35 protein-coding genes are annotated in these 45,156 nt (G+C 55.0%); 2 read left to right on the forward strand and 33 right to left on the reverse strand.

Translation table 11 applies throughout. The features are described 5' to 3' along the window. The 9 genes from L6R21_26325 to L6R21_26365 form a co-directional block, all read right to left on the reverse strand. Positions 1-417 (reverse strand): DUF4372 domain-containing protein (locus L6R21_26325; protein ID MCK6562723.1); only part of this gene is annotated, 417 nt, incomplete at its 3' end. A gap of 211 nt (positions 418-628) precedes the next feature. Next, a complete protein-coding gene (locus L6R21_26330; protein MCK6562724.1) occupies positions 629-1,519 on the reverse strand; it encodes a DUF5009 domain-containing protein in 891 nt (296 codons plus the stop codon). A 209-nt stretch (positions 1,520-1,728) separates the two neighbouring features. Then, positions 1,729-4,056: a hypothetical protein gene (locus L6R21_26335; GenBank protein MCK6562725.1), complete on the reverse strand. Its 2,328-nt coding sequence runs from the start codon at positions 4,054-4,056 to the stop codon at positions 1,729-1,731. Between the two features lie 193 nt (positions 4,057-4,249). Then, positions 4,250-5,623, reverse strand: a complete 1,374-nt coding sequence (locus L6R21_26340; GenBank protein MCK6562726.1) for a PIG-L family deacetylase — start codon at positions 5,621-5,623, stop codon at positions 4,250-4,252. 5 nt (positions 5,624-5,628) lie between these two features. After that, positions 5,629-6,867: an MFS transporter gene (locus L6R21_26345; protein MCK6562727.1), complete on the reverse strand. Its 1,239-nt coding sequence runs from the start codon at positions 6,865-6,867 to the stop codon at positions 5,629-5,631. A gap of 52 nt (positions 6,868-6,919) precedes the next feature. Next, positions 6,920-9,058 carry a beta-galactosidase gene (locus tag L6R21_26350; protein MCK6562728.1) on the reverse strand — a complete coding sequence of 713 codons (2,139 nt, stop codon included), beginning with the start codon at positions 9,056-9,058 and terminating at the stop codon, positions 6,920-6,922. A 70-nt stretch (positions 9,059-9,128) separates the two neighbouring features. Then, positions 9,129-10,055 (reverse strand): sugar phosphate isomerase/epimerase, encoded by a 927-nt coding sequence (locus L6R21_26355; protein MCK6562729.1) that lies wholly within the window; start codon positions 10,053-10,055, stop codon positions 9,129-9,131. Positions 10,056-10,151: 96 nt separating this feature from the next. Then, a complete protein-coding gene (locus L6R21_26360; protein ID MCK6562730.1) occupies positions 10,152-11,309 on the reverse strand; it encodes a Gfo/Idh/MocA family oxidoreductase in 1,158 nt (385 codons plus the stop codon). A 46-nt stretch (positions 11,310-11,355) separates the two neighbouring features. Beyond that, positions 11,356-12,678, reverse strand: a complete 1,323-nt coding sequence (locus L6R21_26365) for a DUF6259 domain-containing protein (GenBank protein MCK6562731.1) — start codon at positions 12,676-12,678, stop codon at positions 11,356-11,358. A 54-nt stretch (positions 12,679-12,732) separates the two neighbouring features. Here L6R21_26365 and L6R21_26370 point away from each other — a divergent pair, with 54 nt between their 5' ends. Continuing rightward, the gene (locus L6R21_26370; GenBank protein ID MCK6562732.1) at positions 12,733-13,044 is read left to right on the forward strand and encodes a hypothetical protein; all 312 of its coding nucleotides are present in this window, start codon (positions 12,733-12,735) and stop codon (positions 13,042-13,044) included. Positions 13,045-13,049: 5 nt separating this feature from the next. On the opposite strand, the gene L6R21_26375 is transcribed toward L6R21_26370, so the two are convergent. The 21 genes from L6R21_26375 to L6R21_26475 form a co-directional block, all read right to left on the reverse strand. After that, on the reverse strand, positions 13,050-13,517 hold the full coding sequence (locus tag L6R21_26375; protein MCK6562733.1) for an ureidoglycolate lyase: 468 nt from the start codon (positions 13,515-13,517) through the stop codon (positions 13,050-13,052). A gap of 123 nt (positions 13,518-13,640) precedes the next feature. Continuing rightward, positions 13,641-15,080 carry a cellulase family glycosylhydrolase gene (locus L6R21_26380; protein MCK6562734.1) on the reverse strand — a complete coding sequence of 480 codons (1,440 nt, stop codon included), beginning with the start codon at positions 15,078-15,080 and terminating at the stop codon, positions 13,641-13,643. A gap of 154 nt (positions 15,081-15,234) precedes the next feature. Further along, positions 15,235-16,356, reverse strand: coding sequence for an aldo/keto reductase (locus L6R21_26385; GenBank protein ID MCK6562735.1), 1,122 nt, complete (start codon positions 16,354-16,356; stop codon positions 15,235-15,237). Between the two features lie 47 nt (positions 16,357-16,403). Then, entirely contained in the window at positions 16,404-16,808 is a 405-nt protein-coding gene (gene rbsD, locus L6R21_26390; GenBank protein ID MCK6562736.1) for a D-ribose pyranase, read from the reverse strand. 109 nt (positions 16,809-16,917) lie between these two features. Further along, a complete protein-coding gene (locus L6R21_26395) occupies positions 16,918-17,310 on the reverse strand; it encodes a VOC family protein (GenBank protein ID MCK6562737.1) in 393 nt (130 codons plus the stop codon). A 61-nt stretch (positions 17,311-17,371) separates the two neighbouring features. Continuing rightward, the gene (gene rbsK / locus L6R21_26400; protein MCK6562738.1) at positions 17,372-18,247 is read right to left on the reverse strand and encodes a ribokinase; all 876 of its coding nucleotides are present in this window, start codon (positions 18,245-18,247) and stop codon (positions 17,372-17,374) included. A gap of 131 nt (positions 18,248-18,378) precedes the next feature. Next, positions 18,379-21,657, reverse strand: coding sequence for a hypothetical protein (locus L6R21_26405; GenBank protein ID MCK6562739.1), 3,279 nt, complete (start codon positions 21,655-21,657; stop codon positions 18,379-18,381). A 203-nt stretch (positions 21,658-21,860) separates the two neighbouring features. Next, a complete protein-coding gene (locus tag L6R21_26410; protein ID MCK6562740.1) occupies positions 21,861-22,847 on the reverse strand; it encodes a PorV/PorQ family protein in 987 nt (328 codons plus the stop codon). A gap of 145 nt (positions 22,848-22,992) precedes the next feature. Further along, positions 22,993-25,170 (reverse strand): hypothetical protein, encoded by a 2,178-nt coding sequence (locus tag L6R21_26415; protein ID MCK6562741.1) that lies wholly within the window; start codon positions 25,168-25,170, stop codon positions 22,993-22,995. Positions 25,171-25,339: 169 nt separating this feature from the next. Beyond that, positions 25,340-28,210 (reverse strand): TonB-dependent receptor, encoded by a 2,871-nt coding sequence (locus tag L6R21_26420; GenBank protein MCK6562742.1) that lies wholly within the window; start codon positions 28,208-28,210, stop codon positions 25,340-25,342. A 164-nt stretch (positions 28,211-28,374) separates the two neighbouring features. Then, complete coding sequence (locus tag L6R21_26425) at positions 28,375-29,262, reverse strand: zinc-binding dehydrogenase (GenBank protein ID MCK6562743.1); 888 nt, start codon at positions 29,260-29,262, stop codon at positions 28,375-28,377. 179 nt (positions 29,263-29,441) lie between these two features. Further along, on the reverse strand, positions 29,442-30,623 hold the full coding sequence (locus L6R21_26430) for a T9SS type A sorting domain-containing protein (GenBank protein ID MCK6562744.1): 1,182 nt from the start codon (positions 30,621-30,623) through the stop codon (positions 29,442-29,444). Positions 30,624-30,791: 168 nt separating this feature from the next. After that, the gene (locus L6R21_26435) at positions 30,792-32,087 is read right to left on the reverse strand and encodes an outer membrane protein transport protein (GenBank protein ID MCK6562745.1); all 1,296 of its coding nucleotides are present in this window, start codon (positions 32,085-32,087) and stop codon (positions 30,792-30,794) included. Between the two features lie 88 nt (positions 32,088-32,175). Then, a complete protein-coding gene (locus tag L6R21_26440; protein MCK6562746.1) occupies positions 32,176-33,141 on the reverse strand; it encodes a hypothetical protein in 966 nt (321 codons plus the stop codon). Positions 33,142-33,220: 79 nt separating this feature from the next. Then, positions 33,221-34,570: a GWxTD domain-containing protein gene (locus L6R21_26445; GenBank protein ID MCK6562747.1), complete on the reverse strand. Its 1,350-nt coding sequence runs from the start codon at positions 34,568-34,570 to the stop codon at positions 33,221-33,223. Positions 34,571-34,620: 50 nt separating this feature from the next. Continuing rightward, a complete protein-coding gene (locus tag L6R21_26450; protein MCK6562748.1) occupies positions 34,621-35,451 on the reverse strand; it encodes a carbohydrate ABC transporter permease in 831 nt (276 codons plus the stop codon). Positions 35,452-35,519: 68 nt separating this feature from the next. Continuing rightward, positions 35,520-36,425, reverse strand: a complete 906-nt coding sequence (locus L6R21_26455) for a sugar ABC transporter permease (protein MCK6562749.1) — start codon at positions 36,423-36,425, stop codon at positions 35,520-35,522. Between the two features lie 102 nt (positions 36,426-36,527). Further along, positions 36,528-37,856: an ABC transporter substrate-binding protein gene (locus L6R21_26460; protein ID MCK6562750.1), complete on the reverse strand. Its 1,329-nt coding sequence runs from the start codon at positions 37,854-37,856 to the stop codon at positions 36,528-36,530. A gap of 193 nt (positions 37,857-38,049) precedes the next feature. Then, complete coding sequence (locus L6R21_26465; GenBank protein MCK6562751.1) at positions 38,050-39,120, reverse strand: LacI family transcriptional regulator; 1,071 nt, start codon at positions 39,118-39,120, stop codon at positions 38,050-38,052. Positions 39,121-39,166: 46 nt separating this feature from the next. Beyond that, positions 39,167-39,643, reverse strand: a complete 477-nt coding sequence (locus L6R21_26470; GenBank protein MCK6562752.1) for a hypothetical protein — start codon at positions 39,641-39,643, stop codon at positions 39,167-39,169. Between the two features lie 302 nt (positions 39,644-39,945). Next, the gene (locus tag L6R21_26475; GenBank protein MCK6562753.1) at positions 39,946-41,439 is read right to left on the reverse strand and encodes a PLP-dependent aminotransferase family protein; all 1,494 of its coding nucleotides are present in this window, start codon (positions 41,437-41,439) and stop codon (positions 39,946-39,948) included. A gap of 163 nt (positions 41,440-41,602) precedes the next feature. Here L6R21_26475 and L6R21_26480 point away from each other — a divergent pair, with 163 nt between their 5' ends. Then, entirely contained in the window at positions 41,603-42,067 is a 465-nt protein-coding gene (locus L6R21_26480) for a carboxymuconolactone decarboxylase family protein (protein ID MCK6562754.1), read from the forward strand. A gap of 190 nt (positions 42,068-42,257) precedes the next feature. Here the strand turns inward: L6R21_26480 and L6R21_26485 are convergent, their stop codons facing one another. The 3 genes from L6R21_26485 to L6R21_26495 all read right to left on the reverse strand — a co-directional run bounded on the left by L6R21_26485 (position 42,258) and on the right by L6R21_26495 (position 44,770). After that, positions 42,258-43,037 (reverse strand): hypothetical protein, encoded by a 780-nt coding sequence (locus L6R21_26485; GenBank protein ID MCK6562755.1) that lies wholly within the window; start codon positions 43,035-43,037, stop codon positions 42,258-42,260. A 163-nt stretch (positions 43,038-43,200) separates the two neighbouring features. Next, a complete protein-coding gene (locus L6R21_26490; GenBank protein MCK6562756.1) occupies positions 43,201-44,355 on the reverse strand; it encodes a helix-turn-helix domain-containing protein in 1,155 nt (384 codons plus the stop codon). A 70-nt stretch (positions 44,356-44,425) separates the two neighbouring features. Continuing rightward, positions 44,426-44,770 (reverse strand): cupin domain-containing protein, encoded by a 345-nt coding sequence (locus L6R21_26495; protein ID MCK6562757.1) that lies wholly within the window; start codon positions 44,768-44,770, stop codon positions 44,426-44,428. Between the last annotated feature and the right edge of the window lie 386 nt (positions 44,771-45,156).

Genomic DNA, 45,156 nt, shown 5'->3' on the forward strand with positions numbered 1-45,156 from the left:
CGCCCAGGGGAATGATTCCAGACAAAGATCAACGGTAGTAGCGTCAAGGGATTCCAAGTTGTTCTTGAATCGAAACTTGTGTTTTGGAGATATGTCACGACAGCGGAGCAAAACCTCAGCGAACAGTCTTTCATAGATTTGCCAATCGCGATTCTTGTTCGCATCGGCCACGGTTGAGCGCGCGACGTTTCTTAGGCCCAAATGATAGAAATAGTTCGTCTTGTTGGAGAAGCCGATGACGATGTCTCTGAGCGAGGTTTTGCTGGTCAATTGCGCATAGAGCATCACCCCGAATTGCGACCAGCAATTGAATACTCGAGTGCGATAATCTCCTTGAAATTTGTCAACGCAGGCTCTGAAAACTGACCGAGGAACCAAACTCAAGAACTGATTGAAGACCGAGGCAAAGTTCTTCATGATTGATCTCCCGAAGTTCGGATATGATGCATTCGACTATGCGCTCATAAGATACGAAACAACAATACGGGAGAACAAGACGCGCTTTGTCAAAGGTCTGCTAATTTGTCTGTGGATATGTGGATAACTCTTTTTTGGCGCAAGCACATCAACGCCGTGCAAAATACAAGCGAGACGTATTCTGAGAATCGGTGCTTGAAATCGAACAAGCTCAAGAAAAACAGCCCGCAAAATCGCTTCTAAAGCTCAACCGGACAGCACTGATGGTAAATGGCTTGGCCCAACGTTGCAAGCCTTTAACGTCGATTAACCAATAAAACATTGCGAGGCAGCTCAACGCCCAGCCGGTCATGAAAATGCTGTAGGAGCTTGTCCACATATTTTTGTTGATAGGCAGCCAGTTGTCGAAGATGACGCCGAGCAACAGCATTGCTTGTCCGATGACAAACATCCAGGCTGTCTTCTCTTCGCGGCTGCGATCCGATCGCAGCCATTGTCCGGTCAACACACCGAACAGCGTCGAGGCAATCGCGGGAATTGTGCTCACGATTCCCTCCGGATCAAAGCCCTCGGCAGGCGCATAAATCCACGTGTGCCCGTGCAAAAAGGTTGAGTCAACGAACCAGCACAAATTTCCCGTCGGCTCCATCACGCCGGCGCCAAATCCTGGCACCGGAACAAGCTTGACCAGGAGCCAATAGGCTGCGAGCAACGTCACCGTCCAGATGATCTGCCCGCGAATCTTTGTCGTCAGAAAAACGATGCTGGCGATCAAGAAACAAATCGCGATGCGCTGCAGCACGCCGGGAATGCGAAATGTCGCCCACGAGAATTCATGATTGAAAATCAAGCCGAACGGGAAACCATTCACGACCAGACCAAGCGCGAACAAAATAGCGGCGCGTCGAAGAGTGTGCAGCAGCAATTGCTTTTTCGTTTGACCCTGCGCGAGACGTTTCGGAAACGAAAACGTCATGGCCACGCCGACGATAAAAAGAAAGAACGGAAAAATCCAATCAGTGAAAGTCCAGCCGTGCCAGACGGCATGCTTGAGCTGCGCATAGCTGTTTTCCCACGAACCGGGATTGTTGACGAGAATCATCGCCGCGATCGTCGCGCCGCGAAAGACGTCGAGTGATTGCAGCCGATTGGGACTTTCCATTTTTCCAAAACAGTGTAAAAAGTTGAGTAATCGTCAATGTCGGGATCAACACCCGATGATGACGAAAATAAACGTTTGTAGTGATGCCTTCAGGCATTCTACTTTTGCCGGAAACCCGACGACTAAAGGCGAAACTACGAACGTTATTTTCAGTTCCCTTTCATCAGAAACTCTTCATAGCGGCGGCGGTACTCACGCTTGTAATCATCAACAGCGGTTTGATAGCTCAGGCTCGGCGCCTCTGTTTTTCGCCGCCATTTTATTTCCACCCTGCGTGTCTCGACGGGCAAGCTGACCATGGAATTCTTGACCGGCATCGATTTGCCATCTGCCTGAACACTTGAAACTTCCATGAACCATGGCAGATGGAGAATAAGCTCTTTGGGCTTTCGCATGAATTGATTGTTCATCACAAGAGCGGCGGCTTCTGGCTCGCATGACAAGTCAAAATTCACTCGGCCAAAATATGTTGGTGCACGAGAGATGGAAATTTTCTCTCCGCTTTTCACCCATTCTGGAGAAACGCACGACAGCAGGTGCAACTGCTCATCTTGCTCACGAACCATCATGTTGCGCAGCAGTGTCCGAAGCTTGGCGGCAAACCAGCCATGTGGCGCCATGTTCATGCCGAAATCGCGCGTGCTCCAGGGCCAGATGGAAAACTCGAATCCGGTATGCGTCGCGCTGGTGTGCAGCAGCAGCGCATACAATTCTTCGATGGCCATCTGTTGATCGCCGCGAATCACCTCGGTTTCGGTATTTTTCATCGTCAGATAATGATGCAAATAGCGCCCGTTCTCGTAAGTCATGATTCCTTCTTGATACTTCGCGCGTGTAGCGTGCAGCGTCGCCGTCACCATCGGGTCGAATGGATCGAGAATGATTTCCGGATAAACCGCCATCATGTTGCCCCAATCATTTCCCGGCCCGCCTTCCAATCCCGGAGGTATGTAGCCGCGCGTTTTTGCCGTGATGCGCTTGAGGTGTTTGACGAGGGTTGAACGAAAATCATCATATTCGCGCTGAAACCATTTCGCCTCCTCCTTTCTGCCCAGTCCCTCGGCAAGCGCAATCGCATTTTTCAAGCCGGCGAGCGCCCAGAAGTTGTGTCCGGTCACATGGCCTGAGATATTCTCGTTGTCACCGGGCGTGGTCACCGGCATGACGTGCAAAGGGTCGCCGCGACGGGCTTTCTGCAACCACGCGAACGCCTTTTGTACCGCGGGAAAAACTTTTTCAGCGAAGGCTTGGTCGCGCGTCATGCGATAGTGTTGGCCAAACGCCCACAGCGTTTGGCCCCAGCCATCGTATTGCCCACCTTGTGAAACGAAGTTGCCGTCTTCTCTCTGCCAGCGCGGGAAGAAATCGAGGCATTGGCCCGCGATATCGTGATAGCCGGAGACATCATACATGCGCACGATGTACGAAGCATCGCGGAGCCAAAAAGAGTCGTACTGAAATTCATTGACCTTCTGAATGAAATGTCCGTCCACTTTGTTGCGCGCAATCAAGTCGTACACGAGATTGGCTTTGAACGAATTCACAACTTTTTCTTCGGGAAGGGAAATGTCGATGCCGTCCGCGAAAATCTCCTCCCAGAAGTTGATCGTTCGCGTGAGATAATCATCGAACCTCGCCGATCTCAACAGCGCAACCGTCGCGCTCTGGGGCGGCAACGGCTCATACGGCATCTTGAAGTCCAGCGCCTGCTTTTCGTCCGGCTGCAACGAGATTTTGTATTTGACAATGCCCATCGGCGTCGTCGGCAGGATTGGAATGCGCATCGCGCCAAGTTCCGGCACCTCGTTGTAGCCGGTTTTAAGAACGATCGATTGCTGCGGGACCGGATTGGAGGGATAAAGATACATCACCAGGCTGTCGCGCAGAAATGCATCTCTGGAAAAAGTGTACTCCCAATTCGGATCAAACACCGCGCCGGCTTGCTCGTATTCGCCGAGAATGCCGGCCTTTGCCGGACGGAGAAAACGGTTGTCGCCAATACCCCAGTCGGTATTCGCCTCGTTTTGATAGCGCGTGCCGACGCCAAAACCCACCGCCTGCGGTTGACTGCTTTGATTATGAATCTGCACGCGGGCAAAGTTCATCAACGGACTTTCGGGATCACCGTCCAGCGTTGCCGCAAACAACGTCAACTGATAACGCACACTTTCGCGTTCAAATTGATATTGAACCACCGGCAGGTATCCGCTCAACAAGGTCTTGACGCGCTGCTGAACCGGCGTCAGGGGATTGCCAGCGAAAAACATCAGCTCGCCGAAGCCCGTGCACAAATATCCTTCCGGCGTGATCAACGTCCCCTCTTTGCCGTCCATCACGCCGATGACATCAGTCGGTTGGCTGAAATAGCAAAACGGCTCATCGTCGCGATCAATCGCGGGGTCGAGCATTTGCGCACGCGTGTTTGCCAGACTCACCAGAAGAATGGCCAGGGCGAATGTGATCAACTTGATTCGCATATTAATCAATCCTATCTCAAACACCGATAACACAGGTGACACGGATAAAACCAATTTTCTCGGATTCTCTTTGAAATAAACTCCATCAGAAGCTCTATTTGATCTTTTCTATCCGTGTGAATCCGTGCCATCCGTGGTCAAATGGCCTTATGATAAACTCGCAGACTTTTTGAACCCGGTCATATGATTAATCTTACTGCGGCAATGTCCAATCCTTCACGATCGTTTTCATACTCACCGATCCGATCACTTTGCCATGGGCTGCTGCCTTCCAAATCACCTCTTGTGGCTCAGCTCGTTCTTCCGCCGGTGCAAAGAAAAACGTCTGTGCCGGATAGGTTTCAAACGGCCCCAGGCGATAGCGCGCCGAGCCGGAAGATTCGCGCCATCCCGCGGGCATCGTCGAGGTGAGGGTGATCTCAACGGAATCTGGTGTGTCGTTTCTCAGCAGCAGCGGAATGTGCACGTAGCTTCCCGCACCAACTTCCATTTCCGGCGCGACCAAAGGTCCGAGGTGTTCGAGGTTGTGCGCCTTCCAAAACTCACGATAAAAAGCAAAAGCGCCGCCAAGCGTCACCGACATTCCTTGGCGCGGTTCTGCTCGATAGCCGCGCACTGGCACGTAAGCAGCTTCCCGGCTCGTTATTCCTTCGAAGACTTCGCCCCGTGGATCACACTTGACCACGGATTTGCCGAAAATGAGATTGAAATTCCGCAACCATTTCCGCAATTCTTTGAAGTCGCCCGTCGCGAGAGCCTTCGCAGCGATTTGCGAGACTTCTCCTTGGGTGAGATAGTGTTTTTGCAGCTCTGCCGCGAGCTGATAATAGGGCACTTTGCGCGCCGGCGAGATTGCCGCCATATCAAATCGCGGCCCCTCGGCTGGAATCGCGTGCGAGGCATCCGAAAAAAAGTAAAGCTTCTTCGGCTGCCACGGCCGCAAGCCCTCCGTGAAGTTGTTGATGTCCAGACGTTCGCGCGGCGGCGCCACCTGCGCCGGAAAAACTGTGGGATTGCCGGCGAGATCGAAAGCCTCGGTGGCAATTACGCCCGCAGCTTGATGATCGCCATGATTTTCACCGGCGACATAATGCGGCAGCCACGTCATGATGATTTCCGGCCGTGTGAGTCGAATCAAGCGCACAACCTGTTCGAGCACGGCGCCGTGATTCCACCTGTGCAGCGAGTGCAGCACGTCCTGCCCGGGCGTGTCGCGGCCATCGATGAACCACACATTCTCGATGCCGAACGCCGAGGTCGCGCGCCGGTTTTCAATCTCACGAATCGCTCCCAGCGCTGTGGCCTGTTCGTTTCCGTGAGAATTCCCGCCGCCGGTGCCGCGCGTGGTGTAGATGATGGCCACGTGCTTCTTCTCATCAAAAATCGCTTTGGCAAGATAACTGCCGATGGCAGTTTCATCATCGGGGTGCGCGAGTATCAGCAGAATATCGGCCTTGCAGCGTTCATCAGGTTGGGGATAGGCCGGCGCGGTGGGAAGTTGTGCGAAGGATTGCTGGATTCCGGTTACGGCAATCAGCGAGAGGGCAAAGACAATACCGTGCTTCATAAAATTTACGATTCATATTGAATGGTTTCAACCAGCACCTGATAGTTTACATTCCTCGGTTCTTTGACCCACCGTGTCAACCAAATCGCCGAGGCAAGCGCAAAAACTGCGGCGATCATGAAGACCGTGTCATAACCGAAGCGATTGGCCAGCCAGCCGCCGGCGAGGCCGGAAAGCACGAACGGCGAGGTGATCATATTCGCCAACGCGATATAAGTCGGCCGTTCTGTTTCCGTACAAAACTCGGCGATAATCGGCAGTCGCGAAATGCCGGTCAATCCGACCGTGAACGACGCGCCGACGAACACCAGCAGATAGATTTCTATGGTGGGCGCCAGCAGCGCCATCAAACAGGTTCCGGCGGTGATGATGGCGGCCAACAACAGATTCAAGCGATGGCCGAAATGGTCCGCCAGGTAACCAAAGAACAAGTTGCCGGCCATCATGCTGGCCATCATCACGATGATGAAGGTGCCGGCATGGGCATCCGCGAGCGAGAATTTTTCCAGCGCGCCGACGGTGTAAAATGCACTCGCCATGGTCGCGGTGATGAGCAGCGCATCGGCAACGAGGAAATTGCGATAGTTGTGCTGCTGTTTGAGAATTCCAGGCAGGCTGCGCAAAAAGCTCCTGTGAGGAACTTGCTGCTCCGGTGACGCGCCATTTTCTTCCTTCAGCAGCGCCACAAAAATGTATGACGCCATCATGGTGATGAACGCGAGCAAAAACAGCAAAGCGAAGTTTTCGGGATAAGTGACTCCCGCCAACACCTTCGTCACCACCCAGCCACCGATGATGCCGAGCATGGCGCCCAGAACCTGCCGCACGCCGAACAATCGCCCGCGCAAATCCAATGGAGTAATCTTGGCCACCAAATCAAACCACGCCGGCAGATTAATGCTGCCGCCAATCGCGGCCAGCGCATACACCGTGAAGAAGAGCAGTAATCCAATTTCGGTGTTTGTCCGGGCAACGAGCAAAAATGCAAGCAAAGCGAGCAGCAGCCAGGGCGCGCGTTGCACCATCGCCGTGGTCAACACGAGTTGTTTTTTGCGTGCAAAGCGCTGGGTATAATTCGCAATGAAGATTTGCGGGAAGTTGAATCCCACGGTCCAAAGAACGGGAATAAGCCCAACGGCAACGTTGCTGCCGCCCATTCTTTTGACAAATACCGGGAGAACGGTTTGCACCGAAACAAAGCTCATGGCCATCGCGAAGATGGCGCCGTCACAAACGTTCGCCATAAAATTCCAGTGCAGAAAAGGCCGTTGCCGCTCCGCTGATCGCAAGAACCGATTAAGCACGAAAGACCTTGACCTCCTTTGGCGCCAGCGCCAGCGTGATCATAGCGCCATGTTGATACGGTTTCACGGTCAGCCTCTCGTTGCTGAATTGCTCGGTCAACTCGTTGGAAGCTTGCATCGGCAGATATATGGAAGCCGCAACAGCCGCAGGCTCGAGATTTTGCGTAATGATCATCGCCTGCTGATTGGGCGCGGTTAAAATATCAGCGCGAATTCTGGCTTCGCCCAGGACTTGCGGCCGTTCAATGGTTGCGGCGAAATCAACCAAGCTGGCGATCAGCCCGGCATTTGCTTCGCAGCCATTTTGATAATAGGGGAGGCCGAGATAAGAGCCGATGAGAATCGCCTTGCCTTTGCCATAATCGGCGCAAGTGATGGCCGGTTCGCCAGCCGAAAATCGCGCCAACACTTCTGCGCCCTCAATAAAAAATGCTTCTTTGACTGTGGCGCCGTATGCCTTTTCGCCCTTTTTGATGAAGCCCAAATCTCTCACCATTTCAATTTCGATTTTACCGTTTTCATCCGGCGGCGCAACCACGCCTTGACGAGCTTTGAAAATTTTATGCAAGCCATAACCGGGCACAGTGGTTTGATGATGGCCGCGCTCGACATACCAACCGGCAAAATAGCTTTCGCCGATCAATATGCCGCCGGAATGCACCCACGCTGCAAGCGCCTGGCAGATTTTTTCGCTGAGATAATAAGGAAACGGCACGTACACAACTTTGTAATTTTGTAATATATCACGATCCAATTCATTTGGATGAATGAGATCGATTTTGAAATTCCGGCGATAAAGCGCCTGGTGCACGCCGAGAAGCGAATTGGTCGCGGTTTTCTCGGTGCCGGTCGCGGCCCATGCAAAGATTTGGTTTTCGGGATTATAGAGCAGCGCGATTTCTGCCTTCTGCGGCGCGGCATCAAGCAGAAACGCGGCGTTTTTCTGAACGACCCCATTCACCTCGGCAAAAGATTGCAGCCACGGCGTAGGCGAGCTATCGAGATAAGTAAGTCCCCACGCCGGCGCTTCGCGGCCGAGAATCTCCGGACGATATTGCCAAAAGATGCAGCCTTTCAAATTCGCAGCAATGCCGGTGAAGACGAAGCGCTTGATATCGTTCATATCAATCGGCTTCGGCAAATCTAGGGTGTAACCGAAAAGCATGAGCATCTCTGCACACATCACCGGCTTGCTTTTGGCGCAGGAACGCACGACGTCAACCATCATCGGGTCGTCCATCTGAGTAATGCCGTGCAGATCGCCGTATTGCCCGACGTTCCAGGGATCGTTTGCGGTTGAAGTCACCGGAAAGCCCTGAATGAAAACATGATGACACAGCAACGGATGCTTGCCTTGATCTTCTGCTTTTGCAACTTCAAACCGTCGCTTGACATTCTCGCCGAGCGTATGCACAAAGAACATGCGCCAGTCGATCATGTCGTTGAAGGTATTGCGCGTCTTCGGGATCTCGATATCGTCAAATGAACGATAATTGCGGTTCCAGGCGACATTCAATTGCTCGATATTGCCATACTTCGTGCCAAGCCATTTTTTGAAAGAGAACTGGCAGCGCTCACAGCAGCAGAGCATATCACCCATTTGGCCGGCGTTATCGGCGTACAAACGCATCTCGGCCATACTGCTGGTCAATTCCGGCTCACTGCCGACGTTCCACATTTCCAGCGCGGGATGATCTTTGTAACGCTTAATCGTCTCGCGCAAAAAGTGGAAGAAGTGTTCCATTGCCTCGGCGTGGTTGAAGCACAAACCGAGTCCACCGATTTGCCGATGTGGCTGCGTTTGCGGGCCGATGCGGCGGCCGTCGAGGGTGAGCATGGAGGCATCCGGATACTTTCTATAAATCCACGCCGGCGCGACGTCGAAAATGGTGTTGAGCATCACCCGGAGTTTGTTGCGATGGGCGATATCCATCAACCGGTCGATGTCACCAAAATAAAACTCGTCCTCGGCAGGATGGTTCCATCGCCACTGTACCCAAAACTTCGCGGTGTTGAAACCGAGAGCGGCGATATTCCGCAAATCGTTTTCCCAATCAGCCGGCGAGGGCGAGGGCGCACGATAATATTGCGTGCCGAAGGGAATGTATTCTGATTTTAGGAGATGGCGCATGACGTAATCCAGACTGGCGGTCTGGCCTCTATTGATTGGCACTGCAAAATCGCCGATCCGTTGGACTGGGCTAAACTATAAACTGTGCAAGATGCTTTCGGCCCAAAGCCAATCCTCGTTTGATCTTTTCCTCTGAGCCTTCCCACACCGGATCTTCGTGCTCAATTGACAGCACGTAATCGTAACCATTCTCCTGCAACGTCGAAATAAGTCTCTGCCAATCGATTTCTCCCATGCCGGGGACGCGATAACGCCACCAGCCGGATTTCCACGGAATCGGATCGAGCTGGCGTCCGAAGAGGCCGTAACGATACTGGCCGTCGCGCAGCATTTCGGTATCTTTGGCGTGGGCGTGAAAAATCTTTTTGCCAAAATCTTTCACGCATCGGGTGTAATCAATTCCGAGCCAGTAAAGATGCGAGGGATCGAAGTTCAAGCCAAAGTTCTCGCTTGGCACTTCATTAAACAGCGCTTCCCAAAGCTCCGGCGAATAGGCGAAATTGCCAGGAAGGCCGAAACGTTGCCAGTTCTCCATCGGACAATTTTCAATCATAATGCGCACGCCTTTGTCCTCGGCATATTTCACCATGCCGCGAAACACTTCGCCGATTTCTCCCATATTTTCCTTCGGCAATTTGTCGGGACGCGCGCCGACAAAAGTGCCGACCAGATTTACGTCCAACAACGCCGCGGTGTCGATCACTTTCTTGAGATGGTCATGATAATATTTTCGCTTCGTCAGATCGGGATCGAGATTGTTATCGTAACACGCCATTGCCGAAATGCCGAGATCATGTTTGGCAAAAAGCTCTTTCACGCGCTTGGCCTTGTCTTTCGTGAAGTTGGCGGCGTCAATCTGCCGCGCTTGATAATCACGCGTCGAATCCACCGGCCAGGCGGCAAGCTCAAGAGTGTGGAATCCCTGTTCCGACGTCCATTTGACTAAATCTTCGAGTCCGACCCGCGGCAAGCAGGCAGTCAAGAATCCAAGTTTCATGGTTTTTCGCACTCCAGATAATTTGATGGATTTTCGGAACATTGGATTGATGGCTTTTTGTTTTTCCAACACTCCATTACTCCACCACTCCAGTTTTCATACCACCACCCACTTTTTCGCCTTGTTGCTTTTCAAAACTGCTTCGATAATTTTGTTTTCCCAATGCCCATCGGCAAAAGTGGGGAAATCGGGATGATCTTTGCGCGGGTCTTTTCCGGCGCGGATGAAATTGTAGACGTTCATGAACAGATTCTTCGGGCCATCCGGATAACCTTCGGGATGCCCGCCGGGATAATGCGCATACTTCCGCGCGGCCTCGTCCAGCAACGCGGGATCCTTGATGATCGTCTCATTCGGACGCTCGCGATAGCCGACCCACAGTTGATTCGGCTCCTCTTGGTCCCATGCGATGGCCTTCTTGCTGCCATCAATTTCAAACCATTCACGGTTCTTCCTGCCGGCACTCACTTGCGAAACAGTGAAAACGCCGCGCGCGTCGTTCTCGAATTGCAGCATGACAATTCCCGCATCTTCAGTTTTGACCGCCTTTGTTTCGTAAGCTTGCGCCGGAGTTTGCTCTTTGCCCTTGAAGGTTTCCACTGTTTCTTTGGGCTTCTTCCTGGTTTGGTGAATGGTGACGAGATCGGCAAAAACACGGTTGATTTTCAAGCCGGTGATAAACTGCACCAAATCACACCAATGCGAGCCAATATCGGCCACCGCCCGCGACGCGCCGCTGATTTCGGTTTCCAAGCGCCAGTTATGGTCAGTGTCATAGTAGAGCCAGTCTTGCAGGTAATGGCCGTGCACAAGATAGATTTCTCCCAACTCGCCTTTGCCGGCCATGGCTCGGGCATGTTGAATCAACGGATAGAAACGATAATTGAAGTTAATGGCGTTGACGACGCCATGCTTTGCCGCCAATTTCACCAGCTCTGCCGACTCTTTCGAGTTCATCGTCAGTGGTTTTTCAGAGATGACGTGTTTGCCGGCCAAAATCGCGGCTTTATTGATTCCAAAATGCAAGCTGTTGGGAGTACAGTTATGAACGGCTTGAATCTCGTTGTCAGCAATAACTTCCTTCCAACCGCCATAAGCTTTGGGAATCGCAAAGCGTTCCGCCAAGGCTTGCGCGCGTTCAATTTTCTGTGAAGCGACGGCAACGACTTCTATGCCGCCTACTCTTCTCAGAGCTTCGATATGTGCCGGCCCAATGAATCCGGTGCCGATAACCGCCGTTTTGATGGACTTCATCGCAATCTCCATATATCGAGGGCAGCAACCAGACTGCCAGTCTGGCCTACAAGTTCTTCGCTCTCTCCAACATATTCTTCACTTCCGGCAAATCCATCGTTTGCTGATGATCGTAGAGACACAGCGCCGGAATCACCCCAAGTTTTGCGTAAGCTGTTTCCTGCAATTTGAACATGGGGTGCGACGGATATTTGGTCAACAGATGCGCAACGAAACGGGTGTATTTGCCAAACAAGTAGGTTGACACCGGATGCGCCTCGCGCCAGCGCGTCTGTCCTTCCATGCCGTGAATCTCAGCGATGCTGTCGATGCCGTGGATTTGCGCCATGGGCAGTGCGCTCAAAGTCTGCTCGTGCTGTCCTTCTCCGGCAAACACCACATGAGGAAAAGCACGTTGCAACCGCTTAATGTGATCACGCATGCCCATGAGAAAATTCGGCCCTTTGCTCACATTAAATGCCAGCAGAGTCTGATCGAGAAACACGGCGTCGAGATGAAATTTCGTAATCAGCTCGCCAAGAATTTCTTCCATCAAATCGCCCCATTCCTTTGCGCCGGGATTGATGTACGCAAAATACGGCTCGGCCAGCCAATCGCCGTCGATATCCAGTGCCCATCCCTGCGTTCTATCAAACAGATCGACGACTTGATGCGCTTTGAATTTCGAGAAAAGCCGGTGCGTGAATGTCATCGCCAGCACGTTGGTGTGAATCATCACGCGATAGCCCAATTGGTGTGCGGTGTCGACGAGCTGCTTGAATTTCGCTTCACCACCAAGCTCCTGGCTGGGATTATAATCCGGCGCGCGCGAATCAATGCCGTGCTCGGCAAAGCCGGGCAAATAAACCAGCGTTTGTTGCGGATTGTGAAACTTGCACCATTGCTCGAGACGCGCAATCATCTGATCGAACGTGTGGTGCGGCTCGGGCCGGTCTTTGCGCATGCCCCAAAGCTCGAGCACAAAGTTGATGTCGTTCGCCCACTTCGGAAAATGGGAATTCATCTCAAGCGGCGTCAGATCGAATGCTTGTTCCAGCCAGGCGCGATGAAGGTCAACCGGAGTCTTCCAACCCCCTCCGTAGCCATCGAGATACCACGTCGCTTCAAGGTTTTTGGCAACCAGCGGCGCGTTGGCCTCGAAGCCATACGTCAAAGCAAAGCCGCTGGACTCTCGGCGCACGCGCAGCAATTTGAAACTGGGCTCGGCGTCTTTGGTGCGAATCCACATGCCGCCGCCATTGCTTGCGCCGATGACGAATTGCGCGTTCCACCAGAAGGGATATTTGTAGCTCAACGTCGTGTCAGTCGGCATTTCTTTGCTCAGCACCTGTCCGCCGAGCGCCGGCACAATCACTTCATCGAATTGCAAGCCGGAAAGCTTCCATTCCACCAGCCATATTGGCTGTGGCGATTCGGCTTTGAGATGAAAACGAATGTCATCGTCCGAATTGCTAACCTGAATTTCCGCGCGATGCGCTTTGGATTCGTCGGTGAGGATGAAACAAAATCGGTGCTCATCCGCATGGACAGATTCAAGCTCAGTGAAAAAAACCGGTTCGGAAATTGCCAACGGGTTTCTGAGCAACAGTGCTTGCCTGCCATTGACGCAAAAAATCTTGCCGGTCAATTGGTGTTTGATTTCACAAATGGAGAACGGACTCTCGCCAAAGGAAATCTGCAGGCGATCATTGGAAATGGTTTTGATCATATCGTCGTTTGTTTGCGATCCGGCTGATTGCGTTACGTCTCGATCTGTACTTTCTCAATGTTCTTTTTCACCACGTCCTCATGCGGCGTGTTTCTGCGGAAAATCACGAAGTATGACGATTCCTTTTTTCCGGCCGGCAAACACGCACCATGCCACACAGCTTTGTCAATGACAACTGCTTCGCCGAGATTGACTTGAAATGCTTCAACGGCGCTCTCGGGCTGACCCTCCAGCAACAGCGGCAAAATGAACGGCGCGTCAATGGGAATGAGAATTTCCGGCGTGCGCAGGTGACGCTCGACGCCGGAAATTTCCATCACCGGTTGCTGATAAACCGTGCAAAGGCCGATCTCGGTCTCGCCGTCGATGTGGTAATTCGCGATGTTCGACCAGAATTTGTAATCACTCGCCTGCGAGGTTGGCGGCTTCGTTGGCGCCGTGACGACTTTGCCGAACATGGCGAAGTTTTCGGGAGTGATGCGTTTGGACTTGATCCTCATGGTTCATCCTCATGAACAAAAAATCTCACGCAAAGACGCGAAGCCGCGAAGGTCTGCAAAGAAAAACAAATCCCCTTTGCGAATTCTTTGCGTCTCTGCGCCTTTGCATGCAACAGTTGTCTTTTATTTTGTGAGCTTGATAATCGCGATTTCGCCGCCGATCAAAGTGACGTCTTTCAGTGTAGTCGAGCTTGCCTTCTGTTGAATCCCTTTGAACTCTTTTGCATTGCCAAGCTCATCATAAAGCGTGGCTCTGCCGGCCAGCTTCATCGGCAGCGTCAACGCAATGCTTTCCTTGCGCGCATCTTTCACGTTACCGCTCTGGTCGTCACTTTGTTTGCCGCTGGCTTTGGTCTTCAACCAGCCGACGACGATCACACTACCATCTTCATTCTGAAAACAATGCACCTCGCTGTCGGAGCCGATGGTGCGCTCGATCAAGACCTGAGCATCGATGCACTTGCTTCTCTGCGCGAACAGCCGGTTGAAAAACGACAGTGCCTGCTCCGCTGGTTTGGGCCTGTAATCAACATACGCCACGCCGAGATGGCGATTGTTGACGTCGCCAATGACTTCATCCTCCGGCGGCAAATCTTTGATCTCATACCAGGCAATGGCGGCGAGCTTCTCGGTCGAGAGCAGCAGCGTGAGCGTTCTGATCAATTGCACGGCCTGGAATTTCGGCGTGTGCTCGTAGTCGTAATATGCCCAGGACCAGTCCGAAACGTAGCCGTTGCGGCGAAACGTGCTGTAGCCGACTTCCGCCATCCAGATCGATTGATTGTTGCCGTACTGCTTGACAATGCCGGCGATGGTGTTCACATAAGGAACGATGTTTTCAATCGGCGCGGGATTCCAGGTTTCGAAATAGTTGTGAATGTTGACAACATCGACGTACGGACTGATGCCGTAATCTTTGAACAGCGCGAGCGTGAATTCGGTGTGACCGGCCAGACCGGGACACACGACGATCGCGGTGGGATCGGCTTTGCGCACGGCAGCGGAGCCAATCTTCACGAGGTTGGCCAAATCTTCCGCGGTACCCGACCAATAGGCTTTGATGTCCGGTTCGTTCCACAGCTCCCAGGATTTGATGCGGTCTTTGTAGCGATTGACCAAAATGGCGACGAACTCGCCAAATTGCGCGTAATCCTTCGGCGTATGATTCCAAAAGTTGGTGGTGTCGCCGGTGGAATTCCACGACGGTGTGTAACAAATGTATGGAATCAGGGTGATGCCATATTCATCCACGGCGATGCGAACATAGTCATCCCAGAATAGCCAGTTGTATTTGTCCTTTTCGCCTTCGATGCCGTCCCAGCCAAAGGAAATGCGCAGAAGATTGATGCCGCTTCTTTTCAGAAGCTCCATGTCATTGCGGATAATCTCCAGCGTCGTGGTTTCTTCCGGATAATCTTCACAGAGGCCGATGGGGACGTGATAGTAAACCGCGTCTTGCGGCTTGCGCAGTTGATCGTAGATGAGCTTATGGTCTTGCGCGGGAAGAGATGAGAAGGCAAAAAACCAAAAGAAAAAAGCATGAAGCAAACTTTTCGAGCGCATGTGAATCACCTTTTGTTTGTTGGCCGGTTCATTAGGCGGCTAAATTCCAGAAAATTCCGTCTTCAAATCCGCAGGCGGTTCTCATCCTTTAGACTTATCGAGACGATGATGTGCTTTCAAAAGCCAGTCAGCCGATTGGCTGCGTTCGCAGGGACTACGCGACTTCCTCATGCCAGAAATCTTTCCGCCAAGCGAACGGCTTCAACGCTTCAAGCTCTTCCGGGTCCAGCCACTTGCCATCGCTCGCGGCGATATTCATCTCCGCCTGTTGCACGCTGCGGATGCCGGGAATGACCGTGTGCACGGCGGAATGGCTCAAACAAAAGCGCAGCGCGTATTCTGCCATTGACATGCGGGGATGCCGCCCGTCCTTGAATGCACGCACGGTCTCAACACGCTTGACGACCGCCGGCAAATTCCTCCCGCGAAAATAATGCCGCCGCACGTCACCTTCGGGAAAAGCTGTCTGCGCGGTATATTTGCCGGTGAGCGCGCCTTCGTCAAAGGGAACACGAACAATTACACCGGCACCGAGCTTCTCACAAACGGGGAAGAGATTCCACTGCGGATACTGCTCGAAAATATTGTAGATCACTTGCACCGATTGCACTTTGTCGAGTGCCAGCGCGCCGATGACGTTGTCCGGTGTGGTGTCGGGGACGGAAACGCCGATGGCGCGAATCTTTCCCTGCTCCTTCAATTTCATCATCGCCTCGAACCATTCGTCGCGGATGTTGAACGAGGTGGCCCAAGTGTGAAATTGATAAATGTCGATATAGTCGCGCTGCAGTTTTTTCAACGAACCTTCGCAGCGTTCAATGAGGTACTGCGACGGGAAGAACTTCAGCGGGTCGGAGTCGTCGGGTGGCGGCCATTTGGCCTCTCGGGGCGGCACTTTGGTGGCGACATAGATTTCCTCGCGGCGCTCTTTCAATACTTTGCCGATCAGTTCTTCACTGTGGCCCTTGCCGTAGCCTTGCGCCGTGTCGATAAAATTCACGCCGAGGTCGATGGCCTTATGCAGCGCGCGCATAGACTCCGCATCATCCTGCGGACCCCACATATCTCCGCCGATGGCCCACGCGCCGAAACTGATCTCGGAGAATTTCCAACCGAGCTTGCCGAAGGTGCGATAGCGCATATTTGATCCTTGATACTGGATACTGGATACTTGATACTGGATACTTGATACTTGATACTGGATACTGGATACTGGATGCTGGATGCTGGATGCTGGATTCTGGATGCTGGATGCTGGATGCTGGATCCCAAACACATAGTACTGAAAATCGGATTCCAGACCCAGTATCCAGCATCGAGCAACTAACCAAATGTTACACCCGAAACTAGAATCACATTTGCATACGGCGAGGCTTCGCCGGTGCGGACGAAGGCGATATTGCCTTCGCATCTGGTCATCTTTTTGAATTCGTTGTGCGGCACTTTCGTAATTTCGACTCCGGACAACAGCCCCAACAATTCACGTTGAATGGCGCCGCTGCGGCTTTCCATCTCTTCGGCAATGACTGCCTGTTCCACTTGCAATTCTTTCAAGATAACTTTCACGGTTTCGATAAAACGCGGGATATTGGCAGCAAGCGCCAAATCCACAGCTTCCCGTTCACGGGGAATGGGAAGGCCGGAATCACAGACGACCAGTTTGTCGGAATGCCCCATTCCGGCGATGATTCGCGAAAGCTGGGAATTCAAAATGCCGGTTTTCTTCATGTCATGCCTGGCCTTTCTTGCGCTCTGCAGCGCAGGCAGCGTGCCTGCCGCCGCGCAGACCGGCAGGACGCGCTGCGATCGTTTGTCCAGCGCAGACTGGCAGACTGCGCTACGGTAAATATTCTATCAGTTCGATATCCATGCCGTCAGGGTCGCTGAAAAATGCAATGCGCACGGTCTCCTGAACCGTCGTCGGCGGAATGCGAAAGGGCACTCCGGCTTGCGCCAATCGTTGGTGCTCCTCATCCACGCTCTCAACGAGCAAACAAATGTGCTTGTATCCCAACACTTCATTGACATGCGAGAGCGCCTCGCCGCGGATTTCGGGGACGCCGAAAAGTTCGAGAATGGTGTCGCCCAAGCGCAAAAAGACGATGCGGAGCCTGGATTCAGGAAACCACATTTCGTGATCAATCGTGAAGCCGAGAAGGTGAGTATAGAAATCAATCGACCTTGCAAGATTCCGCACGGTAATGGTGGTGTGGTCGATGCGCTTGATCATATTTTCGTAGTGATGCCTTCAGGCATTCTCCTTAATGAGTTACGTCTTGCCCCTGAAGGGGCTACTGCACTCGAAACTTCTGCAACTCCTTCATCGTCGGCATGGAGCTTTGGGCGCCCATCTTCGTCACTGAAAAGGCCGCGACCGCATTGGCAAAGCGGATGGCTTCATTTGTGCTTCCGCCCTTCGCCAACCAAAAAGCCAGCGCGCCGTTGAACGCATCGCCGGCGGCGGTGGTGTCAACCGCTTTCACCTTGCGCGCCGGAAAGATTTTTGCGCTCTCGGCATTGACCAAAAGACAGCCTTTCGCACCCAGCGTGATAATGACGTTTTTGACGCCGAGGTTGAGCAGGCGCTTCGCCGCCTTCTGCGCCGAGGCAACATTTTTCACCGGCATGCCGGTCAAGATTTCGGTTTCAGTTTCATTGGGCGTCAAGTAATCAACCATCTGCAAAAGCGACTTGGGCAATTTCCGCGCGGGCGCGGGATTCAAAATGACGGTGACGCCATGTGCTTTGGCCAGGCGGGCCGACTGGGTTACAGTCGCGATGGGAATTTCCAATTGCAAAAGAACAATTTTGCTTTTGGCAAAGACGAAGCGCTTGTTGTCAAGGTCGGCGGGAGTCAGTTTCATGTTGCTGCCGGAAACCACGACGATTTCATTTTGACCGCGGGCATCGACCGTGATGAGCGCGATGCCGGTTGGAGCGACCGGATCGACGAGAAGGTGCTGCAAGCGCACGCCGTCATTTTTCATGCTCTGCAGCAGCTTGGCGCGAAATACATCATTGCCCATTTTGCCGATAAAGTGAACGCGGCCCCCGAGCTTCGCACAGCACACGGCTTGATTCGCACCTTTGCCGCCGGGAAACATGGCGAATTGGTTGCCGAAGACGGTTTCACCGGGTTGCGGCGGGCGTTTTGTGACCACGACCATATCCATATTCGCGCTGCCGACGACGAGAATGCCGTTGCGTAACATTTCGCGCTCCATTCTGTTTTCGGTCTGCAGGTTTGTCGGTTGTTGCGTGCGCCGAACTAATGCTTAAGTAGCCACCGAGCAACCGACTAACCCGCCAACTGTAGCTCATATCGCTGCTCATGCACCAACCTCGGCGTCGAGAAAATGCCCGAGGGTTTTTGTACGGCCTCAAGCAAGTTTATTAGCGTGTTCGTAACTTTCAGTTCGAGCATGTTCTTGCCCGTTCTGATCAAATCGGTTACATCGACGCTATACGGATGCCACGGCACGACTTGGCCCTTGCTTTCGTTGATGCTCACTTCCAGCACGTCATCGCCGCAGTCGACTTCGAGAAACAATTTGCCGCCGGTGTACTTTGCCGGCACGTTGATTTCGGTGCGATAGATGCCGGTGCCGGAGTAGAACGGATAACCCTGTTTCGTCCAATCACCAATTTTTATCGTACGATTCCTTTCGACGATGGTGTAACGATCGGCCGCTTGTTCTAATGCGAAATCGCCGACGAGTTTGAGCAAATCGAGAATACCATCTGTGCGGCGGGTGACCACTAGCGTTATTGCAACCACATTACGGCCTGGACGGACATAGGAATGAATATCGATCTCCTTAATTTCTGCATCGAGCTTGCTGCGCTTGCCCTTGTCCTTGACCTCCTGGCCATTGATAAAAAGTTGATAGTTGCGGCCGCTGAAGCCGTCGATCAGCACGCGCAAGTTTGGCGGCTGTGCCACCATATCGAATACGGTGCGATACCATAGTGTGATGGGATAAGTCGCTTGATCGCGCTCCTGCGGGAGTTGCATTTCCCACGCGCCGTTGGTGACGTTGAGCCAGTCGGTGTCATCACAATCGAACTTATGAAAACCCCGCTCGAATCCCGCGCCGTCGTCCATTGTCATTTTCCATTTGGCGAGGAGCAGCGCGTTATCCCCTTCCAACTCAAATGAAAATTCTTTGCCGAGAGAAAGCGGTCGCAAGGGACGTTTGCCGTTGACAACGACGCGCTTCACGCCTTTGTCCGTGGCGATTTTCGCAAACACTTCTTCTGAGGCTTCGGCGCTGTGGCCGACAAGAGTATTGCCATCGAAGCTGGCGACGTTCAAATTGCTTGCGGTGGTGAACGGCTTTTTCAATTCGCCCTTCAAGACCACGAGGTGAGACTCACTCGCGGCGAAATCGAGATGAATGGCCAAACGCCCGTTTTTGACTCGGCAAAGGTGAATCGGCGTGATGTCGCCGGTGTTGGGATTCCACCGCTCCGGCTGGGCAATTTGCTCGAAAGTGATTTCAACGGCGTGTTTGTCTTGCGTGCCGGTGTTGACGAAGAAATAAGCGTCGTGACCGTCTTTGATGCGGTGCAGATAAAAAACCCCTTCCTCGCTAATCGTGACATCCGGCACAGCGCATTGATTGAGCACGCGTTTGAGTGCTCGCTTGGCGTTGGCTTGATGCAGGCCTTTGCCTGCGATTACGAAAACACTGCCCTTGCTGTTCCGGTGCGTGATATGCACTTTTGCCTTGCCGCCGTTTTGAAAATCATCAAGCAATTTCACCGGATTCACCCCAAAGAGATTCCTGACCTCTCGCGCAGCGTCATTTCGCTCGGTCTCCAAAAACTCGACGGGCAACAAAGTATCTGCAATGACGCTGCCGCCGCTCTTGACAAATTTCTGCATTGCTTCGAATGTCGATCTTTTGATATGCGTCACCGGCGGCAGAATGAAGATCGAATATTCCTCGTCGCGAATTTTGATTTGACCATTCGCAATCGTGGCATCGGCCAGCACATCTTCATCGACATAATCAAAATCATAATGCAGCCGCAGCAGTGTGTCGGTCAAATAGTTGAAATCGAACTCGATGACGTTGCCAATGTCAGTACGCTTCTGCGGAACGTAGTTGGCCCAGATGCTGCTCAACGGGTAGAGCACGAGTACTCTCGCGACATGGCGGCCGCCGGAAAGAATGTGGCTCAGTCGCGCGGCATAATTCGTAAATTGGTCGTAATACTTCCACCAGGTGTGATGATAGAATTGCGACGGCGGCCAATCGCGCTTGCGCTCGCCTTCGATGGAGTAATGATAGCCGTGATTGTTGAAGAGATTCACGCCGAGCACGTATTCCCAGTTTGTCATCCACTTCATGCGCTCCAGTGTGCAATCCCAATACGTGCCGCCCATGGATTCGCACAACACGCGCGTGCTGCCGAAATGATGCGCGGCGGAGCTGCCGATTTTCATGGCAACATGCTGATCCGGCTCTTTCTCGGTGCCGATCTTCGGATAGAGATGATCGACGCCGATGATGTGCATGTGGCGAAGGTATTTGAAGAGATTGCCTTCGCAGCGCGCGTGCATGCGCAGCCATTCTTCAAACAGCAGATGGCCGGTGAACAGCACGCCGTTGGCTTCACACCAATCGTGCAGGCGTTTGTAATACGTTTCGGCATATTGCTCGGTCAGCGTGCGCCAGAAGTCGTAGCGAATTTGCGCGGTTTTTTCACCCATGTTGGTGTAAAGCGCAGGGAGAAAGGGCCGTAAATCATAACCGCGGCGCTCGCGGAAGATCTTGAACATTTGCTTCGACCACGGCACGACGTAATTGTCGATGCCGACGTGATAGTAGTGCATCGCCGGCTCGTCAGTGTAAAAGCCGGGCACAATCGTGCCGAAATCTTTGCCGACCGCGGCTTTGTAGCGTTCGTGCGTAAGCTCAATGAACCTCTCGGTGGCTTCCGGATCGAGCGTGTCAATGTAATACGGCACTTCCTTTTCGAGAAAATAGAGCAGGCGCCATTTGCCCGGCGGCGCCTCCCACGGAATGACGCGTTCAAAAGAGAGATTGGGCGTGAGGTCGAAGAGATTTTTGATTTCGGTTTGATATTCTGCTTCGGTGCAGCCAAAGGCGGCAATCGGATGCGAGTTGCCGGTGTTCACGTAACGATTGTCGGTGGCTTCGAGAAAGGTGAAGAGCGGGCCGTCAACGTTGAGGGCAACCAATTCCAAATAGCGCTGAGTGAGATGCGGATGTTTCTTCAAGACGTTGCGTTCCGCGGTGCCGCTCGGCCAGTTCATTTCATCATAAACCCAAGTGTCGATGCCGATTTCTTTGGCTTTTTCAACCGCAAATTTCACGCGCGCGAACCATTCCTCCGAAACATAGGGCACTTTGAGTCCAAAGCGGCCATGAATGAAAATGCCGGGAATGCCTTTGCTATGATATTCGCGCATCTGCCATTCCATTTCCTGCAGATCCAGCTCGCCGTTCCAAAACCAAAATGGCAGAATGCCCAATTCACGCGGAGGGGTTTTGAAGTTTGTTGGAGTGAGTGGAACGCCAGTGAGAAGTGTGGGAGAGAACGACATAATCCTTCCTCTCTGAGTTGGTCGTGGCTCCTGCAAGAGCCGTGCGCGTGGGATGCGACGGCGTCAGGCAAATCCCTGGAAGTTTGCCAGGCCGGCAACAGCTCGCGGGGGCATGGCAGAAGCAGTGCGAAACAGGCTCCTCTTTCTACCAAGCCCGGTGGAGGCTTGGACAGTTGCGCTCCCGCGGATGTCAAGAGGAACCGTCAAAAAGCAAACAAGGCCGTAAGGCGATGGGGCGAGTCCAGAAAATCATAGTCGACATAAGCGTAGTCCAGGCGCATTTTGACATTGGAAATATGCCGGCTCAATCCGAAACCGAATGACCACTTGCCTTCATCATAGTTGATGCGGTAGCCGCCACGCAATGCGATGAGATTATACAGCACATACTCCGTGCCCACGTGCAGCCGCTCGGCATAGTCGTTGGAATGAACCGCATCCATATTGAGGGCAAGCCGGTAGCGTTCGGGACTGCCGCCCAGGAAAAGCTGTTCGCCACCCAGCAGATCGATCGACCAGCCGACGCGAAACAGGAGCGGCAACTCGTATCTCTGCTGTTCTGCTCCGCCGGTGTCCAGCCAACGGGCCTGCTTGGAAAAATTTTGCGCACTCATGGCCAGTCGAATGCCACGCCAGCCGGTGTTGTAATAAGTGCCGACATCAAAGCCCCACAGCGAACTGGCGTAGATATGAAGCTCTTCGCGCAGATATTTCGCGTTCACGCCGATGGAGAGCTTGTCGGTGAAGGCGCGCGCGAAAGCGCAGCCGAGCGCCAGGTCATTGCCGCCGAAGGAGTTTCCCGTGCGCGTGTCAACTCCGCCGGTGGGACTGGTGACCAGGGCTTCCTGCAGAGTGCCGTAGTCCAGCGTGGCGTAATGCAGCGCGATAACGCCCAGCCCGCCGGCACGAAAACCCACCGCGCCTGCCATGACGTTCAAATCCGCAAACCAGCGGGTGTAGTTGAAACCGGCTTCCACGCCCTTGATGCCGGTGACGGCCGCCGGATTCCAAAACACGGCGTTGACGTCCTGCATGTTGGCGATGCCGGCCTCGCCAAGAGCTGCGGCGCGCGCGCCCATGCCGATCTTAAGGAATTGAAACGTGGTGCGGCCGGCTTTGTTGAAGTCTTGCGCTGCGCTGCTCAGCGCGCAGAGCAAAACCATTATTGCAGCGAGAGTGAGTTTTTTCAATTTCTCATACCTCGTTCATTTCGTAGTCCCCGCCTTGTGCGGGCGGATTTGCTGCGACGTTGTTTGCCTCAATCAAATCGGACTCATTATTTCAATTGCGCCAAATTGTACTCGCAACAGGGCCCCACGCGGGGCAGGGCTACGTCTACCGGATGATCATGAGCTTGCCTTTCGCCTTCGTGCCGCCAAGCGAATCCGGTGTATCCGATTGCACGACGTAGATGTAAAGTCCGGGAGCGACTAACAGGCCGGAATCGGAGCGTTGATCCCAGGCAATGCTGCCGAAGAGATTGCCCAATTCATCCGGACCATGCTTGAGTGTTTTGATGAGATCACCGGAGACGCTGAAGATCTTGATGGTGGCGCGTTCCGGCAGATTACGGAATTCGATCTTGCGTGGCGTCGGCTCGCCGAAGCTGCGGTTGGGATCGCCTTCCACATAAGGGTTCGGCGCGACAAACACATCCCAGCCCTTCTCTTCCAGATTGATGGGGCCGGGGCGCGCGCCGATGAGTGCCGTGCGATTGTTGTCGTCGCTGGCCAATTCTCCCAGCCTTTCGACGCGTGCGCCATTGGCAGAAGTCCAGGGCTTGGGATTGCTGTTGTAGACTTGCACGTAATAGTAGAACTCGAACCCGAATTGCAGATCGCGATCGATGTACTCATATCGATTGAGATCAGGGCGCCAATACTGATCGAATTCGGCACGCGGAATGTCGGCGAGCAAATCCCAAATGCCGCGCTTGTCATTCCCGCGATAAATGCGATAGCCGCTCACCTCCGTCGCGCCGTCGAAGAACACTGCGCCAGAGCCGTCAGTGATTTCGGTTTCTTCGGCAAGTTTATCCCATTGCACCGCGATCAAAGCCGTGTCGGAGCCGGTCGAGACATTGGCGGCGCGGCAGTTCGGTGCGGGCGGCGCCTCCGGCACATCGGCAGCCAGGTCGATGCCGTTCACTTTGGCACCCAGGCCCCACCTGGCAGCACGGCGTGCCGCTTCCGCGTTGCGCCGAATTGCCGCAATGGAGCTGTCCGGATACCAGTGATTGGGATCGCCCAGATAGACTTGTTTCAAATCCATCACGCCGGCAACTTCGGCGACGATGAGCCGCACGGAGTCACCGGGCGCAAGCTTGTACGGCCCGAAGGAGCTGGTATACCAGCAATACAAATTGCCGTTGGTTGGCGGCAGAAAATCATGACGGGCATACTCGTAGATCTCATTCCTGCTGAAAGTGGACAAACCAAAGCCCTCGAAGTCCACTGTCTTGCCTCTGAACTTGTGCATCTCATCGCTGTAGACATTGAAGAAATTCGGATCCGCATCAAACGGATCGGGATTGGCGCCGGGTGGCGGCGTGCGATAGAGAAACACAAAGCCGAAGCAGGCCGGGTCTTGCAGCTCGGGCAGCGAGGCGCCGGGCTTGGTCAGCAACTGCTGCCAGTTCGGTCTTTTCACATACGTGTCGTTCGGCGCCGGCTCGCGGCCGCCGTTGTAGTCCCGGCTGTAATACAGTGTTCCCTTGCCGTCCGCGGTGCGGTTCTCGACGGCATAGTAATCATTGTAACCATGCTTGGGATGCCAGCCGAAACCGCCGGCTGGCGCCGCGGATTCAAGAAAGGAGGATTGATTCCAATGAAAATTGATCCAGCCTTTGGTGGAGACTTGAATGCCGCTGTGAAAAACGATCCACACCTCGTTCAAGGATTGATCGAGATGAACGGTCTTGTTGATGGCGGGGACGGCGATGTCGCCGGTGTTGGTGAAGACGAAATCATAGATGATGAAATCATGATAGCCGGGATAACTCCACGCCATGGAGCGCTGCTTCACGGTAATGCCGGTCACGGTGTGGAACCACGAGTAATTCATCTCTTCGGGCAAGAGCGGGTTGAAATCGGGCGCGCCATTAAAATTCGAGGTCTTCACCCACGGCGCGATGTTCGAGAGCACGCCTTCCTCGCCGGTTGCCAGCGAAGAGTGGTAGATCACAAAATCCTTCGGCTCAAAATGGTAATCCGGCGGCACCGGCGTCATGGCGTCTTTGGCGATAATCCACGGGCCGGTGCGAAAGTTGTGGAAGTTGGGATCGATGATCAGCTCGCTGTTGGCGTCTTCCTCGCGCCGTGGATAGGTGAACCCGGAAAAGCCGGGATAGAAACCGATGCCCGTACGCTGATTGTAATCCCATGCGCCGGGATGGCCGATGAAGCCCCAGTTAAAAAGCGTCTCCCACAATTTGCCGCGAGTGTGCGTGGCCATGTTTTGCTGCGCCCAGGCCGGCACGCTGAAAAGCACGATGATCACACCAAGACGCAGCAAAACGCGAAAACGCCCGCACAGAGGAGGAGGCGCAAAGGGTCGCAAAAAAAATTTGCTCGCGCATGCTTTGCGTCGCTGCGGCTGGGCGTGAGATTCCTGGCGTTGTGGAAATGTTGACATGGGGTTCTTTCCTGCTACTTGACCTGCCTGACACAACATAATTGACGCCTCAAAATCTGATCGCAGCCCCGAAAATCACCATGCGTGGAAGATTACGATATTGCAGCACGTCGGGGAACGGACCGCCGTTGGGAGATTTTTCCGGAAACACTTCGAAACCGGAATTGATGAAGCGCGCCTTGTCTTCCGGTTGCGCATCGCTCACGGTCTGCAAGTCCACCCACTTGTCGTTGAAGACGTTACGAATTTCCACAAACACCGTGGGCAGCAGCGGTTTGATATCAAGCTCTTTGCGCAGACGCAAATCAGCGTTCTTGTCCGCCGGGCGAATGAACGCTTTGCCGCCTTCAACGAAATTGTGGCTGGCAATCTGTTTGTGCGGATAGTAGACTTGATAATCCAGCGCCAGCTCGATCTTGGAAAGAAGCCCGCGCAGCGGCGCGAATTTTTCCGGGGTCGCGAGCGTGAGGCCGAATTTCAAGCGCGGCGGATCATAGAGAATGGCGTCGCCAATGCCCTTGGTGGGATCGATGCCGGTTTGAATATCCGAGCCGGGCGCGGCAATGACGTCGGGATCTCCGGAGCGACCGAAGATGCCGGTGGTCCACGTGTAATTCAAATAGCCGCCCCAATATCCCGCCAGCGGTTTGCGGACCTGGAGCTCGAGGCCTTTGGCGTCCGCATAGTCGGAATTGCCGGTGGTCAGATAAGAAGTGCCGTCGGCCATGAACACCTGCACGGTGCGCACGGAGTTGCGATAGTCTTTGTAGAACGCGGTCACGTCCGTAACCAGGCCGCCGAAGTTGCGCTCGACGCCCACCTCATAGGCCACGGCCTTCTGCGGCTTCAGCTTGCGATTGCCGAGATTGTACGGCAGGGAGTCACCGAAGGCGGGATAGGTCAGATAGGTATTCAAAATGCCGGTGACCTCTCCGCCTTCGCCGCCGTAGCCCTCACCATAATTGCCGAAAGTGGCGCGCTGAAAGAAATGCCCATAGGAAAAGTGCAGCACGGCTCTTTCCGAAATCGGATGCGAAATGCCGAGGCGCGGCGAAAGCTGTCCGGAAATCCTGGTCGGTTCGGTTCGGGGATTCGGTTCGCGGTTTTCCCGTGCGGCGGCCACCAAATCGAACGGATCGAACGGATCGAGATAGACCACGTCGTTCGGGTTATAGAAGTCATAGCGCAGCCCGAGATTCATGATCAAGCCTTCGAATTCGAGCTTGTTTTGAAAATAGAGGTTGCCTTCGTAAGGATGATAGACTGCGCGCTCGATCACGCTGTAGGTTCGCGCCTCTTGAAAACGATTCAACGAGTAATAAGTGAAATCGCCGCCGGATTTGATCTGCCAGTTCTTGTTGAGCTGGCTGAGGTAATCTCCCGAAAAGGTGAGATCCGCGTCCCGGTCGCGGCCGCGATAATAGTAGCCGGTGGTGTGCAGGCCGATCAGGTTGCTGTTGCCGCCGGGAATCGCATTGCCGTTCGCATCGACCGCGCGCAGCCGGTCGGTTTGCGGGGCACCGGTTTCCCAGCCCGCTTCATCATTGGGAAACGTCGACTGGCTGCGGTAGGTGAAGCTGCGGCTCAAGTAGGCTTCATAGAAGGAATTCTTGCTGAGCGTGTGAGTGAGTTTGAGCGTTTGGCCGTTGATGCGATACTTCGGATAGCCCGGGTAATCGACATAGGCATACTTGTTTTCCGGCGAAACCCAGCCCGGGCCCATGGCTTCCATGCCCCAATTCGTGTTCGCGGAGCCGGCAAAGGAAGAGAACATCAGTTTCATGTTGGGGCGCAGTTGGAAAGTGACCTTTGCCGTGGCATCGATCCACGATCCCATCTTGCGGTAACTGTTTCCCGTGATGGGCGGTGCGGTGCGGTATCTGCCCGAAACGAAGAAAAACAGATTCCGCACCGGCAACGGCCCGCCGAGCGAGAGCTCGCCTTGCAAACCGCTGCGTTCGGTGTAATCCGTCAACGGCTGGTGCGTGCGCATGTAATCTTCGTAAGCCTGTTCCGGCGTCCAACTCGCGCGCGGATCATTGCCGGCAACGCCATTGGGATCGACCCATTGATCGGGATGATCGATCCACCATTGCAAATGGCGCGCATGCGAGTTTTCCCAATAGCGCGTGGTGGAGTAATCATAGAGCGCCGTGCCCCAATGATGCTTGCCCGGGGGCGTCCAGCGCAACTCACTGTAGCCTTCCAGCCGCGGCGAGCCTTCTTTGGTTATGATGTTGAACACGCCCGATTGCGCCTCGCCGTATTCGGCATTGAACCCGCCGGTGATGACTTCCAGTTCGCGAATGGCGCTGAGATTGATACCGGTATAGGGCTGAAAGTCCAGCGGATTGCGCGCGCGCATGCCGTCAATGATGAACGCGACTTGATCGAGCGTGCCGCGGCGCACGGTCAACTCGCCGCCGACATTGTCGATGCCGGGCAAAGTGGTGAGAATTTGTGTGAGCTGGCTGGCCGGCCGTGCGGCGATCTCCTGCGCCTGCACAAAATGCCGGGTCGAAGTTTCATCGCGTTCAACCAGTGGCCGCTCTGCGAGGACGGTCACCGTCTCCCCCATTTCAATGACGGTTTCCTCAATGCGAAAATCGACGCGCGTGGTACGATCGACACTGACGGTCACACCGGTTTTGGTCAGGCTTTTGTAGCCGATCATGGAAGCAGTCAGGCTGTAATTGCCGGGCGGCACATTGATAATGAAGTAATCTCCCGCGAGGTCGGTGGCGGCGCCCAGAGTCGTGCCGGCGAGAAGAACACTGGCACCGGGCAAAGGCGCTTGCGTTTTGGCCTCGGTCACCTTTCCGACGATTTTGCCCGTCGTGCCCGCAATGCTTTGGGGGGGATGAAAAGCAGCCGGCAACGACAAGATGATCGCCGCTGCAAGTACTTTTTTCAAGCGCATGACAAGACCCTCGCGATGATGATCATTCGAGGTGAATTCTGAACAATAAGAACCAAAACAGAAAGCAAAGTTATTGCCGGCAAGATGATTTAAAGAGTAGTTTTGCCGGCAATCATTTTGTCTTATGAATCTTTTTGTGAATCGAGGCAGACTGGCGGCCTGTGTTACAAGGTGATTACGGATTTCACAAAGCCGCTGGGCTTTTCTTTGGCCGCCGTGAACGCATTTTCGATCTTCTCCAGCGGAAACTTGTGCGTGATCAAAGGTGCCATGTCGATCTTGCCGGCGTTCAGTAAATCCATGCCGATGCGCGCGCCGCGCAGGATGGTCTCCAGATCGCGAAAATGCGCATTGACGATCGCAAAAGCCATCCAATTCCAAAAACCCAGGTCTTTGATCACGCGCGGGCCGGGATGATAGCCGAAGATAACCAATTTGCCTTCCATGCGGCAGAGGTCGGCGGCGAGATCCAGGGTACCCTGTACGCCGCCCGCCTCGAAAGCAACGTCCACGCCCCTGCCCTGCGTGAGTTCCCGCACTCGTTGCGCCGGATCTTCCCGGACCGGGTTGATGATCACGTCGGCGCCCAGGCGCTTTGCCAGTTCGAGCATGTCATCGCGCCGGTCGATGGCGATGAGTTGACGGAGGCCGCACAATTTCACTTCTTGCAGGAGAATGAGACCCATGAAGCCGGTGCCGACCAGGGCGACTGTATCGCCGAGCTGGACGTTTGCCTTCAATACGCCATTGGTGGCGCAGGCAATCGGCTCGGCCAGCGCCTGGTCGAAGGCAAGCGCGTGTGCGATCGGAAACATGCGTTCCGGCTTCACGGCGACTTGTTCGGCATACCCTCTGCCATCAACCCACACGGATACGCGGTCTCCGGGTTTGAATCCTTTCACTGCCGCACCGACTGCCAGCACTTCACCGGACACTTCGTGCCCGATGTGACGGGGATACTCCAAGCCCTCGGCTTTGACCTCCCATTGATGGATTTCCGAATGGCAGACGCCGCAGGCGCGCACGCGAATGAGGCACTCATCCTTTGACATGGTTGGCGACGGGCATTCTTCTATTCGAAAATCATGCGGGCCGTGGAGGGAGGCGAGGCGCATGGTTGGTCCTTTTTCAGTAATCAGCAACCAGTGATGAGTAATCAGTAATCAGTGATCAGTCTGGAGAATCCGCAACTGATCACTGATCACTGGAAACTGCTCACGGAACACCGGCCTTATCGCATCAAGACCATTCGCTTGGTTTGCGAGGCGCCGCCGGCTTCAAGCCGGTAGAAATAGACACCGCTGGTCAAGGCACCGGCGTTCCAATTGACCTCATACGTCCCAACAGCAAAGGGCCTGGCATTGAGCAGGGTCGCCACCAGTTGGCCGAGGCTGTTGTAGACTCTCAGCGTCACCGGCACATTCTTCGTGACGTCGAATCTGATCGTGGTGGAGGGATTGAACGGATTCGGATAGTTTTGCCGCAGGGCAAAACGCACGGGAACGCCATTGCCGTTTTCTCCCGACTCGACCGCGGTGCCGGCCTCGATGACGAACTGCAACAGCGCCCAATACTCTGAAGTACGGAGATTGTGGAAGCCGGGATCATTGTCCCCGATCGGCGGCGGCACGGCAAACGGATCATCCGGCACGCTCGGCTGCCAGGTGTAATAGGCATAGGCATCGCCGTCCGCGTCGCAAGCCTTGCTCGAGCCGGCGCTGCCGCCGAGATTGAAGCCAATCGCAGTCTGCAGCTTGATGTTGGGATTGTAGATTGCCAGCTCGATATCCCACACGCCGGTGGCGGGATCAATGAAGGTGGCCCAACGCGCAATGTCGGCGGCATTGTAAACGAAGGAGGAATCCAGTGCCGAATTGTAGGAAGGCAAGCTGTCATTGAGCGTGATCTGCTCGCCCAGAATCAGAAAATGATAGGGACCTTCCGGCGCCGTCCACACGTTGCCATCATACTGATCTCCCAATTCCTCATCGCCCAGCCGGTTCGACAGGCTGAGGAAAAGCTGGTCGCCACACCACTGCCCGTAGGGAGAGCCGCGCGTCCGGCCCCGCCAGAACAAATCCGTCGAGTCATTGACCACCTCGTCAATGTGCACGAACACATACAAGGTGTCGTCTTTCCACAGCATGCGAGCGTAAAGCTGTTCATAATCCGGCGCGGTCAGACTCTCACGGCCGTAGTAATTGGCCCAGATTTCGTAGCTGGTTGCGGTGACCAAATCGGCGCGGCCGGCAGTCTGCCATTCCGGTTCGTTCATCTTGCCGTCAATTGTGATTGCCGCAGGGTCCACCTTCGGAATTGCGACGACTCTGCGGGTGTAGTCCTGCCCAAAGCTGGAGGAGGCGGCGCTCAGCAGGAAGAGCCCGAAAACCAGGAGTGAAGCAAGTTTTTTCATCTCTCTGCTCCTTGCGTTTTGTGTAGTGACCCAGCCGGCCCGACTGGTGCATGGTAAATTGCCAAGCCGGCGCTCCGGCTTGCGGCGGCGACCCAGTCGGCTCGACTGGCAGGCACATCGTTTTCCAGGCCCGCGGCCTGGGTTGCATTCTTAATTCTCCACCTCCCTTCAAAACTTGTTCTGCACGGTCACGATGGGCACGAGGGCTTTCACATCATATTTTCCAGGCGAATTGGAATTCTCGGCGGCCGCAATCGCCGCCGTGACGCCGAGGGTGTAGGCCAGGGCAGCATCGATCGCGAAGTTGCCGTCCTGATAACCAATTCCCAACGAGAGTGAGTGCGCGTCAACGCTTGGGAAAAGCATGCTGTAGGATTCCGCCGAATTGGGACTCTGGCTGTAACGATAGCCGGCGCGATAGGCCAGACCCTGCGGTGGCGCATACTCGAATCCGAATCCCAAATCCATGCTGTTCGCAAAAGCCAGCGGGAAGCTGCTGCCGCGCAAACCGGTCACGCCATCCACTTCCGTAAGCCGGGATTGCCATCTGCTGTCGTTGAATTGGAAATCAAAATTATTCCGTGTATTTGCCCACAAACTGTAAGCTGCGTCCAGATTCAGCTCCCAGGATTTGCCCAACTGATAGACCAGCCCCGCCCCCCAGACCCAGGGCATCTCAAAATCTCCCGAAAGATCGACGCGCGTTGCGGCGCCATCCAAGTCCGCCAGCATTCGGCTGGTGGCCTCGCCACTGAGCGCGGCCTTATAGGCGCTGCGTACCGTGCCTCCGAGGCGCACTTTCTCCGACAGCGTGGCGAGCAGGCCAAGTTGAACGCCGGAGGTCCAGGCGTCTTGCTCGTATTCAAATTGATAAGCGGCTTCCCCGCGGTTTTGATACCATTCCTGGTTGGCAAGGGGAAACGCGGTGTGCTGGCGCAGATGATAAGCGCTCGCCGTCACGCCCAAGGCAAAGCGCCCGAATCGCCAGGCCAGCGCCGGTGATATCGCCTCGATTTGAATCCGGTTGAACATGTCGAAGGCGGCGAGCGTAGTGCTGACGCCCTTGGTGAAAACCAGGGCAAAAGGCCAGTTGACTTGGTAATCCGCGGGCCGGGAAAAAGTGAGCGCTGCGCTGAACCGGGGCGCGAGCGTCCAATATACTCCGGCGGAAAAATTGAAGTTGTGCTCGCGATAGGAACGAAAGCGATCCTGTGGCGAGCGCTCGTAGGCAAATTGTCCGTACCAATCTCCAATCGTGAGCTCCAGCGCACGGCCAGGCAGATAAACAAGTCCTGCCGGGTTGAGGAGGGCGGTGGCGGAGCCAACAGTTCCGGCGAGATAAAGTCCGTTGCGCGCAAGGGCGCGATTGCCGGCGGTGAGCCCGAATCCCTGCGAAAAGAGGGTCGGGGAGGACAGCATGATGCTGAGCAGCGCGAGCAAAAGATGAACGCTTCTTATTCTCATTGTCGACTCCGTTACAGACCAGCGGCCGGTATGACCAGCGCAATCCCGGCAGCCCGACCGGATTCTCTCAACTAGTCGCTGGCCGGTGTCACCACGTGCGAAAGGTTGCGTGAGCGTAGAAATTCGTCGAGTTCAGCCGGCGGCGGCCATCCCAGTCTTTGTTGGCGATCCAAACATAGTAATCCTTGTTGCGCTCCAATCCCCGTGCGGGATATTCGGCAAAGACGTGGGTCGTAGAAATCGGCTGACCCATCGTGACGGGGGCGCGGATCACATTCTTTTTGCCATACACCGGCTGCCCTCCGCTGGATTCTTCAGACCAGACTTCCCAAAGATTGCCGGTCACTTGATACTGCTGGGCATTCACCAAGCCCAGCGCCGCCATCAACGTGTCAGTGACTCCGCTCTGGATAATCTGCCATGTGATGATGGGATTGTTACTGTCACGCGATTGCCTGACGTTGATCACGCCAAGCCGGCCGGTGGGTTTGACCTCTTTCACGTTCACGAAAACGTCAATGGTGTCACCCTTCTGAGTGTGGCTGAGGGGATGGATGAAAACGGTATCGCCGCGCGTTTCCACCGGCGCGGCGGCCGCGCCAGTATTCACGCGCAACTGTTTGTTGGCACTGCTTGATAGCGATTTCCAGGCCTCCTCTTTGAGAACCCAGAAGGTGTAGCCAAGATCTTCTTCCAGTTGGTCAAGGCGCTTGCCGCCATACTGAGCGGTCAGATCCTGCGCACCTGTGGGAACCTGGCCATATGTCACGGGATAATGAATATTATTGTCACCGGCGTGAATCAGCCAGACCAGGGTGGAATCCAGCGCCGCGACTGGACCGCGATTGATGCCAAGCGCCGTCACATAGCCGCCCAACCACGTCAGCTTTGGCGTTAGGGTGCCGCCCTCAACCGCAATGTCCGACATCACCGGCTGCCCGGCATAAGGCGCGAGCGGAGACTCATCGTCACCGCAAGCAAGCGCCAGGGCAAGGATTCCTGCGATGACCAAACTTCGGTATTGCCCTCGCGGCAATCGGGCCCATCCGATCATGGCACTTACCTCACTTGTAAAAAAATGTCAGACAGCCACGCAGGCAGCCGCCTGCACGTGCTTCAGTACCGCGCACGGATTAGAGTCGTTTGATCAACCGCCGCCAATCGGTATTGTGCACCTCCCCCTCCTTGCTCGAATGCAGCAATACAAAACGGCCGTTGGACTGCAAATCCGCGAACGCAAAATCGTAGCGCCGCTCCTTTGAGTAGATCCAAATCTCGTAGGGCACGGTTTCGGCCTCGGCGTGATGGCGATCGATATCATCCGGCGGGCCGTATTGTATCAACACGCGGCCGCGATCGCTGGCCCAGCCCGCTTCCGTGCTCCAGCCAAAGTGTTCGTTGGCGTAATGATAACGCTGCTGCACCTGCTCGAGATATTCGTTTGGCTCCGTCGCCGGCGTGGGGTCGCGATCACGCCAAAAATTGATGAGAAATTGCGCCTGGCCGGTGGCGCTCAGGCGTTGATAGAACTGGTACTCCTCCGGCGTGGCGCAGTATTTCAGCAGCCGGCCCGCTTGTTGGGATTGCTCCGGCGTCAAGCTCGGGCCGCTGAGATAGTCCATTTGAATGACTTCGAAGGCCCGCGCAAGCTCTACCACCTCTCCGTGCGGGGAATCGGCGATGCGTGCCGACAATTCGTAGATGCCGGATGGCACGGTGGAGACCTCCACCCCATGCACCACGCCGGCGGTGGTACCGGGTTTTCGAATGGCGATCGGGGGAAACGTTTTGACCGCTGCTCCGCTTTGATCATGGATCGAATAAAGTGCCGCCAACTGACCTGCGCCAGCCTGCGGAAGGTTGTACAACTCATAGTAGAAGTAGAGCACGGGATTCAATACCCCATACCGCCGCGCGGGATTGGGAACGATCGTGCGCCGGTTCTTCACAAAACGCGCGTTGGTTTCGCCCGACGCAGCACTCACGGCAAACTCGATTTGGCTCGCCTCAAACTTCTCACTCGTCATGGCCGGAGCATCAAAGGTGAAGAAAACCCGGCCTTGGTTGGAACCATGCAAATCCGCCACCGTCAATGCCAGGTCGTAGCGGCCGGGAGCAAGCGCTTCAGCCCATTGGTCATAAATGGCAAGCGCACTGACGCCAGCCGAATCATGAACGATCTCTGCCTCCGTGGTCCATTCGCGCCGGCGCTTTTCGTTTCGGCGCTCGTCCTGCAGCAACGCGGAATTGTGGAAGATCGCAACTTGCTTTCCGTCTTTGGTCACGTGGCGCAACTGATCGGCATACAGCATTTGGTAGAATTCCACATAGGTCTTGCCCTGGGATCCCCGAAAGCTCGCATGATCCACATAGAAACGAATCGCGCCGGTTGAAACCGCGGGCACGTCTTGCGCGAGCAGCGCTCTGGCAGGCATGGCGATCAACAGCGCGAGGGGGAGTCGTATTCCGAGCCGTGCTTTCATCGGTAATCCAGTTTGCCGGACTGGCGGCATTGGCAGACGTGCAGCCGGCGTTACTCTTTCAGACCGCTGAGGGTGATGCCCTGGATGAAGTACTTTTGCGCGAAGAAGAAGATCAAAAGTATCGGAATCGTAGCGGTAACCGAAGCGGCCATGAGCTTGTCCCATTCCGTAGTGTAGCGGTCGCGAAAAACCGCCAGACCCAATTGCACCGTGCGCATCTCCTCGGAGTTGGTGACGATCAAGGCCCAAAGGAAATCGTTGAACACGCCCATAAAAGTGAAGACGGCCAGCGTTGCCAGGGCCGGCTTGGAAAGCGGAAGAACGACACGCCAGAGCACGCCGGCGTGGCTGCAGCCGTCGATGTACGCAGCGTCTTCCAGTTCGCGCGGAATGGTGAGGAAAAACTGCCGGAGCAGAAACGTTCCAAAGGCGGAAGCCAGTCCGGGAACGATGAGGGCGTAGTAGGTGTCGATCCAGCCCAACCAATAGAGCATCATGAAGCTGGGAATCATGGTGACCTGACCGGGTATCATCATGGTCCCGAGAAAAAGCAGGAAGAGCGCTTCGCGCCCGCGGAATTGCAGGCGCGCAAAAGCGAAGGCGGCCATCGAGCAGGTCAGCAACTGCCCAAACGTCACGGTCACCGCGACAAAGATGCTGTTCAGATAGAACCGCCCGAAGGGCGCGGCCGCGAAGGCATTGACGTAGTTGTCGAACTTCAGCTTGCTGGGCAGCCATTTCGGCGGATAGAGCAGAATCTCTCCGAGGTCTTTGCAGGAGGTCAAGACCATCCAGATGAAGGGCGCCAGCGTCGCCAGCGCGACCGCATAAATCGCAAGGTGAAAGAGGATAGCTTTCGCACTTTTCCAGCAAGCGTTCATGAATGTTCTCACTCTCGCCCGGCAGACGCTCCGACGGTGCCGGGAAATCACCCGGCCGGCGGCCGGGATTACGTATAGTGCACCCGGCGCTGCAGGAATCTGATTTGCAGCAATGTGAGGATAAAGATCAGCGCAAACAGCAGATAGGCGACCGCTGAGGCGTAGCCCATTTCAAAAAATTTGAAAGCCTGCTCGTAAAGATAAAACACCAGCACTTTCGTCGTGCCCAGCGGGCCGCCGGAAGTCAACACATAAACGATGTCGAACACTTGAAAAGAGCCGATGATGGACATGACGACAATGAAGAACGTGGTCGGACTGAGCAAAGGCAGGGTGATATTCCAGAATTTCGACCATTTCCCGGCGCCATCGATTTCCGCGGCTTCATAATAATGCTGCGGAATGGCTTCGAGTCCGGCCGCGAAGAGCACCATGTTGACGCCGAAGGTCTTCCAAACGCCCATGATGATGAGGGCCGACATGGCGGCGGTGGGATCGTTCAACCAATTGACCGAGGGCAAACCAAACCAGCTCAGGAAATAATTCAGCAGCCCGAAATTCGGCTCATAAATCCAGCGCCAAATCACGGCCGCGGCCACGGCGGAGATGATGACCGGCGTAAAAAAGGCCGTACGCAAGAATTTCTTGCCGAAGACCTTCTTGTGCAGGAAGTAGGCCACCAGCAGCGCGAACGCCATGTTGAGCGGAACCGTACCCAGCGTGTAGACGGCCGTGTTCTTGAGCACGGACCAGAATTCCGCGCTTTGGAGCACGCGGGTATAATTTTCCAACCCGACAAAGGCGCGCTCCTGACTGAACATGTTCCATTTGTGGAAACTCAAATAGAAGGAAAAAAGCACCGGAAAGAGAATGAAAGCGGAAAAGACCAACAGGGTCGGAGAGAGAAAGAGGATGGCACTGCGGCCTTGCTGATAAATCAGGGGCCGGCTCTTCTTGGTGACCTGGAATGGCACGATTTGCTCCGCCTGTTGGCCTGCCACCGCCGCATGCGAACAGAAACATCAGCACGAATGTCCGCGAGACTCACACCACCGCTTCTGGCAACCGGAGCGGCGCTACTTGCGAGCGGCCTGTGCCGCCTGCTGCAGGAGTTGATTCGCTTTGGCCGCAGCCTCATCCAGCACGGTCTTGGGATCCTGTTTGCCCAGCGTCGCCTTTTCGATGGCTTCCGCCATCAAGCGCGTGATTTCCAGCCCGTGAAAATCCACCGGCCGCGGGCTTTGGCCAAAGTCCAACTGGTCGACGTACACTTTCAAGCCGGGATTGGCCTGCAGAAAATCCTGATAGGCTTTGATCTTGGTTGCTGCATGCCGCACCGGGAGATAACCGGATTTCATGGACCACTCTGCTTGCGTTTCCGGTTTGAGAATCCACTTTACAAATGTCCACGCCTCCTGCGGATGCTGGCTTTGCTTGAAGATTGCCAGATATTCGCCACCGACGATAGTTGCACGCTTGGCCGGGCCGGCCGGCAATGGTGCAATCGCCCAATCAATATGCCGAAATCCCCGATAGCGCGGCAGATTCCAGGGGCCGTCCAACATCATGGCGAGCTGCTGGCCGGGAAACGCGGCATCATAGTCCGGCGTAAAGCTGATCAAATTCAACTCGTGATAGATCTCCTTCCACAACGTCAGTGCTTGCACGCCGGCTGCACTGTTGAAGAGCACTTCGGTCTGTTCAAGATTGATATTGTATCCTCCGGCCTGCCACAGGAACGGCAACCACTGCCAAGCCATCCAATTCCCCAGCGGCCCCGAGGCCGGAAAGATGGGAATGCCAAAACCGACTTGATCGAGTTTGCCGTCGCCGTTCTTGTCAAAGGTCAACTTTCTGGCATATTCGCGCAACTCCTCCCAATTTTGCGGCGGGCGATCGGGATCAAGCCCGGCGTTGCGAAAAAGGCCGCGATTGTACAGCAAGCCCAAATTGGTCGCTTCCATGGGCATACTGTAAAGCGTACCGCGCCACGAAGCCGCTTCCAACAATGCCGGATAGAAATCATTGAGCTCTTCCGCGGCCAGCCCGTTGGGGCCGTGGAGGAATTCATCCATTTGGTAGATGGCATTGGCCTGCACGAGATTCTGCAGATAGTCCGCATGAATCCAGGAGACATCAGGCGCGGTCTGGCTTTGAATGGCAGTGATGAGCTTCTGAATGAGAGCGTCGCCGGAGGGAATGTACTGGGCTTTGACCGCGAGGTTGGGATGCTCTTGCTCGAATTTCTTGAGCAACTCATTGAGCGCGGGAACGGTGGAAGAAACGAAGCTGTGCCAGAACGTGATGGTGACTTTTGCTGCCGCACGATCTTTCTTTTGCCCACAGCCGAACATCAAGGAGCAGGCAAGGACGAGGCCAACCAGAGGAGTGATGGGGGATCTCACAAAACCTCCGTGGAGCTGCCAGCAAAAACCTGCGGATTGGAGAAATTATTCAGTCATGTGCCTGTTGCACTTGGGCGACCGCGAAAAAAATCAATACGCAATCGTTTGCGCAAAATGCTCAAAAGAAACATCTTTCTGCTGTTTCTCGACTGTCCCTACGTCCACCAAGCGAGCCGCCGACCTTACCGCGGGGTCATGCCGCGGCAGCGGCGGCGCGCGGCTGGGTTCTCGCAATCAAACGCACCGAATCCCGCACGATCAGCCTTGGCTTGAGCACGATGCGGTTCGCTTCGCGATTACTCTTTTCATTGATTTGCTGCACCAGCAGCTTCACGGCAATCTCCCCCATGACTTCCTTCGGCTGCGCCACTGCGGTGAGCGGGCTCATTATGAAGGGCGCGAAGTCCATGTCATCGAAGGCGACCACCGAAATGTCCTCGGGAATGCGTCGGCCCGCCTCAAAGATCGCCTGCAATGCGCCGAGCGTGATCAAATCACTGGCGGCAAAAATTGCGCTGGGCGGCGGCGTCATCTGCAAAAGCAGTTTGGTTTCAATGTAGCCGTTTTCCCTGCCGAAGTCGCGCCCGACGATCAGGCTGTCATCCACCGCCAATCCGTGCCTGAGCAAGGCATCTTTATAGCCCTGCACTCTGCCGTTGTTGGTGAAGGTATTGTCCAAACCCTTGATAATTGCGATGCGGGAGTGGCCATAGCGGATCAAATGCTCGGTGGCCTCGAACGCGCCCCGGTAATTGTCAACCATCACCGCGTCCGCATTGAGCTCGTCGAAACAGCGGTCCAGGAGAACCATCGGCACGCCTTCTTCCAGGAGGGCGGACAGGTGGTGATGCTTCTGCCCAACCGGCATGATGATCAAACCATCGACCCCTTTGCCGCGCAGGAGATTGAGATGCTCGATCTCCACCTCCAGGTTTTCATCCGTATCGCAAACGACCAGACTGTACCCCAAGCCATGGGCGGCGGTTTGAACGCTCTTGATGACATAAGCAAAGAATGGATTCGACAGATCCGGAGCGACCAAACCAATGGTCTGCGTTTTCTTCAGGCGCAGTCCGCGCGCCAGTTGATTCGGCTGATAGTTGAGCTCTTTCGCGGCCTGGAGAACGAGCGCTTCCGTTTCCTTGCTGATGCGATACTTCGCCGTCTTGTGATTGAGGACGCGCGACACAGTTGAAACCGAGATGCCGGTTTTCCTGGCAATATCGTGAATGGTGGCGGCCATAGGACGAGAGAAGAATTTCATCAATGCACAAACGTTTGCGCGAACATATCGAAATCGAAACGATTTGTCAAGCAGTTTTTTCAAGAGCGGCAAAATTTTCTATCCGCCAGGGCCGTTCGAGCGCCGCGCTGCCGGCAAGGAACAATTCCAGGATTCCCACCTTGGCAGAGAATCGCCGGATTGCCTTTCTGATCAAAATCATGCACTTGGCTTGGTGGCGGGGAGAGGATTTGAACCCGGAAGTACAACTTTCTGAGAGGCTCCTGCCGCCAGCTTGCCGACCCGCGCTCCGTTCATGTTCGCCATTCAGGCGATTTTTAGATGCACTTTTCCGATCTGGTCGACAAAATCCAGGGCCACTCCCGGTTGGCGGAGAAGCAATTGCATCTGCGCGAGGAGGAATGGAATGACGATTCAGTTGCAGCGCAATCTCCTTGAGCGTGCCCGGCCAATGGCCGTCGGCATAACCGCTGAACTTCATTTCGGTGCAGAGTTCGTTCTCGCCTTTGCTCGCGCTGAACTCGTTTCGCACTTCGGGAGTCACCGCCTCGCATCAGTACGCAATTTCACGATCGCAAATATGGATGCAATGACATTCGCCGATTTGATGCTTCTCCAATGCTGCTTCGGGAAATCAAGATAACTGAACAAGCGCGCACCCGCCTGCTCCGGCGCAGCAACGGCTTGCGAGAAGCGCGATTGCCAGTCTCTATTGAAACTGCCCTTGCACTGCAACGCCGCTGTGGGTATGGCGAAACTTGACCCGGGCAGGGAAATTCTGCAAGATCGGAAACATCGATGTGCCCAATTCGGTGCCGCACGCCCACCATTCCTCGTAAGCCGGGTTTACGAATCCTTTTTGGCAATGACCTCCTCCAGCGCGACTGCAAGCTCGCGCACCCCGCGCCGGATTTCAGACGCGTCCACTGCTGCAAACCCCAACTGCAGGCCTTCGCCCGCCAAGCGCTGGCGGCTGTATCGGCGCAATGGCGTCACTTCCACATTACGGCCCGCAGCGGCCTCTGCAACCGACTTCGCAGCAATGCCGTCGCGCAACCATCCCACCGTTTGCAACCCGGCTTCGATGTTCGAAATCTCCAGCAAACCGGCCAGCTTCTGCCGGCTGCTTTCCATGAGAACCGACAAGCGCTCGGCATACACTTCCCGCATGCGGCGAAGGTGGCGAGCGAAGTGGCCCGCGGTCATGAAGTCGCACAGCACCGCTTGAGTGAGCAGCGGCGCGTGCCGGCTGGTGACTGATATTGTGGCCGCGAAGTGATCAGTCAAATCCGCCGGAATCACCAGATAGCCCAGACGCAGCGAGGGAAACAGCACCTTGTTGAAAGTTCCGGCAAAGAGCACCAATCCATGACGATCGAGACCCTGCAGTGCCGGAACGCCGCCGTGCGGGGTATAGCGATACTCGCTGTCATAATCATCCTCAAAGATCAGCGCCCGGGACTGGCGCGCCGACTCCAAAAGTTCCAGGCGCCGGCGCAAGCTCATGGTGATTCCCAGCGGGAACTGGTGCGCCGGCGTCACATAGACCAGTCGGGCGTCCGCCAGACTCGCGTTTGGTAGCTGCATCCCCTCGCCATCCACCGGCAACGCGGATATCTTCGCGCCAACCGCCGCGAATACGATGGCCGCGCCCGGATATCCTGGATGCTCCAGACACACGCGATCGCCGGGATTCAAAAAAAGCCGCGCGGCAAGATCGAGTGCTTCCTGCACGCCGGAGACAATCGCAACCTGCTCGGGAACGCACTGCACCCCACGCGAGGTGCTGAGGTAATCGGCGACGGCCGCGCGCAGCGGCTGGTATCCCAGGGGATCACAGCCACGCAAGAGATTCGTCGACGCCTGCCGCAAACGGCGCGCAGCGATTTGTGTCCACAAATCCATCGGGAACAGATTCACCGCCGGCAGGTTGGCGCGAAAGGCGCGCACTGGCCGGGCCTCCAGACCTGGGAAGAGGGCCACGCGCCTGCCATAGTCCGAGATGCTGCGCCGTGGTTTCCTCAGGTTCGCTCCGGGCACGCGCGCCGCACGCGGCACGTGCAGCAACTCTTCGGGCAGGACTTTGCTGACATACGTGCCAGAGCCAACACTGCCTTCCAGATAGCCTTCGGACTTGAGTTGTTCAAACGCGTTGACAATCGTGCCTCGTGACAAGCGATACTGGCCGGCAAGCTCGCGCGTGCTGGGAAGTCGCACGCCGGGTCGCAGGCGGCCAGTGAGGATTTCAGCACGCAGGGCCGTGTAGAGCCAGCGGTGCGCAGGCGTTCCCGGCGCGCGTCCGGGCAGCATCAGCTCGAAAGTCGTGGTGCGTTTTGCCATGAAAAGTGGTACAGTGAAAATAAGATAAATGGTTCTTTTTGATTGGTCAGCTTCTACCTATACTGGGCCGGGTTTCGAAAGTTCCGGAGGCGCAAAAAATCGTCCGGACCGGGACGGCCCAATCGCAATAATTGCTTTGCACCATTCACTCACAGGAGTACCCATGAAAACACGTCTCCACTACGCGAAAGCCGCGCCGGGTGTTTATCAAGCCATGGATGCCCTCGATCAGTATCTCAGTACCTGCGGCTTGGAAGAAGCCCTGCTGCATCTGGTTCGGCTGCGAGCCTCGCAGATCAACGGATGCGCCTATTGCCTGGATATGCACTGGAAGGATTTGCGCGCGCTTGGCGATAATGAGCAGCGCCTGTATTCGTTGGATGCCTGGCGCGAATGCCCGTACTACAGCGAGCGTGAACGCGCGGCGCTGGCGTGGACCGAGGCCGTGACCATGATCTCCAACGGCCACGTTGCTGAGGCCATCTATGCAGAGGTGCGCCCGCATTTCAGCGAGAAGGAATTGGCAGACTTGACGCTTGCAGTTGCCGCCATCAATGCGTGGAACCGGCTGTCGATTGCAGCGCGGCTCGTACCCGGAGACTATCAACCGGCCAAGCCGGCGCGCTGAAAAGAGGTAATCGGGAGCGCGGATTCTCTTGTCCGTGAGCTGCCGACGGCGAAGAGAACTCGCGCTCCTTTGTTCTCACCAGGGCGGCCAGTGCGGCGCAGGGTCGCCCTCCCTGGTTACCCGCCTTGCGCCAGACAGCCGGCAGCGGAGCGGAAATACGAACGGAAAGCCGGTGGGCAAGAAGAAGGATTCAAAACTCGAAGCCCGTGCGCAGTGAGAAGGTGGAAACCGCGGCGACATCCACCTCAGCCGTCAAGCTGAAGAAAGAAATCGAAAACTGGCTGCCAATAATCCCGCGAGGCGTCAACAGGGTTTCGTTGTGCAGATCGACTTTCGCCGTTGTTTCGGCGGCGCGCGCCAAGTTGGCGCCGATCCCAAGATAAGGCGTCAGCTTGCCGAATCTTTTGCTCGCCGACAGATCCGCGCCCAACACGTAAAAATTCAAATCCTCGACGCCCAGCAGCGTGGCGTAACTCGTCCGCACCGCCATTGCCCACGGCTGCTGCGGTTTCATGAACAGGGCATACTTCACTTCACCGCCCATGAAGCCGTAATTCGCCTGCGGATTCTTGGTGAAATAGAAGCCCACATCGACGCGATCGGACACGCCCATTCTGGCGAAAAGCTTGGGCGCAACAATCCGGTCGCCGAGATAATGCTGCTCGTGCGGATGCGAGAACGTGTTGTTCCACGCCGGATCAGCGTCATTGATGGGGGTACTCGAGTAATCGAGGCCGACTTGCAATCGTCGCGCGCCGAGCGGCTCTGCGGGCGACATCAGCTTGAAAGTGAACACCTGGGCAGCCTCACGGGTGAATTTGTGAAACTGGCCCTGCGTCAAGGAAGGATCGAGGATGATCGCGCATTCCTTGTAGCGATGGTTGACGTGCAGCTCTTGCGCGTTGGCAATGGTGAGACAGCATAACACGAGAATGGCCGGTACGATTCGGCTGAGGGTTTTGAGGCGCATTTGGACCTCCTGTTTCTGGTTCAAGAGAAAACCCTGACTGATCCCATTTGGATTTGTTTTCGCCGCAAGCGGGGATGTGCGCCGCGTGCGGGATAAATCTAATACCCTGAGCCGTACGAATCGTCTCAGCTTATCGGTAAGGACATCTTTCCGGGCGGACTGCTCAGAAATCGGCCACCTGAAACCTCGCTTCCGCGGCCTTCTTGAATTGCGAGGGTGTCATGTTGGCATGTTTCTTGAAAGCCGCGTTGAACACAGATTTGGAACTAAAGCCGACGTCATACGCGATTGCCAAAATCGTAAGGTGCCGATAGGCCGGATCAAGCAATCGCCTTTTTGCTTCCGCCACTCTGTAATTGTTTACAAAATCATAAAAGTTTTGCTGCAATCGGTCATTGATGATTTGAGAAAGATGATGCGCCGGAACGGCAACACACTCGGCCAGTTCATTCAGCGTCAGATCGTTCTTGGTGTAGATCTTTTTGGAATCCATGAATTGCTGCAAGCGGCGCAGGTAGTTCTCCGACTGCTCGGGTGAAAGTCCGGATCTTTGATACTTCGGCGCGCGGGTGAAATGAACCTCCTCGCTATGGATTTCCCGTTGGCGCAGGCTCAAGTAACCCATGACATAAATAAAAACCGCTGTTGCCTGAGCAATGAAGTGGTCCGCCTCGTCGGTTAAGGTGAGGCCGATGACGGGCAGAATGTTGACGATGAACACCAGCAACCAAATGCCGGCCGAGCCAATCGTGAGGTTGCGCAGCCAGGTGAGATTGATTTTGTCAATGGAGGAGAAGGAATCCTTGATTGTCCGCGAATGCCGTTGCAGCAGAAGCAGGCTCAGGATCAAGTAAACATTGCCCTGCAAAATCATGATCCACTCAAACGAAACGAGAGCCAACGGTTTGCCGGCCTCGTTCATGTTCTCGATAAACCGGAATTTCTCCGCGGCGCTGGACAGATGAAAGGGCAGCATGTACGCTTTGAAGATCACGAACGGCAGAAAATGAAGCCACTCGCGCTTTTCGAGACGGCGGCCGGGAGAAATCATGAGCCGGACATACACGTAATGCAGCGGACCAAACAGGAAGGGCAACCCGGTGGTCACGCCAATCAAATGAGGAAACGACTGCTGGTAATTCATCATGGTGAAAGCCACGTCGGTGATATACACCGAATACAGCGACACCAGCAGGGCCAGTATCCGATTCGCCGCTTGATTCCGTTTTCTTTCAAGCAGCAGGAGCGCCAGAAAGAACCCCTGACCAGCGCCCAGTAACAGGATCACCGAGAAAATATCAAACGAGAGTTGCATCATGCTGTTCGCGGTTGATCATGCACGTCGTGTAGTGGCTTGCCGGTAATTGCCCTTGATGCTGTTTCGACTTCTACTTGTCCTGCAGCCATTCCTGAATCATCCGGGGTGAGGCGTGAATGCAGAGCATTTCAAGGCGATCGCCGCCGATATTGATGAATTTGTGGGGAGTGTCAGCTCCCACCACGCCGACGTCGCCCGGGCCAGCCTCGATCTCCACGCCGTCCGCGGTTATGCGTACGCTTCCACTGCGGACGATCCAGGTCTCAGAATAAGGATGCCTGTGCAAGGCCGGCCCCTTGCCTGGCTCGACGTTGACGAGGAAGAAGGAGATTCCCGAGCCATGTGGCTCACCCTCAAATTTTACCGTACCGCCGCGATCAGGTTGCAGGTCACGTTTCCGAATGATTGTATGCATGGAAGATCTCCTGATGTGGGTCGGCGCAGCCTTTTGCGAACGACGCAGACGCGCGGCCTGACTTCCGGTATCGAAGAAGAAGTGGACATGAACAGGGTGTTCAAAAGTGATGCTTGACGTCATGCCCGGTGCGCCGTTTTAGCAAGGCATCCACAGACTTCTATAAGAACAAAAATTTCGTTTTTGCCGGAATGACTGCGGCGATGAATTTGAGCTTGTTCAACACCTTGTTCGAACTGATTTCCTGAAAAGTATAGCATAAATCACTCGCGTGTCAACATAAATCTTGCGGGATGACCATGAGTAAGTGTTTGTTAAAAAATAAGCTTTACAATTAAATATTTTGTGTTATCTTGTAGACATGCACAATTTAAAGGCCTACAAAA

The sequence above is a fragment of the bacterium genome, from assembly GCA_023150945.1.
Classification (GTDB): Bacteria; Zhuqueibacterota; Zhuqueibacteria; order Zhuqueibacterales; family Zhuqueibacteraceae; genus Coneutiohabitans.

Bases quoted from the DNA above. Each gene is read 5' to 3' on its own strand.
- L6R21_26425 (MCK6562743.1), bottom strand. From the start codon at position 29,262: ATGTCAAAGGATGAGTGCCTCATTCGCGTGCGCGCCTGCGGCGTCTGC.
- L6R21_26495 (MCK6562757.1), bottom strand. From the start codon at position 44,770: ATGCATACAATCATTCGGAAACGTGACCTGCAACCTGATCGCGGCGGT.
- L6R21_26355 (MCK6562729.1), bottom strand. From the start codon at position 10,055: ATGAAACTTGGATTCTTGACTGCCTGCTTGCCGCGGGTCGGACTCGAA.
- L6R21_26375 (MCK6562733.1), bottom strand. From the start codon at position 13,517: ATGAGGATCAAGTCCAAACGCATCACTCCCGAAAACTTCGCCATGTTC.
- rbsD (MCK6562736.1), bottom strand. From the start codon at position 16,808: ATGAAGAAAACCGGCATTTTGAATTCCCAGCTTTCGCGAATCATCGCC.
- L6R21_26345 (MCK6562727.1), bottom strand. From the start codon at position 6,867: ATGGCGAACGTTTGTGACGGCGCCATCTTCGCGATGGCCATGAGCTTT.
- L6R21_26430 (MCK6562744.1), bottom strand. From the start codon at position 30,623: ATGAAAAAACTTGCTTCACTCCTGGTTTTCGGGCTCTTCCTGCTGAGC.
- L6R21_26370 (MCK6562732.1), top strand. From the start codon at position 12,733: ATGAAAACGAATGTCATCGTCCGAATTGCTAACCTGAATTTCCGCGCG.
- L6R21_26395 (MCK6562737.1), bottom strand. From the start codon at position 17,310: ATGATCAAGCGCATCGACCACACCACCATTACCGTGCGGAATCTTGCA.
- L6R21_26360 (MCK6562730.1), bottom strand. From the start codon at position 11,309: ATGAAGTCCATCAAAACGGCGGTTATCGGCACCGGATTCATTGGGCCG.
- L6R21_26380 (MCK6562734.1), bottom strand. From the start codon at position 15,080: ATGCGCTCGAAAAGTTTGCTTCATGCTTTTTTCTTTTGGTTTTTTGCC.
- L6R21_26340 (MCK6562726.1), bottom strand. From the start codon at position 5,623: ATGAAGCACGGTATTGTCTTTGCCCTCTCGCTGATTGCCGTAACCGGA.
- L6R21_26485 (MCK6562755.1), bottom strand. From the start codon at position 43,037: ATGCGCCTCAAAACCCTCAGCCGAATCGTACCGGCCATTCTCGTGTTA.
- L6R21_26350 (MCK6562728.1), bottom strand. From the start codon at position 9,058: ATGCGCCATCTCCTAAAATCAGAATACATTCCCTTCGGCACGCAATAT.
- L6R21_26440 (MCK6562746.1), bottom strand. From the start codon at position 33,141: ATGATCGGATGGGCCCGATTGCCGCGAGGGCAATACCGAAGTTTGGTC.
- L6R21_26480 (MCK6562754.1), top strand. From the start codon at position 41,603: ATGAAAACACGTCTCCACTACGCGAAAGCCGCGCCGGGTGTTTATCAA.
- L6R21_26330 (MCK6562724.1), bottom strand. From the start codon at position 1,519: ATGATTCTCGTCAACAATCCCGGTTCGTGGGAAAACAGCTATGCGCAG.
- L6R21_26465 (MCK6562751.1), bottom strand. From the start codon at position 39,120: ATGAAATTCTTCTCTCGTCCTATGGCCGCCACCATTCACGATATTGCC.
- rbsK (MCK6562738.1), bottom strand. From the start codon at position 18,247: ATGGTCGTGGTCACAAAACGCCCGCCGCAACCCGGTGAAACCGTCTTC.
- L6R21_26475 (MCK6562753.1), bottom strand. From the start codon at position 41,439: ATGGCAAAACGCACCACGACTTTCGAGCTGATGCTGCCCGGACGCGCG.
- L6R21_26435 (MCK6562745.1), bottom strand. From the start codon at position 32,087: ATGAGAATAAGAAGCGTTCATCTTTTGCTCGCGCTGCTCAGCATCATG.
- L6R21_26420 (MCK6562742.1), bottom strand. From the start codon at position 28,210: ATGCGCTTGAAAAAAGTACTTGCAGCGGCGATCATCTTGTCGTTGCCG.
- L6R21_26335 (MCK6562725.1), bottom strand. From the start codon at position 4,056: ATGCGAATCAAGTTGATCACATTCGCCCTGGCCATTCTTCTGGTGAGT.
- L6R21_26445 (MCK6562747.1), bottom strand. From the start codon at position 34,570: ATGAAAGCACGGCTCGGAATACGACTCCCCCTCGCGCTGTTGATCGCC.
- L6R21_26490 (MCK6562756.1), bottom strand. From the start codon at position 44,355: ATGATGCAACTCTCGTTTGATATTTTCTCGGTGATCCTGTTACTGGGC.
- L6R21_26450 (MCK6562748.1), bottom strand. From the start codon at position 35,451: ATGAACGCTTGCTGGAAAAGTGCGAAAGCTATCCTCTTTCACCTTGCG.
- L6R21_26405 (MCK6562739.1), bottom strand. From the start codon at position 21,657: ATGTCGTTCTCTCCCACACTTCTCACTGGCGTTCCACTCACTCCAACA.